The sequence below is a fragment of the Candidatus Hodgkinia cicadicola genome, assembly GCF_002774925.1.
On sequence record NZ_NXGO01000143.1, the window covers coordinates 1 to 52,870 of the forward strand.

Here is a 52,870-nt window from a genome sequence, read left to right on the forward strand (position 1 = left end):
ACCCAATAGATAAACATTCTCCTCTTCAAAAAACCTAAACACCTAACAACCTGACGTAACATCTCCAATCCTACATGACAATTCACTATTTTATCAACTATAAATCCTATTATCTAACATCCAAAATATTACAACGTTTATCCAAACATTACTACATGCATTTGTCCAATGACGATCCTCCACACCTTACCAATTGACCTCTATACATCCTCACAACTCAACAACCCAACATCACCAATCAAAATCATCAAACTGTCCAACCTAAATCACCATTCTCTCCTACTAAAATCAAGTCCATAATATTGATACCCTCTATGTCAACCTCCCTTCTATCTCTAATCCCCTTCTATCTCCCTTACCTCTTAATAAGATTAATCAAAATCTCAAACATCCGACCAACACAACAAAACATTAATCCCTCCCCGTTCTCCCAATTCCTATTTCTATCTTTCTAACACCCTTCAGTCCTATAACCTCTAATCTCCCTATTCTCATCCTTTCAACCCAAACACATACTGCTCCAATGCAATTCCAATTCACCAAACATCAACCATCCTCTTTTCTTCTTACTTATCACATTTAACCTCTATTTAAACTGACATCATAACAACCCCATAATCCAACAGCGAATCTATTAAACAAAACAACATTCCAATTAATCAAACAAAACATTTATGAACCGAATCTTATATAACTAGGATAAAGATCTTAATTCCCTAAATATCACAAAACAACTTCATTCTCCATCCCCAAGATGTAATACCTCCAGCAATCCGTTATCACCTCTATTTCCAATTATTGATCCCAAATTCTTACAACATCTACCACTTTTATTATTTCATCCTATAAATCTATCTACAACCCCGAATCAACATAAACAGAACTGAATTCTCATCCCAATCGAATCTTATTCTTTATCTAGATCCCATTATTCTACATTTATTAACATGTTCTAAACTAAACTCAAAACCTATATCTACCCCATTCCTCCATACTCCTTTCTTCCAATCATCCCACCATAGTTACCATTTCACCACATCTGTTCACAAACAACTTCAACATCAATTTACTAACATATTTCTAATAATTAAAACATCATAATTTTAACTACAATATTTAAACCCAACAAAATTATCACTATACCCAAGAAAATCATCCCAAACGTCCAAACAACTAAACCTACACCTATCAAATCTCAAAACTCATTACTCTTAAAACAAATCCCAACCAACATCATAATATTATCAATCCTATAACTTCTAGAACTTCATAACCTTTCCAACAACCATACAAGTCTCTAATCCTTTTCAAAACATATTTCAAACTACCAACAATTCAGAATAATACACACACTTTAGACAAACAAAACAACTAAACCTACCAAAAACATAACAACCTATTACTACTACTCAAAATAAGATCTACTTCCTGAACTTTAAACGAATTGTTTCCTAAAATCAACTTAAAACTAAACACATATAACTTGTTAATTTCCACTAAAGATCTCAATCAAATAAAACAAATAAACAATAGAATAACTCATACTACCTTTCAAACCCAATAATCTTTTACATAAAACAACATCATATTTCTAAATTTCTACACAAACAATATTAATAACTAAACAACAAAATCCACCCCAAAACATGATTAAAATACTATTCTAATCCCTAAGAATATTAACAACCATAATAAATATTGATTTTACCTCAAATTTATAAGAATTACTAACACAAACTAATAGAAACCAATTAATCTAATCTGATTAATAAACTACACATTTATTTCCAATTCTAAACCCAATAACGCATTCTACCAAACACCTCATTGTTCCAAAACATTAATCTAAAAATCTTAAACATATTTAACACCAACCTCCATTCCAACAAAACAAATATTAACCAACGTATATCCTACCCAAAAAACCAACCCCTAACTACACATTATTATTCCGCAAACAAAATGTTGTTATTAAACTACTCTCAATAAAAACCCAAAATCATAAATTATAAATTAAACATCCACATTTTAACTTCTATGTAATTTAACCCCATTCCTTCCCAATAAGTTAACCTACCTCATCAATGAGACCAATTATTGACATAGATAACCAAATTTAAACCCTTTATCAATCAAATATAAATCCTATAACCCCATATTTATCCAATCAACAATTACATTTACTAATCCCCAACACAAACACACCAATATCCTATTCACTTCCTTGTTCCATATCATTTCATGTTTATACAACTACTAATTCAATATGGTTTTTCCTTAATTTAATCTCTTTATTTACCAACACATTTACCGCTTCATCCTCAACATTTCTCCATGTAATCCATGATTGAACCTAAAACCAAAACCTAACATATTTGATCCATCTAACCCTTTCAACACAATATTTATACCAATCTACTTCTTATTACTAATAATCTCATCGAAATATTTACAAATTATATACAAAACCTTATCACATTATCTAATTACTAATACAACAATTTCGATACCCAAGTTTATACATAACAAATCAATTTCAACAAACAGATACAACATTCACACCAATAACCATTCACCTGTTCTACTATTTCACCTTAAAGATGAATTAAAACAACAAAAACATCCAAACCAATAACCACATTAAATCCATATCTAAATCCACATTCTCACAACTACTAACACCCAAACGTTATAACATCCTATCAACAATTCCCGTCTATTAACAACACATTACAATTTTGTTTTCTTAACATCTATTTATTAACCTCAAGTTAAAACATCGACCATACGCATTTAACAACCTTTATAAACCGAAAACTTTAAACCTACCCTATCAATATACCAAAACTTATGTATGTTATTAATCCCGTTCAAAACAACCAATTAACATCTTTGATTGAAAACACAAATATAAGCATAAACCTATCTAAATTAACATGATAAATGACTGGTCAACAGTTAACAAAAATTTCATCATAAAACTGAACTTATTGTTGTTATATTATTATAAACTTAAACCCATCCAAACAAACACCATTTATTCTTGGTTTCAATATCACAAATTTAAAACACTACTTCATCCCATCATAATTTCATAGCCATGATAATACAATTACAACTACCCAATTTATAATTTCAACTACTTCTTTCTAATCACCAATATGTCATTTAATTCTAAACATTATATTCCTATCCGACCAACACAAATCTTCTTAAACTATTTACATATAAATAACTTATATAAACAAACTAACAACACATATAACGGTTAACATGCTTATTATATTACCTCTTTTAATCCTGATAATAATTATATAATGATCTACATCTTTATGTCCGATATTTATCCAACCAAATCAATCCTCCATTAACAAAAAACACTTTAAATCACCAAAACATACTCCAATTCTAAATTACAACAAAATTTTAACCTTAATCTACATTGACATAAATTACATAAAACATAATTCAATTAAAACAAGATATCACTACAACCTAATTCATCTTAATCAAATCAATAATAATTAGAATTAATATCTATTTAAACCCAACACAACGCCCATGCACCCTTATAAACCTATCATTATAGATATTCTCTTAAGATTGTTTATTCAAACAGGTATATATATGTTGTTTTAGAACCTAAGTTAACTACATGTAATTCAAAGAGAACCATAATTTATATCTAATTTATAATAAACCCAATGGTAAAGTTTATCCCCTGTATATTGATAGATCTCAGTAAACCTTCTAAATTTTATGCTTACCGATTGTTGTTATAATTCAGAATATGAAGTATTGTACATGTAATTAATTCTATACAAAAAGTAGAAGTTTTAATCATTCAATACAAACATAAATCATAACTTAAACTAAACCAAAAACCCAATCTATCAATTCTTCTCATCAATATGTTGTCTCAAAAAACTCTGAAAGAAATCAACGTAACAGTCTTACTATTTATACCATGTCATTTTCTCTTAAAAGTTAAATCAATTAACCAAAATCAACATCGTATTAGCTCTTACAACTAACAACCGTTTATTAATCGATATTATAAGCTATAAGTTTAACCATTCTAATAAATTTGAATTAAATTAAAGAAATCTAAACACATTTAAATCATAAACTTACAACAAACCAACAGGTATTACAAGATAACTTATTCAACAGACTTTCTACACATCTACAAACAAGATGTCATTAACATACCAACAGATTAAAGCTATTCGTAAGATGTTAACAAATCCTTTCTATAATCAATCCAAATTAATATAACATTAATAAAACGACCTGATACAATTTATCAACAAATATTCAAAACAAATCAATATTATCTAAAATTTATATACATTAACAAATACAGCCAATTTATTAAAACAAATCAGTTAAATTTGACAACATGTTCCAACCACATCAATTGACTTACAAACGAACGACCTTATTCCCAACCAGTATGTATTAATCCAGAATTATTTATCCAAACCAATTACAAAGTTGAAATAAATAAACACGTTTAGAGATTAAAAACCAACCATGTTTTATCTAACAGGATTATCAAATCCCAATGCATACAAATCATGTGTTCATAAGTTATATTTTACTACAAAAACAATCAATCTATGAATAATTTATACATACAATTACAGCTTAGCAAAAACATTGATAAACTTATTAAATAACAACAAAATTGAAATTCTAATACCCTCTTGTTTTGATTGAAAAGAAGTAATTGAAAATTGAAAAATATGTATCTGTTATTTACTAAATCTTGGACATAATATTAATTTCATTAGTATCGGAGATTCACGATTGTTTTGTAGTTCAACACAGTTATTTCAAGATTTGATGTGTTATTACCCTTTTACAACCTCATTGTCAGCAACTTCAACCAGCATTATAACCACCAATCATGGTGTTTGTTTAACTTCATCGAATATTCAACAACTGAATTCAGACTTGTTACTTGGATTTCTAATCGATCCAATCTTAGTTTTCCTTAAACTTAATGTTAAATTCTTATCATTAATAGAAATTGCACTAACAAAAGCTTGAAAATCACATTTTACAATTCAATTTATAGATACACATTTAGAACAAGTATCAAATTTAAAAAGATTTAACAGTTACTTTTCCATGCTAGTAATTATAAAACATTAAACTACCAGATTTAAACTCTAAACAATTCCTCATTATCTCTATCACACACCCCATAACAACCAAACGCCGTTGTTAACCTCTTATATTCACAACATTTAATATCTCTAATTCTTATCTCACCATCTAATAACTCCATAAATTACTTATCATACTTTCATTAAATTAAAAACCTACTAAATACCACCTTAATCACCAACAGATTCATCAAAATATTATAACAATTATATACAAATTTCATTCAAACAATCAGACACATCTAATAAACTAACATATAATTTCATTTAAAACAAACAAAACCAACATTCCGATTATATATTCAAACTTAACAAATCAAACCTAAGATTAATCGATATATAAACCTAAAACTAACTAATTAACTACCCTTGATTTAAACTATACTTGTTAGCTAATCAACCTAATAACTCGATGTCTATATTGGCATCTAATTAAACAACAAGATAGTACACCTTATTCACATCCAATATTAACATATTACATCAAATCACTTGAACCATAACAACGACATGACATTTATCCATGTTGACAACAAATTAAATTCACAATATCAAAGTCTTTACAACAACCCAAAATAAAGATATGAATCAAACTCTTATTTCTATAATTGTAAACATAATCCTCATTGATCCTTTTAAAACCTAATAAACTAACAACAAAACTACCAACATCCCATACGTTATTAATGACCTTTTATTAATAATATCTAAAATAACTAACATGTAATAAGTTAAAACCTGATGTAAATCAACTACAACGTTGTTAAATTCGTTACCAAAAACACCAACAGATGATGTGAATGTAGTCAAAAATAACATAGACTACACCATTTATCAACCATTTGCCCAGATTATCACTCAAACACCCATCCCAATAGCTTAAACAACACCACTATAAGCCATTGTTATGTATATTTGTTGTTATAAAATATCTAATAAATCTAATATTAACCACCAAATTGTATGTATATTAATTCAAGATCTAAACCTATTCCAAAGACTTAAAACTAAACTAAATAACAGTTTAATCCTACAATAAACACTGATAGACAGTAATAATTAACATATGAGTATCTAATTTCAATCATTTTAATCTTTAATCCTTAAGAATAACATCGATACATCTATAACTAAGAGTAAAACTAAAGTTAAACCTTATATATAAATCTTCAAACAACATAACCACATCTTATATTTACAAATAAATTAACTAAAGATTTAAACTTTACACTATCAAAATCTATTTACAATAATTCAATAAACAATTTAATCCTGTAACTGTTTATAAACTACGACCAACAGCTTATATCCTAAAGCTATTAGGTTTCATAATTGTAAACTTATTGTAATTACATCCGATCATTAAATGGCTTAACAACCACCAATCTATTACTCATTGTTATACTGATATAAAACAACATCCAAACACAACAATCTGATGTCTAAAATAATAACAACGAACAATCACTGTTAATTAACTCAACTAAACACATTGTATTTGTTATTTTCTTCGAACTATTAATAAATATACTGACGGTTCAATTTATCCCAAACAAAATCACTCCTATACATCCAAACAGCTTCTATTCACCTCTATTAACAAGTATTGACATACGTCTATAACAAAACTCAAAGCAAGATATTAAATATAAATATTTCACAACAACCGATATTTTAACTCAAAATTATCAAACGTTCGATAGAAATATCATGGTAAGTTTTATATATTTAAGTGGAACATACTTATGGAAATATACAACCCATTTTCTATAAAACTAATCAAACAAAACAGTTATCCCATATTTTGATCACATAAAATTGGTAAGAAAACAACTTGTCTAATTAAGAGATTAATCGTTAATATCGATGATCATAACAACCACATATTAATACCTTTCGAAAACCTTTTATATAAATGTAATTAATATCTGATCTAAGCCTAAGTAATTAAATAAAGATCTGAGTTTATTGATGAATAAAAACTTACACAAAAACCAACAAACTTCATAGCAATTCTATATAATTTGGTAAGAAATTAACTTATTAATAACAACACCAAACGTTAATGAAATACCATAACATACGATCAGGTTATTAAAACATGAATTTTATATGTGAATAATTTAATAAAAGATTTGAAGCATGATTGGTAAATGATTTAGGTTGTTTAATATAAATAAACAAATTAACGGTTGAAACAACTTTGTGAGTATATAGACTTCTTTATGAATTAATTGAATAACGATCCATTTAAATGTTAGAAACCAGTATAGACTCAATTGTTAAACCAACAACAACCTTAACCCTACAACATACATGATTCTGGAATCAAAATTACATCTAATATAATTAGAACTACTTGTTTAAATTAATTATATCAAACCGAACAACATAGTTACATGTTTAATTTAATTAGATTTAGATCATTACAAACAACCCTTACCAACGTTGTAACCCATTAAACCTCTTCATTCTGAAATATATTTAGACAAAACAAAGATATAATTTATAACAATATCGATATATTTAAAATGAATGACATATTTATAGTAATTAACAGCCTCTTAAAGAGTGATATAAATCCTATTAACTTTGAATAGGTTCGTTGTTAACTTTTAAGATCTTACAATGTTGATTTAAGATTGTATTTCATGATAGTTAATACATTTCATGTTAATTTCAACACAATCTGTCGATAACATCTCGGAGATTACCAAATATAAGTTCGGTTGTAATAGCTACAACTAAATACTCACAATATAACAGATATTTATGATGGTTATTAAATCCGATAATTATCAAGAATTTATTATAAATATATATATAAAAACAACACAATAAGTAACCATCTCGACACATTAAACAACTATAATAATTGAGATTTTTAGACACAACAACACGGCAACTATATTAACTTGAATGTTGGTTAATAAATTAATTGATGAACTTGTATTAATTGTTTGTTCTAATATTCATGTAATTTATAGTTTATATTAAGTATACAATTAACATAAATCTGATATAAAAACGTATCAAATCTATTGATATCTACAACCTTTTAAATACAATAACCCATTTTAATTCTAAACAATTAGTACATTATAAATTAAACGATACAATTCGTTGTAACAGATGTATTATCCTTATATAAATATTGACAAATTATTTCGGTTTAATATGTCTTCGAACACAACGACATAACGAACAAAATTTGATAAGATAAATTCATTATATTTAACTAGTAGGATATTATTTATCAATCATTGATAACACAAAACATAGAATTCAATTGATTTCTATCTGTTTTGTTTCAAATTTCTAAATAAAATGATAACTCAACCTAAATATTATTTACGTTAGAATCAACATGTCATTTAGTTGTTAACTTCATTCCATAAAAACAACCCGTTTATACAACAATTTATTACAAGATTTATTCTATAATTAGATCAAATATTTAATGATCATATTACATCAAACAACATCAATCTGATATGATGGAAACATATTTTATCTGCCAAACGTTTATGTTGAAATCAAACTTGTTTAATCAAAGTTAAAGGATAATAACCAATTGAAATGTCATATAATAGTTAATATAATCTGTATCACGCATTAGTAAGATGAGTTATTCGATGATGATGTTAACACATGTAGTTCAAACGAAATTTACATTATCCAAGATCTGATAAAATTAGGATTAAAACAACGTAGTACTTAATTATGTTCTGTTCTGAAAATTTTATATATAATTGCAGTAAAATCAAATCAGAATTAAACGATACTATGACTACATGGAGGTTGTTCTTCTTAAACTGTTTAGTTTATCAATCAGTTGTAGATTAAATTACTGTTTGTTTTCCCAATTATTTAACAATCAAAAACATATCAAAACATTGATGATTTATTCAGATCAAAGATGTTATTTTAAATTACAATTATAAATATTATACTAAATGAAACAACAAAAAAACGGTTGATCTTGGTTTTAATTACTATAATGGATAAAGTTATGAAATTTCTATCTTAGGTAACATTTAATCCTTACGATATATTATCAAGTGAGTCAATTAATTTAATATGTTTATTCAATTTCAATTACCAATAATTTTATAACATTTTGTTGTATAATCAAATATTTTCTGGAAATATTAAATATATCAACCAAAACATTGCCAATATTATTATCAAAAAATAGTAATCTCCTTCATAATAATCCTACTACCAATCTTCGGTTGTAAAATCGACAGATATATTCACAGGAATTAATTCAGACAATGGATTCTGATATTATTTCAGTTATTCCACATCTTCTAAACCTTCGTTCTACTGATTTCGATGGAAACTTCAACCTTGGTGAGTAATTAATAGTTTTAATACTGTTTATAAACATGTTGAAGTTATTAAAATTAGCCAACCAAATCAACAAACTAACTTTTCTAGTTAGAGATATCACAACCAATCTGCTCACAACGCAATCCTTTAATCCAAACTCTATAAACTGTTTATTCCAAGGTTCTGATTTTGTTGTACAAGCAATTACCAACACCCATGAGTATTAAACTTCAACCAAATATTTAACCTAAATACTATAGATTCAATAACTTCATCCATATCAGTAATATTTCAATCCAAATGATAAGTTTAACAATTCAATCAGTAAATAAACTACAAAGTCCATGGTTCCATCTAATTAATCTTACAAAATTATAACATAAACCATATTGGAGTTAACAATTTCATCCAACCTTGTGTTTATCTATTGGTGTATTTATTAATTTAATCATCTTATGTTAAAGATTAATGGAATCTTTTAATTAGTTGGTATTTTCAACATAAAAACTCTACAACATTCACTTCTTGTTCGGAAATATAAGATTTATTCATCTAAAACCTGATATATTCGGTGTTGTTATCAAGGTTCTAAGAATATTTAATTCGAAATCATAAACCAAGTTCCCAATCCTCAAAATATAAGTTATATACACATGATTTTAACATCGGTAATATTTATTATTAAAAGATAAAAACACCCAAGCACCCAACAAACGTTTATTACCAAGAACTGCCTATCGATTAAACCATCCAAGCTAAACCAAAACAGATTTCTTTAGACAATACATAAATACACTTTAAACTGATGATATTTACATCAAATGATTACCCAAAATTGCTAATATCGGTCTTATATTATAATACATTGTTATTTATACATTGAATTAAAATACTAACATTCAACACAAAAACCATATGATAAGTATTAAATTATAACCCACATTTAAATTATTCGATTCGATAAATTGTTGTAACTGTTTCATGACTTAATTACGTTATTATAAAAAGGAACGTTCCAACACATCTTTGGTATTGTTAATCGTGATAGATTCATAATTATGACTTGGTTTAATCATTATTTTATTAAACAACCACAGCAAACGAAATAATAATAAAGAATAAGTTCTAAACGATCCGAATCCTTAACGTTAAACCACTAGTCTAATTAAAACACAAATGTTACAAAATATTGAAGAAAACCAACAATTGAGATTGAAATTTAAGCTTCAATTAGAATGATTCTGGTTCAAGAACTATTAATCTCAGGATTGTTGTGTTTAACACCGAAATATTTTAAGATACATTTCGTTTCAGCATTACTATTACCTCTTTAATAAGATAATTAAATAATAATCAACATGTGGTTTTAAGAAATCTCTTTATCAATGTTAATTTAAACTGTTTAATCTTAATAACAAAACAATATGGATAATTGGAAGTCTAGAATACACATCAGTTTATACATTATGCAATATGGTTCTAAACAACATTAAGATTAGAAAAGAAGTGAGAGTTTATATAAATTCGGTCGGTGGGTGTTTGTTTAATGGACTAACAATTTATGATATGATTCAAGTTTCAAAAATTGATGTTAAAACCATATGTTTGAAGTATGCATCATCTGTTTCATCATTATTAATAATATCAGGAACTATTGGAAAACGTTTGTGTTTAGATCGGTCAAATTTATATCTACATCTACCAAACATTACTATTACTGGTAATTTAACCACATTGACCAAAAGTTTAAAGAATATAAACTGAATTGATGATGGTATAACCAAAATCTATATGAAACATTGTGGTAAGATTTATTCTAATGTTATCAAAGTTATGACCGAATCAATTTGAATACCTTCCGATTTGGCCATTAGTTGAACAGTGATAGATAATGTGATTTAATAATTCAAAGTAAGATATGATATTATCTGATATTTTAATACCACAAATTAATTAAACACATATAACATTCCTTGAACCGTTCACATTTTGTATCCATATTAAAGTACTTAATAGGTTCGAATCTAAAACGTTTTGTTTATAACGAAAACAATTACCCAATTGTTGAATGTTATGCCATTGTTGGACAATGAATTATAAGAACAGAAACACCACAAGGAGGTCATCCACATGCAGAGATTTTATGTCTTTCGACTATACATAGAGAAAAACCAAGTGAAATAATATTAAGCTTACCTCCGTGTCTTGAATTTGATGAAACACCTCCCTGTTGTTACAGTTTATTAAGTGTTTGTTCCGATTTACTTATATTAGAATTAGATAAAAATCATGTAGAAACCATAAGATTTATGAGATGTTTCGTTAACATTGGTTGAATGCAATCCAAGTCATTGTTACTGATTACTTCCTTCGGATCTAAAATTATAAGCGATATTGAATTACGAATTGCTAACCTCAACCGAAGATTATCGGTTTGTAACATCTATCCGACTTTAATAAGACAACACACGTCATGCATAACAACAAGCAAAAGCATAATATCTGTTGATAAATGTAAATTAAATAATAGAACTGAGTATTTTGGGAACACAACCGTTCGGCAAGTAATATCTCAAGAGAATTCCATGTCATGTAATCTAATTTTAAACACCAATTATTACCAAGTTTGAATTAATAACATTTTCCGAAATAACATACTTTCTAAAACAGTAACTCCTTCACTGAATTCTAATTTCAATTATCCGAAAGTAACAAGACGATTAATAAGATTAACATGTAATTCTTACCAACAAAATGATGAGCTATTCCCAAGTTCGATGGTAATGGAAGTTGGATCTTTGTTTTCAAGGATTAATTCAACATGACCCTGTTTAAGAGGAATAAAAGCTGGTATTGTTATTAGTTATGATATTTATAACGATATATTTAGTAAACATTTACCTTATGCTAATCGATGCTGATATTCAAAAAACAGAATAACATATTGTTAATGATTCGGATTAAAATTCTACTACATGAAGTTGAAATGTAACTAGTTTTGATTTATTAATTATTCAATATTACTTAAAATTTAAACATTCCGTCAACGATTTATCCATCAAATTAATTAGTAATTCTCAACCTCTCTATCTTCACAAATCTCAATACCCACACAAATGATAACTTATATTGTGTTTTAGTTCGATTCCAAGATTAACAACATCCTCAGGATTTTATCAACGAACGATGATCTAATAAATCCTATCGAGAGATCTTAATTAATCCTACTGATATAAACAAAGTAATATTCAACAAAATGGAGATTAACCACCCATCCTTCTTTCTTAACTAATTTAATTAAAACAGATTAATAGTCTTAAATTAATGAACCTACCAATGGTACTTATTCATGTTTATTGTATTTCAGTTACATTATTTTGGAATTAGTATTACCACATGTTAAATAGGTTAGACATAGGTATTATATTTGATTGATTTGATCAACATATATTGGTAATTCATCGTATTAATGTTAAAGATGTTTATTAAATATAAATTCGGATCGTATATGTTAAAAGATAAAACAACTCGAATAAATTAATATTAATCATAATCAAAGTATCATTAAAACACCAACATCCATATGTTCTTATTTATACCCAATTTAATCCCAATTTGTTGATCAATTTAAGTTTGATGTTATGGTTATAGCTTAAACGAATGAGCTATTAGTATAATTTTATTAACTTAATTACCAATCGATAGTTGATAAAACCTGAAAAACCAACAAGATGTTTCGAGATTATTACTTATCGTTGATCTTAAATATCTTAATTAATACACCTATGACATAAATTTTATAAGTTATATTATCGTTAATTTTCATAATTTATCCTAATCTTATTAATAAATTGTATCAAACAACCAACGTTTCCAAGCTTTATAATTATCCGATTTAATTCTATCGAACATGTATTTAAAGTTTATTATAAACATTTCGTTACAAAATTCAGTAAACCTAATTAAACACTTACTGAACAACATCAAGTTATTGATTTAAATTCGATTTTGTTGTAATATTATACACCAATCTTATACTTCAATAACCTAAGCACATAGATTTCCTAACATTTATTGAAATTATAATACTATTAAGAACCGATTAAATATAAGTGTTAACGTAATTGAAACGTTGTTTCCTCTAAATTAATAACTTATATAAACTGCTTAGACATTTTATGATAGGTATTCATTTCCTTTGGTTTTATATTTGTTATCATTGGTGGATTTCTTCATTAATAGCTATAAGGTTAAAACCATGTTGTTGAATTATTTAAATACTAACATACCAAGATTTACTCCTTACAACTTATAGAATTAAAGCCAATTACACATCTTATTGAATCAACATAAACGGTACTGATGAATTTTCAATGAACATATGACAATTACAATTTATATCTTTCGGTTATTCGTTTAATCTGACCAGTTCAACGTGTGGTATCTTTTCTGGTTTAAAATTGAATTATATTACTTCTATCGATCCAACATTTTGGACATTGATTAATCTAACAAACATCATAAACATCAACATTGGGTTGTTTATCAGTTGTAATTATAAACTAAAACATGGATAGATTTAATTCATAAAAACAATTTATTACCTTAATTTAATCCGCAACATACACACAATATATTGTCAATTAATTGTGTATTTAATCTTACATTATACCACGAAATAATTTTAATTATAATAAATATGAACTATTTGCTTTCGAATTGAAACGAATAATTGGAAAACATATCAAAAGTAATAGATGTTTGGTTTAAATTTATTCATTAACAAGTCACAATTTCGTATTAACAATAAGATATAGAAACATGTTTAATGAATTATATAGAAATTGTTCAACAATATTCATTGGATTTTTGGTAACTGATCTGTAATTATTGAACCTATGTATTAAACATTAAATAATAGAACACGTTCAGTTTTGTTGTTATAACGTTGTTTAAATAGACTCATAGATATTAAAAATTTGTAGATTAGATTAAGATATATAATTGCGGCTATTGTAAGAAGACAGATAGAAAACACTGAATTTTGGTCTTAAACGTTGATAAATGTGTTAATACTTATTAAAATAATTGAGATAATATTATAACTCTTGATGGTTCGAAACAAGACTGAAACGATGAAAGGTTATATTATGAGTTAAATGTTGGTTAATTGATTTAAGATATTCGACAACAGAGATGTCCAAATCGGATGTTGTTGTATGTTCATTGATAAATGAAACAATTGGTGGAATTGGTTTTACTCAAATGCAACAAATAGATAACGAGATGTGAGAATTGGGAACTGATAAATGAATATACGGGAGAATTTTATGAAGATAACTGTTAGATATAAAGAGGATTATGGAAAACAAGTAGAAGAAAACGGTCTTTGATCGGAACATTTTGTTGAACAGATAACATTTTAATTAATATTAATAACATCCAAGGTTATTTCGTTGTAGAGTGATGGTTTAATTGATTAGTATTTCAAATTTAATAAGTAATAACCGAGTATAAGTTCTGTATTATTTCAAATAATCGATAGTAATTTGTGGCATTTGTTTCAGACGAGGATTTTAATATTTAAATTAACATCATCCAATCCCTTGTTTTGATAATTTCCATTGAATATAGTTTTAACATTATTTTGAGTAAATAATTAACTTATAAATTCAAGTACCATGGATTATAGTATATACTGTATTTGTTAAGTTCGGAATAATTGTAACAACATTCATAACAATCATCTGATTATTTAAAATTTGATAAGACCTCTACTGTTTTGGTTTGATGTTTAGAGATGAATTTTAACAGCTTTCATACAAAAAGGTAGTAACTAAACCATCTGGGTCGTTATATAATATGGACGTTGTTTGTTATAGGTTTTAATGATATTTCTGATTGATTTATTCCGAAGGTTTTAGTATCAATTAATTTCAAATATTCTAGGTAATTATTGATGTTGTTATTAAAGTTTACCGTTCAATTCAAAAGAGTTATTAAAGTCTAACAGATATGGTTTTTAATATCTTATTATTGTTCGTATTGATCAAGGAAATATTGATTAGTGGTAATATCAAAGATTTAAAACTATAACAAAAATGTGGAGATAACTTGTTTAGAATTCATTAGTAACTTCTATTCTAACTATTAAATATATTTAAATTTATTAAAGATAACAAAATCCAGGACCTTGAATCGTTACAATTAATGGTTTTAATGTATATTTTGGTTATTGTTGGGAAAAACTTAACATCATCCATGTAGTGTTAAAGTTTTAGATAAGTTAAGTTCTTTTGTTGGGTTTTTGTTATACTTCTTTCAAATCTAATAATCAGGTTGTTATTCAGATATTACTACGAAGTCAAAATTATAAGTCATTTATTATATCCTTTGTATTTATTACAACGTTGGATAGTTATTTGTATAGATAGATAATTTTATCTGTTAGATCGAATATTTATCGTGATAATTGGCCAGAATGTTTAATTTAAATGATCAGCAGAAGTAATTAAACGTTGAGATTGGTTCGAGAATCATTGGAAAGACCGAATCCGTATTGTTACAACGTCTGAACGTTGTTCGAACGTAGTTGTTTTAATATTAGTAAGTTAATAAATTCGTTGGAATTTTAGTATGGTCTATTTGTTGGTAATTCTTGTGGGTTAATATATTCTCTAATCAAAACAAACCATCATAAGACTTTGATTCATTTGTTGATGTTTATATCATTCGTTTTAGACAAAATACTAAACTAAAAACCATATGACTTGTTATAAACCAACAACATTATATGCCATCAATAAGTTCGATTGGAATTAGTGTTTAGAATATTAATAATTGGTTAACAATACATAAATATTTTATAAGAAACAGGAAAATAAGAACAACGTTGGTTTACGATACTTGAAGCTTAATCCTGATCAATTAATTAAACACATAGATGTCTGTTTGTTGGTGTATTTCTTGAATAGTATTGTGTTTATGAAACAAGTGATATTCATTGGTAATATTATAGTATTTAATAACATATAAATGGGTTAATAGTACGAGCTTTTATATGGTATTTGGTTAATGTTTATAAAAAACGATTTAATAGTGCTTACTATGAGATCAGATATTTTAAATGTTATAAATTAGTTAAATTTAGGGTTGAATATATTCACGAGCTGTTGTTGGAGGTTTGGTTTTGTAGTTCGTGCTAACGAAAATGGGTAGAATTTCTATCTCGGTTTCTGTATTGAATATCAAGGATTATGTTAATAGAAAAATAATTGAAGTTTTGTAATAATTGTTAAGTATAAACAGACTTTTGGATATTGAAAGATTAGAACCATGAACAATGGTTATGTACAATTACATCTTAGTTTTTAAAGGTAAGTTTAATTGAATATAGTAGTATTAGATTGTATTAATTGAGATTTAATTACTAACATAGTTTAGGATTAATTGTATGGCTGAAATAGAGACTTTTTAATAAGTATTTAACTTGGGAAGTTCATGATGTTTTTGTTGAGATATTTTAGATGACTTTGTTGTATTTATTAGTAATTGATAACAAAATTGAAACATATTAAAACAACACTTGTTGGTTCTATAACATTGGTAACCATTCAATAATTGGTCGTTGCTAATAAGTTGTTTATGATAGGTTTATTACACAATTTATTGATCTTAGTATTGGCCGTAATGTAAGATTTAATAAGAAACATTAACTTCAGTTTTCGTTAGGTTAATAAACCGATATATGTTATGACATTGTTGTTTATATTATTAATAAGCTTAATATGGAAAACGATTCAAAATATGGAAACGTTGTTTAATATCATCTGTTTTGTAAGTATTTAAATAACATCTATGTTCCAGATTAAATAACATTAAATTGGTTAAGATCTATCAATTTTATATAGTATTAGATCAGAGAATTTTAACTATCGGATAACAGGGTATGAATAACAACATGTTAATGTTGAAGTTTTTGATTGAGTACAACAACATGGTAATTACACATGTTTGTGTTGTTGAGATTTGTATGTTATTATCAGCAATACATAGTTTATATTCATATAGATCAAGATCAGCATCAATAAAGTCAATCCAAGGTATTAGCTGTAGGTAAAATGTAGTTCTTTATATTAATAGTTGTATAATCTGAGCTGATGTTTAACCGATAATAATTATGATAAAAAACAAGTATGAGGACAACATCTAAATATCATCAAATAATAACAAGTTGCTAACAAAATTGTAATTCTCCGTTGATATTTTGTTTGATTAATTTGTTTTAATTATTAGATAATGGTTTAAATATTCGTTCTGTTTGAATGTTAAGTAGTCCGAGATTCATGCCAATAAATAACTTAATTTAAGGAGAATGGTTTTGATGAGTAGTATCGACACTAACTTGAATTCGTGGTTTTATATGGTATAAATTCGTTGATAATATAAACTTCGATTAGACCGGACCAATGTTTCCCCGATTTAAAGGTTTGATTTAAACGTGTTATTGAATTTCGATGACATCTCGGATTTTGTTACTAAAGACAATTGTTAAGTTTATCCAATTGATGTTAAGGATTAGTATTAACAAAACTGTTTAATCTAATAATTCATCGGATGTTTAAAAACAGAAACAACGAAATGTTGGTTAGTTCTTAACCTTTGTTTGGTGCTGTTGATTGATTAAAATGTTGTTCGTTTTGACGGTTTCTTTTAAAGGATTTAATTTATAAACATTATAGTAATTAATTGAATTTAAATTACTTAGTTGTTACCTAACATCAACGTTTGTTTGATTTCATGCATGGCAGATCAATTGGTTTGATTTTCAGTTCTTCATCGATGTTAATAGAATTCATTTCAATAAATTTAGTATCTGCACTTATTAATAGCTGTCTAACACGTTCCCTTGATAATCCAAGATTCAATCCTATATAACTAAGCGATGGTTTATCATAACTAATCTTTTTCATTCTTACTGATCTTTCTTCAAACGGAGACATCAAAACAAGTTTAGCGGTTGTATTGGGATCATAGACATTAGTTATTGTTGTTGTTTCATTTGGTTCTTCTTCATCATCGTCATCCTTTCCATCATCTTCATCAATGTCAACATCATCATCGGCAATGATCTCATGGAGGTTGAAATCATCCAAGTAATAGTCCAAAGATAATTTCTTAAGCTTAATCGTTTTATTATCTAATTTATTACTCTTTCTAATAGATTCTAAACCTCCACTTTGATTAATTATTACTTGAATAATCTTCTGTTTTACCCATCATTTAGCATATGTTGAGAAACAGTGATTACCTAGAAAATTAAATCTATTAATTGCTATCGTCAGCCCTTTCATCCCTACCGAAATCAATTCAGATCTTCGAATACCATAATTACAATATGCTGTAGAAATATTGGTTGGAATCCATACACATGTTTTAACCATTTGTCGTTTTGTTCTTCTCAGATTACTATCTATTTTAAGTATCGAAATAAGATGTTTTAATATCTTCTTTTGGTTCAAACATATAAATCCTATTGTGTTTAAATTATGTTTGAGAAATAATATCAAAATCCATGATAACTGTATCATTTTGACATCAAATTCAAGTTTTATTAAAATATTAGCAATACATCAATGACTTCCTGATGTTCTTTTCGACATAACAACCCTGTATAGTAACTTCAATAACACACAAGTTTCACACTTACACGATTTGAATCAAGAATTGTTACCCATTTTATCTCCTTTAACATATTTGATGTAACTGTTTTCTAATGAATAGTTATTAATTTGAGAAACATAGTGATTATGCCACTTTGAGTGATTGTAATTCGGGTTAATGTTTAATAATTCATTGATGTCTAAAGATGAAGAATATAACCTTTCTAAGATTAGGAACAAAAGTTTGGTTATTATCGGTGATTTAAAAATATTAATATATAAGATAAACTGTAACTTACGAGTCACATTAAAAAGTTCGTTTTCTACATTCTTTGAATAGTTTATTTCCGAATCGCTTAACATCTGTTTACTTTAAGATTTGTTATTCAATGATATCTTATGGCATAGTTTATCTATCAAATTAAAGTTCATATTACTAACAATGAAGTTTAGATGAACACACGAATTATCAAAATAACCTCCAAACTATATTCCAATTAATGTTAAATTACTCGTATTAACATAACCAGGTTGATAGAAACAGATTATTGATTTATGACTTAAATGTATAGCTTATTCGTTGATAGAACTTAAACATTAAAACCTTAAAATTAACCACCACATTGATCAATCCCACATTAATTCCAATTGAATATTTAACTACTATACCAAATCAATTACCCTCTTATAAACTTTTACAATAACTATCAGTCAATTAAAACCACTACCAATCTTGTTGTCAAATCCTAAGTTCATTGATCCTATACATTGGTTGTTACATTGGATTTATAATATTCCTATTTCATATTTCATAATATCAACATTTTGTTGTGACATTTTTAAGTAACAAATATCAAAAATGATTAACAGGATGAAATTAAATCACCTTCCAGATATTAAAATCTCGGTTGCAAACGTGTTTAACATAAATCTAAACGCTTACGTACCAGCATTCTCGAAACCAAATGAACTTGTTCCACAAACTCGATTAGGATTTCAATTCGATCGACGAACAACATTGTGTATCTTGGCAGGTTTGGTTTATAACAAACGAGTGTTAATAGTGGGAAAACACGGTACAGGAAAATCTACCCACATTGAACAAGTTTGTAATCGATTGAATTGAGGTTGTATCCGAATAAACATGGATAGTTATCTAACTAGATCACAGCTTATAGGTAAAGAATCACTTACATTCCAACACAGAGGTCCAGTTGTAAAATTTGAGTATGGGTTGTTGCCATGAGCTTTACGAAGACCAATAGTATTGGTGTTAGACGATTATGACGTTTGTAAACCTGAGATTAAGTCTATATTTAATAAGTTATTAGAAACAAACGGAGAAATTAATATCCCAGAAAATGGTAGAGTGATAAAACCCAACGCAAGTTTCAGAATTTTAGCAACAAGTACCACCCTTTATGGTAGTCAGATTGGTACTTTTAGAGAGAATTCAGCCCATCTCGACAGATGAAACATGGTAATAAATGCACCAAAGTTAAGTTCTAACCAAAAATTGAAATTAGTTAAACAGATTATTGGTAAAACAACATGTGAAAACATCTCTGAGAAAATTGTTAAACTGGCGAGAATATTACAACGTTTACAAGATAAGGGTAAGCTCAGTCTTTCGCTTTCTGTTAGAAGTTTGTTGTCATGAGCTGAATTAACCATAATATTAAACAGTATTGGTGAAGCATTTAAATATGCATATCTGAACAAATGTAAGAAATCTGATAAATTATTAATCCATGAAAAGTACACCGAAGTATTTGGTTCACCATGTTGAATAAGATGTAGTTAATATTAGATAATACAAACACTACACCGTTACCAACGTTGTAAGTACAAATTATATCTTAAATTCGGAAAGTTAAACGTATAATCAGATTAAAATTTATTAACTACCATTATTAACATATTTCTTTAATTAATATGTGTTTCATCCTATCTGTTATCAGATTTATAATCCTTATTTAAGGTTAACATATTACAACCTATATTAAAAGCATATATTGAATAAAATCTTTACATTTTAAACGATCATCGGCTTCAATTCTTGGAACAATCCTTCAGAAGTTATTAATTTAATCAAACACCCATGAGATTTATAACTGAACACGACAACGGTATGTCGTAGGATGAATCATTTTATTAAAGGATAATCTGAATAATTTTACTTTGGAATTAAATCGTTTAACATGTTTTAATGAATTATTTGATCGGTAATATTATTTCATTGATAACAGTTTTTGAATGATATAATGTTGGAAAACATATTTGACAAGTAATTAACAACCCGATTACACGATTATCTCAAATTATTTCCTGATTACTTAAAACAAGATCAATGGCAACAAAATGATGTGGTAAACCAGTTTCGTTAATGATGTGTGTTATTGGATGATATCTTGGCGTTTGTCTTCATAATTGATTTAAATGTACACGTTTTGGTTGGATATTAGAATTAATTATAGCATCGATGTTATTGGCTTACAAGAATATGTTTACTCATGTAACTAATATCTTAGATCAACTATATAGTACTGATTTAGAATTATGTAGATATAAACTATCTTCGGTTGTTAGTAAAACGGTCAGAGATCTTGATGAGTATGGTATATGTAATTCCTTGTTGTTGTCATTAACAGAAAACTTTAGTGATGGCATTTTGTTACCTGTATTCTATTATTTAATTGCAGGTCTTCCCGGGTTATTATTGTATAAAACATCGGATTTAGTTGATTCAATGTTTGGTAATTTTAAAACATCTAACAACACCTTATCTTTAAATATATGCAGAATGGACAGTATTATGGTGGCATTTCCATGTTTTGTGTTAATCTTTATATCAAATTTAATCAAATTAGCTAAGAATAATAATATCAACATGTTTGATCTATTAAATCCACAAAAATGAAGTATACATTGCTTGGTTCTTAAAATTATGTCATGGTTAGATGTTAAGCTCAAAACTGGTGGTAACTATGGTAAATTTTATGTGATTGGTAAACAATTCAATAGTAATGGTCATTTGCCGAATGTCATTGACATTATTAGATTAAAAACAATACTCTGTGTGTTTGTAATGGTGTTAATGGTAACTACGATGATAATAAAACAGACATGTTTTGAGTGTTCAAATCAAGTATTAATATAAAATTTAATTAAATCACAACAAAGTTATAACAAACGTTAATGTTATAGAAATCAACAGATTACACCGATATCATTTACTAATTTACGTTGTTATAAAGGTATTAACTTTAAATTGTACTAGAATCATCTTCTCCGAACGATCAATAAGTATATTATGTAAATCGTGTTATGTTTGACATTAAACTTTCAAAATCTAAGACACAAACCAAATCTATCATGGTTAATCTATTTCAACTATATAGATCTGCATCATCGTTTGGTTTTTATACTATAGATAAACTGATTAATCATAATTACAACATTTGGTTGACAACTTGTCCAATTGTTTCAAACGAATAACTACTAAACGATAACATATGTTTAATCAAGTTTTTGGTAATACCTTGAAGATTTAAGTTAATTAAATAACAACCGATATCATAACTTTATTAAAATTATTATAAACGTTATACCAATGATTTACTTAGATATTATTCATTAGCCAACATTGAGATTTGTCATATCATTAATACATCAAATATATTCATATGACATTGATGAATTTAATATATCTTATATGAATAAAATGAATCTATCAAGAACCATATCGTTAACACAATGATCTAATTACAATAAATCCATTTATATCTGAATCAAACATTTGTTAACGGACCAAAATCCACCAATGTTGTAAACTTGTTACAAAAACAACACCCATTTTGTTCAACATATTTATTGAGATTATTAAACAAACATCCAAGGATATTAATACTTACAACGTTTGAAGCGATGTGGGACCAAACACAGATTAATCAATCATATCAACCATATTTTGATCAAACGTTTAATACATATTTCTTAGTAAAATATATAACACAGATATGACATAAAGACTTCTTCACTCTTAGTGGTAGTTTACCATATTATTATAATAAGTGATGATTAAATAATCGGACTTAACAAATTCAACGAAAAAACATACTTACTAATCAACTAACAAATTATTAAGTAATATAAATCTCTAATTATACGTTAAACAATTAAGACTAATAATAGTTCAATCTGAATAGTAAGGGTCTTATTAATTTCCAATAATATTTAGTAAATAATACTATAAATCTAAACAAGCTGATATAATTACTTGAATTAAATATTGGTAACAATCTGTTCAATCAAATCAACGAACTTCTTAATTATTAACTTAATTTCTAAGCTTTTCAAAACAAAGATGTACATTAATTTAACCGCTACTAGTTTAATATCTTTTATTTAAAATGTAATAGTAAACAATTAAAACGTTGGTTTAGATGAACCAAACAGTACCTAAGTTATGACTTCATCGGTTGTCTTTGTTGCCATTAATATTAATACTTTAATCACAAAAAACATCATTAATTACGTTGTTTAGTATACCTTTTTTCATAACAACACACCAATGATAGTATTCCAACTCAGCAACATTTATCATTATTCAAATTCCCAATTAATTTAACCAATTATTGTTAAATCGTTTGTCATTTAAAGTTATACCCATTTGATAATAAGATTTGGTTAATCGATTAGTAGAGGAAATAATCGATTTAGTTCAAATCCAAACATTTGTAATTACTATTCGTTCGATGTTTAGATTCAATAATAATAAACTTACATCTATCGTTAACAAGCCGTTATTTGATTATCATACTTCCATGAACAATTCAAGCATATTATTAATACAAAGTCAACATTATGATGGTATAAAACCATTGATTGTAAACGAGTTGTCTAAATAACTAATTTTAATTAATATAAACAACGAAATTAATATTATCTAAGGTTGTGTTGTGTTTATGTGAGTATATAAGATAATATTATAATTAATAATCCGTTTAATATCTTAGATCATACAATGTTAACAAAATTCTAACAAACGATGTCTAAAATAGGGTGTTATAGCAATAGATTTAGAATCAAAATTGTTAACACGGTTGTTTTAGTTAATTAATAAACTGTGTACTTTATAAACCAACGGTTAACATCCAGATTAAGTATAAACTCAAATATATTACTTCAATATTATTCGGTTACATTTACTACATCTTATTCAATGCCAGCTACTACATTAATAGAAGTTTTATATACAATCTACAGATAATAGATTTTAGTTCTGATTTATGATTAAAGTTCATGGATTATTAAGGATTGAAACACCTTACCAGTCCAATAAACACATCGTAATGAACATCTTTGTTTAATATTTAGGATTATAAGCGATCAAAGCCAAGATAAGATGGACATAAAACTTAGAGTTTAGATATTAATAAGATTAAACTTAGTAGGAATCTGTTTAAGATATAGATTAAACACCATAATGTTTAGCAATTTCCATAACAATTATAAAGTAAAATTATATATAAATGTTAAACCTATTAGTTATCATCAATGAATAAATCTGGTTATTAAATCAAACGGTTCTCATTCTGTCGGATGTTTGATCCTTCGTTTTTATGACCAACGCCAACATATAAAAATCATTTATAACTACCAATACTCGTTGTGTTTAAAAATCCATATAAATAATGGTTATAACAATTTGTTTATTTCAAGGAATTAAGGTGAATCGGATCAATGAATTTAATTAATATTATATCGGATATTTAAATAAACAGATCTAATAAAGGTTTAAACATATTTCATGATAACGATTATGAAGATTTTAAAAGAATATTTACTTAAGTTAACAAAATCCAGGTAAATTTCTGACCTGATTAATTAAAGATATAAATTTATTGAGATGTTGATATTAATAGCATAATTCTATTGAAAAATTTGAACAACGTTGTGACTTCTTGTTATTGTTAGTAATAATCGTTTTGTTATTAAATTTTGTGTTGTATTCACTTCTCAAGAAGAACTGTTTATCATTAATTGAACACCACATAGATATCAAATTTCCACATCGTTTGATCCTGTTATTAAAGCATTAACCACATATCTGTTTCATCATCAGATAAATACCATTCAACTATTTCATGTGTATTAACCTGTTAGCAGTTGTTTGATTTATACCCAACATGTTGTTCTAACATATATCAGGTGTTTGGTAACAATTCGATTATGTTTATAAACGAGCCAACCACCAACATAACGTTTGCCTAAAACAAGTTGAAGATGATAAAACTGTATGAAATTAGGTTAACAATCCAGTTTATAGACATATTGCATATGCAACATTGACCAAATGTTGTTTGTTTTGATTAATTTAGAATAATATGTTATCGAATAGTGATAATGTAATGTTTTAAAGTTAAATATTTATAATAAAGTTCTGATGTAGTTCTGTGTTAGTTCGGCTTGTTATAACATTTGTGAATAATATTTAGGTCTATTTGTTTGAGATCATAAAACCGATAGATGTGTTTAATTATGTAATTACAAGTAATATTTATCAAAGATATCAGATAGGATTAAGACAAGGATGGAGAGAAATTTATTCAATGGTAACAACAGAGATATTGGATAGCAACGAGTATGCGTTTGGTAGTAGTTTTGTTGTTATTGAAACTGACAGATGTTTTTGTATTGAAGAAATTAATTAATACTTATTCATAGGTTTGAATTTTAATGATTGAAGGTTTATGTATTGAAATGTTAAAAAAGATGATAAATGGTACTTCGAAGTATGACCGACATTAGACAATCGGATTAAAGATTTGATTAAACATTAGTATTTATAAGTGTTATATAATCTCATCAAGTATTAGTATAATTATTGGAATTTTATTCTACGAAATGTAATATTTACCGATAACTTCATGGACGTTGTTAATAATTCGATGATTATTTGATGTGGTATATTAAGTATATTTTAATAAAATCCTGAAGATTGAAAGGTGTTTATTGATCAAAGTTGACGGTATAACCCATTTCGTGGTTTGTTATGGTAATTAAAATATATTATAAATTTAATGAAGAATTACATCGACAACTACCTTTAAATATTTTGAAAGACTTTAAATTTGTTATCAATATACATGAACTTGTTGTTTAGTCGTTAATCTTAGATCAGATTAGTAAAACATGTATAAATTGATATGAACCAACATCCGAGGTCTGGAAATGTGTTAGATTAATCGTAATTTGATATTCTGATAGTTGATTTAAAACAAGTGTTCTTTAATAAAGGAACGGGGTCTTATGACATATTATTTGAATTAAAACCACATCTAAAATTTCTAGTATGTTAAAAGAATACGTATACAAAATCCGTAAGAAATAGAACCGTACTAAGTTTTGTAATCGAAAACATCTTTATAAACTAAAACTTATTTTAATGAGTAAATTTTAAATGAGAATGGATTGTTGTTGGTCGTTGTTTGATAACGTGTTGGCTGTTTTAATATTTAATGTTAAATCTTTAATAAATTCATAATTGAATAAAACAATACTGATTTAAACGGTTTAATCCTCAAGAAATTTGATTTTAGAATATAATTTAATTCGTATAACATATACTTTCGATTTAAAACAACAATTAGTATAATAAAACCTTCAACTTCTATTTGTAAAGTTCCATCATCATAATAATACTTGATTGTATTGAATGAACATTTGGAAGAGATTAAAATGTGATCTGTTTATGTTAATAATATAGAAATTAATATGTGATTTAATAAGATTCGATATTTATGTTTGTTCAACCGTATAAATCGCGGTTATTCCATGGACGTTGTTACAACAAAGTAGGGAGTTTAGTTATAATTGTTTAGTATTTAAAATAATATATTATCAAACACTGGTTATGTAGGTTAACGAATATGGATTTTAATTAATCTTATTTGGTAATAATAGTTTGATTAGGTATATGCTTAACGATTAATGTGTTGAATTTAAGATTTTGTTGGTAGTTATTAGAATGTTGATGATGTTTATTAATTTAACATGAAGAGATTCAGTTCTGATTTGATTGAATAATTATATCATTGATTGGTTATAACTATATCTTAGAATTCTATAACGAAGACATAAGTACATTACGGAACCAATAAAGCTACATGTTATTATCGGTTGTTGTAAATAATTCTGATTCAATCGAACAAACATATGTATAAATTGTGTTTAATTGCGGTTATGTATAGACATGAAGTCATCAGCAGAATTTATTTCAATTTAATAAGTAGTTGTTGTTTCGTTTAAAAAATGTAGGACATAACTGATACTTTGTTGATATTTTAAGTTATTTATTATATAAATTATAGAGAAATATTATAGAGTTTATTGATGTTGTCTTGAACCCGAATTAACAACTCATTAGTATAGTAAGAAACTGATTAGAGAGTTATGACTTAATTATATGTGTTCTAATAATAATTGTGGTTAACCGTTGTTTTTAAGCTAACGTTTTATTCGATTACCTAAGTTGGTTTAATTTAAATCTATTAGTTCAGATAACAATAAAAGATCGATTGTAAGTGTTGTTATTGTTCGTATATAGTTTTACTAACAAAATATCACTAGAAATAATACGTTAAATGAAAGGATGAAGTTTATGTTAATCAGATTATGTTCAATTTTGTTAACAATATAATGTTAATACTATCCAAGTTGGATGTTGTTTTTTCGAATAGTACTTGAGTCATTTGGATTTTTGTAAATCTATAGATCATTTACCCATGTTTATTCAACATCTTTGTTGTATATATATATATTACTTCGATCAGAGGTTTTTGATTATGTTAGATACACTTTAAACAAAGATTGGAGCCGTTCAATATTATTATGTTGAAGATAAAAATCTATGTTTACATAGAACACAATTGTTGAGATTATAATCGTTGAATAAATTCCTAATTCTTTTAAAGAATATTAACACTGATTGAACATGGCTGAAAATATAACCAGTTATTATACAGGATTTAAAGTTCTTATTCAATTTGTTGTATAAATCCCCACTGAATAATAATAACGGAATTACAACAACATTTGAAGGTGTTTTAGTTGTTTGAAGGTATTTTAATAAAGGAAACGTTATACCAATGAAACCAACTTCACATCAGCCGAATCCCATCCCTTCTCATAGTATTCTATTTATTAAATAAACCTGTGAATTTGAATGAACATCGCTACTACCTCTACTCGCTAGAACAAGAATGTTTGAACTTGATCCAAAATTTCTATTGATTATACAACGGTTAAAAAACTTACAAATCAGTTTAACGTTTAGTAAATCCGAACAAGGGTTTGTGATTAATATAACGAGCTTCGTTTTTAACTTAGATTGAAGAAAATTACATATTAAACAGACATCATATTTTACATGTTTTGAATTAAATAACATCATTGGAACTATTATGTTTATATCAAATCTAAAATCAAATCTATCTGTTAACTGAACCTTTCCAAACTCTAATAACCAAAATCCAGTTCCAATAAAAGGATGTAACGTTTTAAACAAGTCAACTATATACATAAATTCTGCCGTTGTTCCTATTTTATAACTTCCATGACCTAAGAAAAACAAGTATGTTTTATCCCTTTGACCGTTGGTGTTATTTATCAAAACGTTTAAATCCTGTATGTTTTGTTTTGATTTGTTCAATCCTTCAATTTGTTGTTAGTGGTAATAACTGTGTTTAGTATACTAATTGATCTATTTAAAAGTCGGTGTTATATAACTGGATGGTTATAAGTTTAATTCTTAATATTATTATAAACATATTACCCGTTGGTATATACGTTTTAACTCCTAAACAATTACATTCAGAAATTTCATTCACTATGGGTTTACTACAATTACTTTAACATCGGTGGTATTCATTGAACCAATTACATATTTGTATTTGTTTTTAATAAACTATATGATATTATTATTCTTATTCTACCATCTGTGTTGTGGTTTATTGTTTTATTCATAAGTTTTAACAACCGGATTAGTGTTTATAATCGTGAATGGTTTCCTGAATGGTTTAATTGTTATACATGTTTGGAATCTGATCGGAACGTTATGCTGACTGTAATCGAATAGCTATTAATAGACATTGAAGTTGGAGTTTTATATTACTAACGATTATTAAGTTTTCTCTATCTGTTGTTGTTTACTTAAATTAACAGGTATTATGTTTATAAATTAAACATCGTATGATGTTGTAACCGAATACTTGTTTAACTAACTACTGAATTAATAAAATTTGATTAATGTCATTTGGTTCCATTTGTTTTAATAGCTCAGTGTTGCAACAGGATTAACAATAATAGCTTGAATTATGTTATGTCTAAGGTATAAATCAAAATTCTGGTATCTTATTTCTATGGTTTTTGATAACAAGAGACTACTAATCTCTTAAATTGAAATACCTTGAAATTATGTTCAATTGATATAAAAAGGATTAAAAGAAGTGGTTATAGATTTTTTTAGATACTTGTTTCGTTTAATAGTTTACATCCAAACGTTTGGTTGATGTTTTTATCTGATCTTTTTAAATACATCCGATCTTTTGGTTCGTTGTTATTTTGTTAGTTAAATTACATGTTTAAAATTTGTTCCATGATTCATAATAAATGTTCATATTAAATACATTACTCATTTATTAGTTTAGATAACATCGGGTTGTTGTTATTCGTATGTTTTCAATGAGTGTTGTTCTTAGATAATGATGTTATGGATAAATTCAGTTAAAATATTTGTTGGTTTTATAGTGTAAATAGATCTTGAATAGTTATAACTTAAATATTAACAACATTAATGCTTAAATTAAGATAAATCTAATTAGGTGGCTATATCTTCTTTTAAAAAGACCCAAACGTTTCATAAGATTCTTATTACTATTCAGCTTGATATTAGGTTTATAAACGTTTGTCGAACTTGTTATAATCGGTAATGTTTTGATTTATATTAATGTTTAAATAATATTTAATTTTGATATAACTAATATATATAATTAACAGAGCCAAATATGGACAACGTAGTTAACTATGGAAGTTGTGTTGGTTTCATGGATGAAGGTTGTGGCATTAACTGATTTAATCAGATGTTTAATATAATTTATAATTCCCATTATTTTACCATGATGTTAATAAATATGTATTAAAACGTATTATTTACTTCAATTAATTTATAAAGTTTCTATAAAAAGATGTACTAATTATAAGATTTGTTTAAAATTATCCATGATTGGTCATGAACAAAAAGCTGTTTTAAGATCATTACATAGTTGATAAAGATCTGTTAATAAGTGAACTTCCCGATGTCAACTCGGTTTGGAACAACACAGGTCATCGAATGATGAGTTTTATAAGATTCGATATAAAGTTATTAAAAACATGTTGAATTAACTCCGAGATTGGATAAGTGTGTTGTTATCGGAATTCAATTTCGTTGCAGTTCTTGTACTAATAAGTTAGTTATTGATAATAAGGATTTCTTAGTTATTATAATAATTTGTTTATAATTACAAAAACCTAAGATTAACAACAACATGTCAATATAGATGTTCAAAAGTTTCAACATTCGGAAGTATTTTTAAATTGAATCCAATGTGTATTTAGATTAAATGTAATTTCATTTATCCCACTATGTTCGATCACGTTTCCAGAATGAAGTTTTACTATGGTTGGTTTTAAAACATAATACAAATAAGTGATACATTTGATTCGATATTTAATAACATTTTAAATCTAAAATTAGTTCCATCATGATGGTTTAATAACCTCTGTTAATCGTTGAGCTTGAATATTTATAAAGTTTACAACGTTTTTGATCAACGTTGGTAGTTTATTGTTAACAAAATCCAGACCCCCAAGATGGCTAATCCAATGAACCATAACATTCTTGTTGCATTTTATCCTTATCCCATTGATATTAGTTATTATCATGGTTAAATTAATACCAACATCTTGTTGTTAGAATTTCTATTAATAGATGTTTAGAATAATATTTACAACACAATTATCATGATTTGTAGATAATAGAATATACATTTAATAATATTGTTATGATGGTTGTAATTACCTCGATTGTTCGCATAACACGATTAAATTCAAGCAATTCGTATACTTGTTTTCGGTATAAACAAACGAGATTACAAAACTTGGTACATGGATCTTGTAAATGTATTAATATTACTCAGAATTAGACATTATAAATGATGTATTTGAAACTAAATTCATAATTGCTGTTAATCATAAAGTATTTTTGATAAGTATTAATTGATTTGTTTTGATAGATTTATTTCCATCATCCATTTTAACTAACTTCTATAAAGATCGGTAATATTCAATCACATGGTCTGTCCGATATAATCGCTACAATGTTGTCCCGTTTTATTTAGTACTTTTTGTTGTTTAAATATCCCCGATCTTGAATTGGGATGTTGTACTTCTATAATTAGGATCGGCTTGTTAATAATCTCTGAAATCAATACTTTTATTAATCCATATTATGGTAACAACGATTGGTGTCCGATCTCCTTTTTATAAATTGAATCACTATGTCTTAATATTGTTAAAATGTTGTTATTTATTAAAATGGTAATCCATAAACGGTGATCTTATAATAATATGTGGAATAATCGGTGTGGATAATGATAACCAAAATGTTATAATATTTGGTATGCTAATTTATCATTCAATTTAATATCTTTTTTCTCATGAATAACAAATCCAAATAGTTGATTGACTTCACTAAAAAGTTTAACTGTTGAACAAAACCGTTTTAATGTTTTAATTCGAATCGTAAATAGCAGTTGTTCTTGACGAATAATTACAAGCCGTTGATCAACAAAAACCTCACCATAAACCAACTTAGCACCATAAATTGTATCTCATTTTGATTGAAATATCTTTTCAACTTGAGCAACTGTCTGTACCATCTGCCGTCTTGTTATTAAATCTCTTAACCATTCTACAAGTTCATATATTAATTCCGAGCTCAATATAATAACATTTGATTGTTTGGCAATACGTTTGACATTAGTTATTACTTTAACATTAAATGCTATTAAAACTGACTTTGTTGCTAACGCAAGAGAAACGTTTGCTAGACTGATATGACCGATACCTGTTCAAATAGGTGTTAATTTCAATTCATTAGTCAAATGTATAATTCCGTTAAGACTAGAAAACGAATCAGCTTTAATTATTACATTGGTCTTTTTAATTAAACAACCATTTTGTTGGGAAAAAGCAACGTTTGACCGTTTAATCTTCATTAAACCATATTGATTACTATTAATATATTGACCTGGTTGAATATTAATCGGTAACCCAATTAGTTCGGTTGTACAAACTGCTGTAACAAATTGGATATCACGTTCGAAATAAATACTAAAAGCATTGGTTCCAAACGTTACAACTTGTCCACATTTTAATATTCCCTGAGAAACTAATACATTAACAATTGGTCTTAATCCTTTAGTTAACTTGACATCTATAACTATACCAATAGACGATGAACTTATGTTACTTTTTAATCTAAGTTTATCTATCATTGAACATAATACATCCAACAATTGCTTGATGTTTTCATTTGATTTGGCTGAAACTTGAACTTCAATAGCATTACCACCAGTTATTTCAGGAACTATTCCAACTTTGGTTAATTCAAGTCTTGTTTTTATAGTATTCTCTTCTGTTTTCGATGGTTTACAATCAAGTTTATTATATACTATTAAAACGGGTAAACCAAGTTGATTAATTTGTTTTGCACTTTCAATTGTTTGGGTTCTTGGTCCTTCCTGAAGTGATACAACCAGCATCGATATATTAGAAACATGTAAACAATTCAAACGTACTTCACTAAACAGGGAATGTCCGGGTGTATCTATAAATGTCAATCTCGTTCCTTTATGTTTGAATGTACTTACTCTAATTCGTTGGGTAATAAAACCTGATTCATAAGATGTCATTTTCTTATAAGTTATACTATCTATCAAACTAGTTTTACCATGATCAATATGACCCAAAACACATATAATTGCTGAACTCGGAACAAAATCATAACCACATTCTTCCTCAAACGTTGTTACCAACCTCACATGTTGTTTAATAACAAGATGATCAATCCAATTAATCCCATACATCACCTTGTCAAGATGTTGTCTTATTTACAGTAAATCAACTCAACATTTTGTTAGTGCTGTTAACATCTTACTTTCTATCCTTTGAATTATTTCCACTATCAGATTAATAATTATTTCACTCATACTAATGTCAATCATTCCAGTAAAGAATTACTTACATCGTACAGATGATAAACCGGTTGTATCCATATTAGTAGGTTAAGATATAAACGTTTTGTTTGAATTAATACGTATTCAAATTACATAATATTATTAAATGTTTAATTGAATTATTCTAAAGTAATTAAGGGAAACGTATCAACCATTGTTGAATCTTTTATATCTGTTGTTTCTTGGTTCTTGATCTTAGATAATAACGTTGGTTATGGCTTTTGTTAATTCTTGATTAGTCATTGTTGGCAACTATGAGAACTTGTTGTTTGTGTATGCAACCTTGGTACAATCAATTATCTGTTCGATGATGACTAGTGTTCGGCTTGTTTGAACGTTTGAATGGAACATGTTTATATCGTTGATAGTTTGTTATTAGAATATTTAGTGAAGTTAAAACAGTTGATATTTTACAACATTTACGGTCAAAACCCACATAAACTTTAACATAACCTTTGTGTAGGTTTTATAATTCAGGTTTAATTTATACTGTTTATAAAGCTGTTGAATACTTTCAATAAATGTTTAACGAGAATACCAAAATCCATGATTGATAACATAAAAATCTGTAAAGATCTATACCTTAAGGGTAATAGTATTTTCATAGTATTAACATGTTTGTTAAATTCTTATATTAAATATTTTTCGTATAAGTGATATACTATCGGGATGTTAGTCTTTAATTTAATTATATGGAAATACAACGTTCTGATAATCTTCTTTGATAAACCAAGAATATGGGGTATTAATAACAACACCAAAATCTAGTCATAATTACTAAACAAATTTTGTAATTTATATAAGTGCTATTGTCAGTTTAAATTATACCTGTAATTATTTGTATGTTTTAATGTGATACGACCAAATACAACGTTGTTATTTAAAACAATTTGTTATCCCTTTTTTAAGTAAATATACTAGATTTATATTATTATTTTAGAGTAAATGTTGGTATAAATTTTGTTGTTTGTCATGTTTAATTAGGAATTATTGTTAAATATTAAGACTTGATAGAAATGAATACCATGTTGTATTTGGAATTAGTTATTAATAAACCGATATAACGTTAACATCGGGATCTCTAAATAATACTTAATTCTGTGGCTATGGTAATTATAATAGGTATTACTTTTGTTGTTAAATTTCTTGGTAATTATCTACATTTCAACAAAGTAACAATTAGTTTAAGCCATTTTCTTAGTTAGATATTATTTCGATAGTGTTTACGGTTTATGTGTTTGTTTGTTAGCAACCGAATCGATGTTCATTTAAAGGTATTAAATTGTCATGGTACTTTGGTAAGTAAATTTATTTATTGGATAGATTTTAATAATGTTCATGGTCGTTGTTTATAATCGATATGAAGACTCAAACAGGATTAAGTTAAACAAAATGTTAACAACATGTTGGCCTATTTATAATGAGTTAGAGATTCGTTGCTTGTGTTAAATTCGACAACTCGATGTTGACATGTTTATATCACCGACAATGTTAATGGAGGTTGGTTTTAATCACCAGTATTGATTAACTATTTTTTAAAATGAATTTATATGTTTATAACTGATCATCAATAGAGATTTCGATTAAATAATCAAACAATTTTTAACATTCAATGGTAATAATATTAATTAAATCTATGATAAAAAAGCCAACATACCAAACGTTCGATGTTGTTAGTACTGGATGTTTTTAATGTTTTATAATTAAGATATTTATGTATTCTTTAAGATATTAAGCATAATCGGTATGTAGGTTGATGTTGGTTTTGGTTTTATTAGTTGTTGTGTGTTTGGTTAAAGTATAAATACAATTGATGAAGTTTATGTTCTATCGTAAATGTATTAAATTAATCGCAACAAAATGACCATATTGACAACATTTGTGTTATTCACTTGAATTTTGGATATAAATTTATAGTTTATATTTACAGCTTTAATAAAGTTTTAATAGCATTAATATCGGAGGTTGTTATAAATATCTAGAATAGGAATTCATTTAACAGGAAATGTATTGTAATATCAGTTTTCCGATGATATGAGACGGATTGTTGGTTGGCAACCACATACATTTATCTTGAGTTATATTTGGTGTTTTTAATGTTAATATAAATTGATTTAAGAATAATCTGAGATAAAAATCTGATGAATATTGGTTTAAGAGGATGTTGAGTTTTGTTATAAAATATGTAATTAAGTCACATCGTGGTTATTATTTAGGAGTTATTATAGATAAGTTGAAATAATAAATCAATTGGAATTCACTTCAAATCTTTCATGGACTTAATATAATTGTTATCGTTAACCACATTGAATTAATATTTAACTTTGATTAATTTAATTAATTCTATTATATTAACGGATAATAAGTAATAAACGTTGATTCTAAGTTAATAACACTTGCTATTGAGTAATATACTACAATTTTGTTTAATAATCCTGAATATTTAAAATAAGTTTAATCTGTTTTATACTAAATTCTATGAAATTATCCTGCCATGTTGTTAGGAATTAGCTGGTTTAAAATTAACAGGAAATGATAAACATGTTGATGTTGGTTTGAATAAACAGTTTAAATTATAAATGTTTGGATGTTTAATATCTGATTATCCAATGTTTAACAGATTATTTTCTAATGAATAATTAAACATTAACTGTTGATTATTAATATATAATTAGAAAAAACGAATATGATGTTGGTACAGTACAAATATATCTTAATAAATAATAAGAAAACAAATGATTAAATGTTTTGGGGGTTAGAAGATAATATTTACTGTGGATTGAGCAATAACTGTTACCGAACTCTAACAATGTTGATTTTATATTGATTTGTGAGTATATTTTATCCATTTATTATATTAAAGAAGAAACAATAACGGTTTTATCACTTGTTTGTTTGTTTTACGTATCTGATTATCATGGATAACTATCAATGGTCTGTTTAATTCGTTTGATTGTTTTATCGATGAATATTGATTTTAATTGGTTGTCTTAATTCTAATTTAAACTCATTTCTTCGAGTAAAAAGTAACATAACAGATCTATTAATAAATCAATTTTCTGTTGTATGTTTAATAACGTTAACATTTATAATTAATTGAACAATTTAATTGGGATAAGTTTATATAAATTTTTGAAAGTATTAATAGTAGTTAAAATTAGTGTACAAATATCTGCAGTTAATTGAACAACAAAGTTAATTGAAAATATATAAATTTTAGGTAAATTGATAGGTAAATAATTATATGTTGTATTAATTAGGATATGTGTTGGTATTCTATGTTGGTAGTGTTTAGATTTAATGGTGTCTTGGCAACATGGATTTAGGTGGAATATGGGTGTTGGACATAGAACAATTGGATAGAGTGGTTTAATAGATTAAATTTGTATTTAATGGATAGAATGATTGATTTTGTTGTTAGAATGTATTAAATATGATAGGAGTTTATGTTTAGTTCTTATGGGAATAGGGTTATAATAATATGCTGTTAATTTGGTAGTTAAATTAAGAGATGTGTTTAATAGAAAGTAGAATTATTACTCTATTAGGTAAAGATTAGTATAGAAACAAAACAGGTATGGATGTATTGGAGGTAATGGTTATTATAGGGAGGGGTCTTTGATTACAAAGGGTAGGAGATGGTTGATTATAACTTAATATGGAGAATAAAACATGGATGAATGAACATGAAATAATTAGATAACCATAGAGCATTATTGACTTGAACTAAGTTGTAGCTTAGACTTATTTTAAAAAGGGAACAAAGAATACATCGGTTAAGATGTTGTTGGGTGTTGTTTAACTAATGGATGTTGTGTTTATAGTTAAAATCAAGGAAAACCAATGATGAAATAGTATATAAGTTTTAGTAAGTTAATTCAATTTGTTGTCAAGGAGATAAGTTTATAATTTAGTTGTTACTTTGTTTGAAGTGGTGTTTGGTATGTGATAAGCGAGTGATTGGATTAGGAATTCATGAGTGTGTTAATTGTTTTGGATAATATGGGATATGTAGTGGGTATTATGTTGGTTTGTTGTTAATTGAGATGTAGATTTAGAATTCTTTGTTTGAAGTTACTTGGTTTATATTGATTAATATTTAGGATACAATGGTTATATTTGAACTGAATTAATTCTTTACCTATCAACACAATGTTGGAGATATTAGATTCGTATTATGATTAATTTATGAGAATAACAATTAATATGTCGTGATGTAATACAAATTACGTTGGATCCATCTATAGTTTATAATGTTATCTGTGATCGAAGATGTGGATGTGTTATTAGCAATTAGTAATGGGAGTATATGTTGGGAGGTTGGTCGTTTGGCCTATGTGTTTTAGAGATAACCAGACATGGTAATAATGTTAATAGTGTGTTTAATTTGTTAATCTCATGTACGATTGATAGAGGTTATAAATCAAGGAACAACAGGTATACTCATTGTTATTAGATATTTGTAGGTATGTTGGTTGTGTTTTGTAATAGATGGATTAGATAGGGATTTGAGTTAATTTACATGTATAGATCTTGGTTTTATGAAATATATAGTTAGTTAGTAGCTAAAGGGAATAAATGGAAATAATGTGGATGATTGGACATAAATCTTAAGTTTGGACAGGTTATGGGTTGTTTTGGACGATTTAACACATTGTAGATTTTATTAACAAATATCATTTATTATCGTTGAGGTATTTAGTTGTTTCGGTTAAAGATGTGTTAATATATAGATAATAGAACAACGTTGTCCGTTTTAATAGAACATAATAGGAGAAATGTGTTATTTTGTTGTTGTTATTTTAATAAAAGTGTTTATTATTATTATAAGATTTGGGATTTATTAGAAGATGTTTATTGTTTGGTGGAAAATGTTTAGAATTAACTAAAACGTGATAGTTTTGTTTTCATGTTATATTTATAATTTTATAGAATTATACGAGAGATATTTGTCGTATGTTTGAATCCATATATCTGGTATGGAATAAATTGAATTAAACGATGGAAGTTGGTGTTTGAAATGTTGTATCGAATGTTTAATTTGTTGGATAAAAGTATTCATGGGATTTATATCTAACGGCTAATGTTAATGATTTCAGAAGATTTAAGGTTAACTTGTTTGCTTAAGAACATTAACAACTGGCTTGTTATGGATTAAATAAAGTTTTAATGAGAATTATGGAACAGATTGTTGGAACGGGGTAGGATGTTAAATACCAAAACATGAATGTCATTTGGTAGGGTTAATTTAATTGTTATTAAAGGTAGTTATTTATGATGAAGTGGTGATTTATTTGTAAAATCTTTAAATAATTACATTATTTCGTTGGGATTAATATCGAAGTTTGTTATGGACGGGTTTTTGTAATCTTTTATTAATATGTGTTAATTTTAATTCGTTATTTATGTTTTTATTCTATGACAGGTTATGTTTTCGGATAAACTTTGGTCATGTATCACGTTTGCTTTATTAATTCCATTGACTACTCAAGGAGATAAATATGAACAGATGATTTAGTTTTCTTATAAATAGATGTATATAAAATCTTTTGGTTTGATAAATGGGTTAAACATGTGTTTGATATAAGATTTATAATTTCTAACACTAATGGTCATTAACTATGTGGTATATGTTTAAAACCTTGTATACTATTGAAAATCACATACAAAACTGCTAATAATGACATCAGAAATTTGATTTATCGTTGACATTTACGTAATAAGATGTATGGTTGATACTATTATTGCAATTTATTGAGTTCTTATAAACTCGATATCATCTGGATTGGTGAGATGTTAAATATCCTCAGTTTAATAATTACTACAGATAAAGTTATATGTCATTAAATACTATGCTATTACATTTTAATTAACGTTGGAAATAACATGAAAGTAGGGTTTACAACAAACAACAACTCATATGTTTTCCAAATGTTACATTTAACAACGAAATCATTAGTAATCGTTAATTCATCATGAATGTTGTGGTTTTTATGTCTGTGTTGTTAGTCCGTTTGAACGTTGGAGAAATATATATAATTCTATTTAACATTTAGACAAAATGTGAGTGGGGTTTAATTTCAATTCTGTTATTTATGAGAATTGGTCCTTGGATAGGGAAACGAAGTGATAACTTATAATATTTATTCATCTTTGGATTAAAAACTTGTTTACATTGAGAACAAAGTTATTAAATAATTCGTTTACTTAGAGATTATTTCGATAGAATATATATATAGAGATCGGTACACATCATAGAGTTTTGAATTAAGTATCATGTCATTCAAGGTAATAATCTTATTAATGTGTTTATCAATTGTTTTAAGATTCTTATAATGTTTAAGTTCTAGATTCAAATTTGTTAGCTTGTTGTTAGTGTGGTCGTTTGTGTTTGGTATGGTAATATTTGGTTAATTGTTAATAAGTTGTGAATTAAACAAGAATTGGGATTCATTAGAAATTTATTATTCTGTATAACACTACTAATTTTCTTGAAAGTATATATGTTAGGACCATTAAATTCGTGTAATTGTATGCCATTACTTCTTCAAACACCTATATGTTTGATGTTAATAATATAAATCTAATAAAATTTTGTGATTATAACATCTGTTTAATGAAGAACAACGACCAAGATTAAATAGAAATTAAAGGTTTATTAATCTCGTATGACAATACACATTTTCGTTTGTTTACTAATTTTGGTTTGTTTAATTACTAAATCAAATACTTATTATTAGAAGAATGGTTTAATCTTGGATAGTTTGTTTTATGTTTTAAGGTTTATTTGTTGTTTTATTCAAGGGTTGTTATATTGGTTTGTTTCATTAGGAGAATTAAGACAGGTTTCGATGTTTTATTTAGATATTGTTATTGATGTGATTTAATAGATGGATGATTTGTTTGATATGCATGTTTGAATACTAATAGTAATAATAATTGATTTAAATCATTTACGGAGAGTTGGATCAACGGAATTTAACACTGATCGGAAAACTGTAACACTTTTATTATAACAACGAAAACAACGTCCATGGTCTATTGGTTTGAATTTTATGTTTGAAGTGAAAATAAATGTATATTCTTGTTGCTACAACGATAATATCTAAGTTTTAAGTGTATACAACCTGATAAGTATTAAACATAATGGGAATGTTTGAAATATAGGTTAAAACCACTAGGTGATACAACATAGAGTTGAATTTGGTAGATGTTTATCTTAAGTGTTTTGGATAAATCATGGTTAGAATTAATTACATTTAAGAACTAAGAGGTGTTGGATTATTTACAAATTAGTGTAATTGTTAGTGATTTATATCGATTAAAATCTTGGATTTTGTTGTTAAATATATTAGTATAAATTTTGTTGTTGTTTATCATGAATAGATCTGTAGATTTTATAATACAATTATATCTATAGAATTGATTGATTTATTATGTTCATATGAGTAGTGAGAAATAGTTGTTTGAAGGGATTTAAGTTAATACCGTTTAATTTTAAGAGGATGATATAAGTGTTTGTAATTAGATAATTTTGATATCGAAAGGGGAATAGATCTATGGTGGATGTTGTAGTGTTGTTAGAATCGGTTAATAATTCATTAAATAGTTCAGGGATTTAAAATTACTTCAGACCTTAAACGTGATGTACTATTCTGTCATGTATGGGTTTATCGTGGATTTGTTATAATATCTTACTATTATTTTAAGTGATATTGTGATTGATAATCGTTTGAAGGTTTACTTGATGTTTATTTAATTCCGTTTGTTAAGAAAAAGGTACTAAACGTTGAACTAGTTAAAACAGAAACAAAATGTAGAGGTATATATCGGTTATTATGTGGTGGAAATATTATTCAGATGGGATGTTTGGTTTAGAAACAAAAGTGTTGAAGCAGATAGGTGTTGGTTATTTGTGTGAATTTTGATGTATGTGGGTTGGATATTTAGTATGTTGTTGTTGTTTCTTTTATATGTCTATATGTTGTAAATAATATATTTGGGTTATTATTGAATATAAATTCCATCAAAAGGTAGTATCAGGTTGTTAGTTGTTGGTGATTTATTCGTTGTGTTGGGTTTAAATGGATCAAACATGTATTGTTTGTAAATATTAATTAGGTTGATAGTTAAGAATATGGTTGTCTACGATAACTTGAAGATTAGGTTGAATATTTAGGATCTATAAATACTTGATTAAAAGGGGTTGAATAATGGTATGTTGATGGGTGTGGTAATCAGATGATAGGAATAGGAATGTGTGAATGGGATGTAAGATGATGTGTTATTGAGGTGGTAGTGGTAATCAATAGGTTGTTAGGATGATTGAAGTGTGATTTTGTTGGTATTTTTGAGATATAATTTGAATTAAATTTTGATGTAATATTCAATTACTTCGTTGGTTTGATCTTTAGGTTATTTAATAGATGATAGGTTTGATTTGGGAAGATTGGTTATATGTAATTATTAATATTCTAATCCTGGTTGGGCATAGATGCCAAGATCGATGTGGTGTTTTTTACATATGGTGTTTATCGTACTAATGGAGGCGATTTGTTTTCGACTTGTGCTGATAACATTTTGATTTGGTGGTCTTAGTCGGTAAATAATTTTTAGTAATGTTGGTGAGCTTAACAGAATGGCAAGTTCGTCGAAGAATACTCATGAGCAAACCGGATTGCCAATTGTTCGGTTAATTAAACACCAACTTTTATTAATCGGTCAGATGTTTAGTTTTAATAGACCATTGTTTGTTGGCATGATTCCAAGTTTTCTTTCATTTGAATATCATTTGAATTTAGCTCATCAGATAATTGCTAATGCTAAACCATAAGATTGGATTCGAGTTATAATTCCGATGCATGTACTTGTTTTTGCTTTACCACCACCACAGACACATAAGGATATTCCTCTTTTGATATAATTATGATTTTTTAGTTCCTTTAACAAAATGTTGGAGTTATTACTTGTTATTTAAGACAACCGTATTGTATGATTTGGTTTAATAAAGTTTAGTTATGTTTGGATTAACACAAGTTTATTTGTATTAGAAGATATAATAAGATTTATGAATTATAAACATTGATAAATGTTGTAGTGGAATTTTGGTCTAAATGGGTTAGTTAATTTATTAGTTATTTCGATGTTATAGGGAGGATTTAATTTTAAGAATTATTATTAGTAATTACCTATTTTATATCTGATTTTTTGTTGTAATACTTTATAATGGTTATTAATTAGATCTTATGATGGTTGGATTAGATAAATATCTTATTATTGATTTGGTTAGCAATAACATAGAGTAGTTAAACAATATACTTTGAGAAACTGGTAACTTATTTATCATGATTAGATTATTCTGGGTTGGTAATGGCTTTGGTTTTAAATATATATCATTGATCTGGAATTATTTCTTGGTATGATGTTTATTTAATTGTATAAATGCTGATTTTAGTTAACAACGATGTTGTTGGTTTTTCTAAAATTAATAGGTATTCGATTGTTGTAAGTTTTAATCAATTGAGAGAAGTAGTATTCGGTAGTCAATGTTGTTTGATTAAATGGTTTGGAGGTTGGAATTGTTTAGAGATTGGGATTATTACCATTAAGGTAGATGGTTTGGATGTTTTTGTTTCAGATGGGTGTTTGTAAGAGAAAAATGTACTTGAAGTAATAGGTTTATATATAATTTGGAATAAGATGTAACAACATTCTGATCCGATGAGGTTGTGTTAATAAACGGTTCACATGGTCAATGTGTTGTTGTGGTTGGTTTTATGGTGGGTTGTAAACGTTGTTAGTTATAGATTTATTATGTTTGTCATTCAGTTTAATGGGGATTTGGTATTAATCTAATCGTTGGTAGTAGTTATAATGATATTTGATTAGATGTAGATGTGTTGATGATAAGTGGTGATGGGTTTGGGTTAATATTGTTTTGATTTTGTATAGGAACCATTATTTGTTTGGTGGTTGGTGTTAAAATATTTTTAAATGGATGGAATACATTAGTAATGAAGTTAGATGAACAGAATGGAGATGTATAGATCGGATTGTTGGAGTTAATTTGTTGCTATTGGTAAGAGATGTTATTGTTAATAATAGTTGGTTGGATACTAAGTAATCGGAAAACTTTGTTGTGAGTTAAACGTGATTACTCGTTTGATTATTACTTTCATCGTTGATTGATGGTTAGGTTTAAGTTTTAATTCTGTTAATATTTGGTGTTTATTTGAACTAATGTGGATGGGAAATATAACATTGGTAAATGTAGCTGTGTTCTTGGTAAATGAAGTTTGGTTTTGGTTTAGTAATCTGTCAGAGGTATAAATATTGTCTAATATTTTGTTGTAAAATATGTTGATTCGTGTTGGTTTTAGTGTTTAATAGTTAGGGATAAACATAAACTTTAGACTGGAACAATCCTGTGATTTTTAATTAATATAAGGTTGGATGTTTGAAATTTTGTTTGGATTTGGGTTAAACGATGTTGTAGAAATATTTAATAATGATGGTTATGATTTTGGTCGTTATTTTGTTGCTAGTATGTAAATTATTGTTTAGTATAGGTTCATAGTTGTTTGATGAAATGATTGGCTATGGTTAATAAATTGAGTTGGTATTTTGAAACAGATTATTCGTTGTTATTAGTTTAGATTGGGAAAGATTATGTTGGTTTGTTGTAATTAATAGATTGGAGATAGGTTTAGGATGATATGATGATGGAGTAAAAGATTTTGATATTGAGATTACAGATTAAACTTTAAACAGATGAGTAATGTGGTCCGATGTTAGCTGTTTTACCTAGTAATATACAATCGCTTATACTTGATATTGGTTTGGTTATGTTTTGGATAGCGGCTAGTGCTATCTTTTTAGCTGATCCTTGAAAGGCTATAGATGATAGTAATGGGAGTCTGTTTTCACAAAGTTTTGTTGTTCCTGTAATACATCGTTCGTATGTTGTTTGTTCTTTTGTAGTATTTCCATTTATGTGGTTCGATAGTTCCAATTTTTTTCATAACACTTTGTTGTTCTCATCTGGTGTTAGACCGGTCTTGATAACCACTGCTGTTTCGGTCATTTTTGCTAGTACAACCTCTATGTGTTTGTTGTTAATATTAATACCTTGGGTGGTATATATGGTTTGAATTTTGTTGATAAAATATTCTATTAATCGATCAAATCCGAAGTTAATAATGAATTGGTTAAGATCGATTTCACCGGATATGAGTATCTGTCCACGATATATATTTCTACCAGTTCTATTGGCAAATGTTGGTAATCCTTGATAATTAATAACTTCATATATTTGTGGGTGGTTACAACAGTCGTTAGGTTCTAATATATATGTTATAGTATTGTTGGTTTTATGTCCGAGTTTTAAAATACCTGTTGTTGGTATTATCAATGAAGTATCAGAACTGAGATTACTATCAAATAGTTTGTTCAGTTTATCTAATTTTTCTTCATTGTCATAAGGTATGCTTATTTCGTTGTGGACGTTGGATTTGGTTATAATGTCAAATATGTTTATAGTTTGACCTGTTTTTAATGCTAATTCAATGTTGGTTTTACAGGTTCATTTAAGCTTAATATTTTTAACTACTAAACATATTATTGGTTGAATTTTTGAAGTGTTGAAATGGAGATTATCGGTTGGGGTGTTAGTAATAATATCAATTGGTTTTTTGGTGTTAATATAATAAATGGCATCTTTAACTGTTAATAAACCAACGGCCAATGATAAATAGGATACCGGATATGGATGTTTTAAATATATTAGTTTATCTTTATCAATATGTTCACCATTTCGGATCAAGATGATGTAACCTCTTGGTATTTTTGTTGATCATACTTTCCTTGTGTTTTGATAAATAGCTATTGAACAGTTGTGGGTAGTTGAAATTACGTCACCGAATGAAGTATAAACACATGCTAAGTTAGATATGTTAACTTGACCAGAGCAGGGAGCTATTCCTGGTATTTCGTTTGTTGAGGTTGTTTCATTTCGATCTGTTAGGGTGTTTTGTCCGTGAAATGTTCTTAATGTTAATTGGGTTCCGGGTTCACTAATTGATTGAGCTGCTAAAATACCAACGGTGGTTCCGATATTGGAGATTTTTTTATAATTTAGATCAAGACCGTAACACAATACACATATTCCTGTTTTTGATGTACATGTTATTGGTGATCTAATATAAATTCCATTATTACAAGCAAACAGTATGTGTTGTATATTGTTATCTGTAATTAATTCATTCTTTTCGATTATAGTTTTGTTTCCTATTTTAATAGTATTTAACGATGTTCGGCCTATCAAACTTTGTTTAATTATGTTATGATCCAATTGGGAGTTAACTAATATACCTTTGTTTGTTTTACAGTCATATGTGTTAATAATATAATCTCTAGTTGATTCAACTAGTTTTCTAGTTAGATAACCTGAACTTGATGTGTTTAATACTGTATCAACTAATCCTTTTCTGGCTTCAAATGTTAGTGATAAGAAATCGTTTAGGGATAAACCATCATTATAGGATGATAATATTGGGATCTTGGATTGATTTCCATCAGGATCTGTTGTATAACCTCTTGCTCCCATTAATTGTTTTGTCTGTGATAGGGTTCCACGAGCTCCGGAATTAACCATTATTTGCATGGGATTAAAGCGGTTGTTAATATCGTTTAAGTATGTTTCAACGTTGGAGCTCAACGTGGTAAGGATGTTGTTCGATATTTTATAGACTTTTGATTTGTATTCGGAAGTAGATGTTTTAGAGGTATTAGTAATAACAAGATTGGGATGTTTTTTATATTTCTTAATTATTTCAGATTTGGATTTTAGTGTTAGGTCATGACTTGATAATGAAATACCTGATAAACTGGAATATTTGAATCCCATCTTCATCAAAGTTTCACATAATTTAAGTGCATCATGTTTGTTACATGTTTTAAATGCAGCTTCGATTAAGTCACTTATTTTGGTCTTAGTTAGTTCTGGCATACCAGTAGTGTATATAAAATCTAGTTCTTTTGGTATTATTTCAGTTATTAGAAGTCTACCCATGGTCGTTGTTATGTGTTTGATTTTGTTGTTAATGTTAACGGTAAACTTTATTTTATCATGTAAACTTGTATTCCTTGATAATAGAACTTTATGTACTTCGGAATATGATGTTAATACTAATGGTGTACTTTTGTTGGATACTAAGGACATGTAGTACAATCCCATTACAATTTCTTGGGTTGGGATCAATGTTGCTTCACCGTTTGATGGATGGAATATGTTTTGGGTTGAAATCATCAGAGCTGTTGCTTCTGTTATTGCTGAAATGGTTAAAGGAACATGGATTGCCATTTGATCACCATCGAAGTCAGCGTTGAAACCAGAACATACCAATGGATGAATTCTAATGGCTTTTATATTCGTTAGTTTTGCATAGAATGCTTGGATGCTGAGTTTATGCAACGTTGGTGCTCGGTTTAATATCATTGGATAGAAATTTATAACTTCATGTAATAGATTTGTTGTCACTTTATCTTCTTTTATCATAGATTCCGCTTCTCTTATTGATTTTAACTTGAAATTTAACATTAACTTTGAACAAATGAACGGTTTGAATAATTCGAGTGCAATGGCTATTGGTAATCCGAATTCATTGATCTTTAGTTCGGGACCTGGTACTATTACACTTCTACCTGAATAATCTACCCTTTTACCTAGGATGGTCTTTCTGAATCTACCAGTCTTACCTTTAAGGATATCGGTGAAAGACTTCAACGCTGTGTTGTTATAGTTGTGTTTACTTCATTGTTGGCCTGATCCATCTATTAATGCATCTACTGTTGTTTGGAGATGTTTAACTTCATCTAGATAACTTAGATGGTTGGTTTTTATACCTAATTTGGTGTTATTAATAAGATGTTCCATTGAATTATTAGCTATCAGAACTTGTTTATAAAGGTCATTTAGGTCGGAACTTGCAACCGTGTTATCGTCGATGGTAATAATTGGTCTTAAGCTTAATGGTAGAACGGGTAAAATGTCGAGTATAATTCATTTTGGGTTAATTCTATTGGTGTTTAGTCAGTTTATAATCTTGAGGTTATCATTGGCCTGTTTTGAATTGAGGTTTGGATTTTTAATAGCTTTAGTGTATTTATCTCTTAGTTGGTTTAGGTTTGATTTTGATATCAGATAACGGATAGCATTACCGCCTAGACAAATTTCACTTCAGTTTATTCTGTTTCAGATTTCTTCTAATTGTTTGGTGTTTATAATTTGACCTTTGGTAATACCTTCGATTTTATTTGTGTTTACAATATGCAGTTCACAGTTAATTATTCCTTTGATAACGGAGGTTGGGAGTTCGGTCAATGATTTTATTAATAGAGTGGTTGTTTTGTGATATCAAGTATGAACTACTGGATGGAATAAAGAGATATGACCAAATCTGGATCGTGATAGATGTTTATTTGGATCAAATTGGTTGTTACAAACCTTGTGTTCCTTATTAGTATCTAAAAAGGAGGTCGAACGTTGGTGGTTTTCTTTTTCATTAGAACCGAATATTTTTGGACATAATAATCCATCAATCAATGGTTTATTCGTTTTTATATCGAAAAGATTTGGTTTTGAAACTTCACCATAAGATCATGATAGTATTGTTTCTGGTGATATTAAGCTGATTTTAAAACTGTTTACTTGTTCACTGCTTGATAAGGGACTAACAAAACCATCTATCATGTTATGTTTAATTAGGAGTTAAATTCAAGTTTAATACAAATCGAAAACAGTTCTTTTATTAGAACTAATAAGCTTTCGGGTCATGTTGTTTTTAACTTTAAGTTACCAGCTTTATTACTTAGAATTTTGTGATGTAGTGATTTTCTTGCTTTTATGTCGTCACTTTTAATAGTAAATGCTTCTTTTATTATATTAGCAACACCATAGCTTTGTAGTGCTCATACTTCCATCTCACCCAGCCTTTGTCCACCTTTGTTGGCTTTTCCCTTTAGTGGTTGTTGAGTAACAATTGTGTAAGGACCTGTTGATCTGGCATGGATTTTGTCATCTATCATGTGATCCAATTTTAGGATATAGATAATTCCGACTAGAGTCTTTTGATCGAACGGCAATCCTGTTAACCCGTTGTATAATTGAAGCTTCGGAGATGGGTTGTTAATGTTTGCACGTTTGTATAGTTCGTTTATTTGATCATTATTTGTGTTTGAGAAGGACGGACAAGTAAATCTTATACCATCTGACATTTCGTTTGCCAAACGTAGTATTGTACTGTGGTCGTTGGAGTTAATGTTTGTGTACGGATACATTTCAATGAGATTTTGATGGATTAAGTTGATAATTTCAGTCTTATTTACATCAAGGTTGTATAAGTTTGTTAGGTTTTTAAATTCAGTTCCGAGTTTAAAGCTTATCAGACCTAGTTCGGTTTCTAATATTTGACCTAAGTTCATTCTAGATGGCATGCTTAATGGGTTAATTATTATGTCAATCGGTGTTCCATCAGCCATGTATGGCATATCTTGTTTTTGAACTATTCTCGATATCACACCTTTGTTGCCATGTCGTCCACATACCTTATCACCTACTTGAATTTGTCTTCGGATTAATAATTTTATCTTAATATGACGTATGACTGAAGATTCTGATCTTGTTGAACATGTTATGCAACGGTTGGTGTCATTTATGTGTTTTTTAAGTAGTCTGTTAAATGCAACGTTGTAAGCCTTGGTTATTGTGTTTAAATTGTTTTTGATGTTTATATCGGAAGTGATGGGTTTGTTGTCAGAGTTCAAAGCATTTATTGTTGTGTTTAGGTTAGGACTTATAGCCAGAAGTCTTCGGATGTAAGTTTTTTGTATTAATCTAATCTCTTCGATGTATTTGTTGATTGGTGGTTTAATATCAAATGAATCAATTACGTCTATAACACATGCGGAATCTGGTATTTCAGTAACTTTAAGAGATGTATCAATATATTTAAGTTTATTTGTTTTCGGTGAGGTTGGGGTGGGATTATCTGATGTTGTGTTATCCGATGGTGTTAATTTACCAACAAGAACATCGTTTGGGAATACAATACTTCCTTTGTTAATAATGCCGTTATGTGATAAATTTAATAGATGTTTTTGTGGTCGTTTTAATTTATTGGTTAAGATTTCTTTTCCATTTGGGGTTTCATGAACGTTTGTTTCGAGTTCGATAATATGTATAGAGTTGAAGATATTTCTTGATACAACATGTTCTGAAAGTAGGATTGAATCCTCGTAGTTAAATCCGTTCCAACATGCAAATGCAACGAGGAGATTTGTTCCTAAACTGAGTTCACCATGAGAACTTGATTGACATTCTGCTAAACAGGTTCCAGATTTAACGTGTTGCAACGGTGTGACAACACAACGGTGTCTGAAACAAGATCCTTGGTTGGTTTGTTTAGAAGGGGTTAATGGGTAGGTAATATATGTTTTTTTATTAAAGTCATAGACTATAACTCTTATTGAATCAGCACTAACCACAACACAATCGGATTTTGCTACTATGTTGTGATTTGAACATCGGATAATATTTTCTTCTTCACCAGTACCAATCAATGGAGGTTTGGGAAACGGTAATGGGACCGCTTGTTTTAACATGTTTGCTGCCATTAATGCTCTTGTTGGGTCGTTGTGGTTTAAAAAGGGTATTAAGTTGACTGCTTGTGAAAAGAACTGATTGTTTGATATTGGTTTGAGACGGATGTTTGTTGATTTATAAGGATTTAAATTATTTAGTAATCATGATGGTTTGTTGTTTAGTATTTGTTTGTTGGTAGATATATTATGTGTTATTTTTTCATAGTGGTTAAGATAGATTACTTTATTCGATATTAGGTTGTTTTTTGTTACATAGTAGGGAGTAATAATAAGTCCATTAATATCAACACTTGAATTTGTAGCTAAAGATAAAGCTAAGCCGATGTTTTCACCTTCAGGTGAATCAATTGGACAAATTTTATCAATATGTCATCGATGAACATCTCTTGTGGATCTTTCAATGGCAGTTTTGTTATCTATAACATTATGGTTTAATCGGTACTTTTGTGATAGAGTTGCTAAACTATTGGTTTGATCAACAGGTTGACAAAATTCTGATGATGTAAATAATCTTTCTATGGTTGTTCTTAGAATAGATGATCTTGGTAATTCATTAGATGTTAATAGATTTTTCAATATGTCAATGATTGGTATGGGGTTCAATGAATTAATTAATGATGATGTTATGGTTTCAATTATTTTATCTCCTATTCCTTTAACTAAATATTGGAGGTTTGTATCTGAGTAGTGGTTTCACTTTGGATTTAAGATATTATTTCAGATGATTATCATGTCTTGTTTTGTTAGTTTGTCGTAATTAGATGTTATATTAGTAATACTGTCTATTATTGTTCTTCCGATGAAATCTAGGTCTATGTTGTTTATTAATTTCGGAGTTATTTCGGAATAATCTTTAATATCGGAATTGGATAAAGACATGGTTCATGACAACAAGCTGTGAGAGGATAGAACGATGGGGTGAGTGGGGGTTTGTTTTTCAAAGGTGGTAGAGAATGGGTATTGTTTGATTTTTGATACATTGTTGTTGTGGTTTTCAGGTATATAATAGTTATTGATGCCATTGTTTAAGTTTAGGACTTGGAATTGCTTGGTTGTTCTTAATTTTCTTCGTTTCGAATGTTTAAAGAGTTGTTGGTTTTTGTTGTTGTAAGTTAATTTACATCATTTTCGTTTAAAGATTGAGATTAAATTGAATTTTGATAACGATTTGTATAGGTGAATAGGTTTTAACCCTAAGTGTATTAATTTTGATAAATAATCTACTGTGTTATCGTTATGGTGGAAGTTACAGTTTAACTCAGTAAAGTTAATTTCAAGTGGTAATTCGTTTTCAACATTCAGTTCTAGCTTGGTTGTTTTATTGGTATTTTGTATTTTAACTTTTGTTTGTTTTATTAATTGTGATGTTATAACTCTTTCGATTCCGTTTAGAATTATGGTTCCAGACTTCGATAGTTTTGGTGTTTTTACTATGAATGATTGGAATTTATAGTATTGGTTTATGAAGTAGAAATCTTTGAATTCCGAGTATGTTTTATATACAATATTGGCATTTATTCTATAATAACTTGATTCTATATCGACATATATATCTTGGAGATCTATACTTTCTTGGTTTTTGATGATTGGAAATAAGTTAAGAACGATTAATTTTAATTTAGATATCAGGATGTTGTTGTTTCAGAAGCCAACGATTGGATCGAAGTAGATTCCTTTGTAGATGTTGGATAGTTCTTTAGTTGTGTTGTTATAATTTCCGTCGATTTGGAAGCGAAACATGTGTGTAGAAGTCGATGAAATGTTTAGGTATTTTGGATGTTGCGGTTTGAATTATCTAAACATAGTAATGATGGGTAGATTGAGATTTTCTTTTGAATTTGTCGTCAATTTGGCTTAGCATATCAGGTATTTCTGTTCGTTAGATCGTTGTGGCATATATAACATCTGTGTTCTAAATTTATTCATGTAATTATGTTGGTTTTAATTAGTTTGAACAATGAAAATCTTCTGTTATTTGAAATAGCCATTGTATAACTCACTAAATTTTGTTGTAATCTTTCTCCGGTTAAATCAATATTATCACAACAGGTATGAGCACTTTTTGTTGTTAAGGAACCTAGTTTTTTGATTGTTCAGATTAGTAATAACCGTCTCTGGTTGCTGAGTTTTGATTGGGAATTGGACTTAGTAATGTTGGCTAATATGGTTTTGAGTCATTTATGTTTTAGAGTTAGGTGGTGTTCTGAGTTAATTTCATATCTAGTATTATGGTTGATTTTGATGTTAAATCCGGATTGTCATTTTGATCTTGATTTTAATAGTTCAGTTGATGAATCTTTGCCACCTGAAAGTGTTAGTGTTTTTGTTGTTTTATTCCTATCTTTTGTTGGTAGTTCACTGACATGGATTGATTTCAATAATTTAAGATTTATAGTTGTTGGTATAGTTGTTGTTGGATTTAAGTAGGTTGATTTTGTTGATGATTTTATTGATGATTTGGTTTGTTTGGATTGTAGAAACAATTAGATGTTATTGGTGTTGGTGGTGTTAGAGATTAGTATAAGTCTTTATATTTATGTTGACGGTCGATATATAGGATTTAAGGTTTTAGTATGTGTTTTAGTGTTTTAAATTGTATAGATGTTGGTTGTTGTGTTTAGATAGGGATTGAGAATATTAATTGGGAATAGAAACCGATATAATAATTTGGATGTTAAATAATGAGTATTAATTTTGA

General features: G+C 27.5%; 18 protein-coding genes and 1 pseudogene. 6 read left to right on the top strand and 13 right to left on the bottom strand.

The annotated features are described in order from the left end of the window. Positions 1-151: 151 nt before the first annotated feature. The 5 genes from MAGTDC_RS05080 to MAGTDC_RS05770 form a co-directional block, all read right to left on the bottom strand. Positions 152-298, bottom strand: a complete 147-nt coding sequence (locus MAGTDC_RS05080; RefSeq protein WP_192573226.1) for a hypothetical protein — start codon at positions 296-298, stop codon at positions 152-154. Between the two features lie 113 nt (positions 299-411). Continuing rightward, positions 412-540 carry a hypothetical protein gene (locus MAGTDC_RS05765; protein ID WP_278046994.1) on the bottom strand — a complete coding sequence of 43 codons (129 nt, stop codon included), beginning with the start codon at positions 538-540 and terminating at the stop codon, positions 412-414. Between the two features lie 154 nt (positions 541-694). Then, on the bottom strand, positions 695-895 hold the full coding sequence (locus MAGTDC_RS03755) for a hypothetical protein (RefSeq protein ID WP_146657104.1): 201 nt from the start codon (positions 893-895) through the stop codon (positions 695-697). Between the two features lie 192 nt (positions 896-1,087). Beyond that, positions 1,088-1,285 carry a hypothetical protein gene (locus MAGTDC_RS03760; RefSeq protein WP_146657105.1) on the bottom strand — a complete coding sequence of 66 codons (198 nt, stop codon included), beginning with the start codon at positions 1,283-1,285 and terminating at the stop codon, positions 1,088-1,090. Positions 1,286-5,170: 3,885 nt separating this feature from the next. Continuing rightward, complete coding sequence (locus MAGTDC_RS05770; protein ID WP_278046995.1) at positions 5,171-5,296, bottom strand: hypothetical protein; 126 nt, start codon at positions 5,294-5,296, stop codon at positions 5,171-5,173. Between the two features lie 5,686 nt (positions 5,297-10,982). On the opposite strand from MAGTDC_RS05770, the gene MAGTDC_RS03770 reads away from it, so the two are divergent. Then, the gene (locus tag MAGTDC_RS03770) at positions 10,983-11,411 is read left to right on the top strand and encodes an ATP-dependent Clp protease proteolytic subunit (RefSeq protein ID WP_146657107.1); all 429 of its coding nucleotides are present in this window, start codon (positions 10,983-10,985) and stop codon (positions 11,409-11,411) included. A gap of 6,067 nt (positions 11,412-17,478) precedes the next feature. Further along, the gene (locus MAGTDC_RS05775) at positions 17,479-17,628 is read left to right on the top strand and encodes a hypothetical protein (RefSeq protein WP_278046996.1); all 150 of its coding nucleotides are present in this window, start codon (positions 17,479-17,481) and stop codon (positions 17,626-17,628) included. A 655-nt stretch (positions 17,629-18,283) separates the two neighbouring features. On the opposite strand, the gene MAGTDC_RS03775 is transcribed toward MAGTDC_RS05775, so the two are convergent. Further along, positions 18,284-19,195 (bottom strand): hypothetical protein, encoded by a 912-nt coding sequence (locus MAGTDC_RS03775; RefSeq protein WP_278046997.1) that lies wholly within the window; start codon positions 19,193-19,195, stop codon positions 18,284-18,286. A gap of 847 nt (positions 19,196-20,042) precedes the next feature. Between MAGTDC_RS03775 and MAGTDC_RS03780 the strand changes: the two genes are divergently transcribed. From MAGTDC_RS03780 to MAGTDC_RS03790, 3 genes are all read left to right on the top strand, one after another. Then, complete coding sequence (locus MAGTDC_RS03780; protein ID WP_192573229.1) at positions 20,043-20,975, top strand: AAA family ATPase; 933 nt, start codon at positions 20,043-20,045, stop codon at positions 20,973-20,975. 405 nt (positions 20,976-21,380) lie between these two features. Further along, on the top strand, positions 21,381-22,331 hold the full coding sequence (locus tag MAGTDC_RS03785) for a cobalamin biosynthesis protein (protein WP_146657110.1): 951 nt from the start codon (positions 21,381-21,383) through the stop codon (positions 22,329-22,331). 3,373 nt (positions 22,332-25,704) lie between these two features. After that, positions 25,705-25,887, top strand: a complete 183-nt coding sequence (locus MAGTDC_RS03790; RefSeq protein WP_192573230.1) for a hypothetical protein — start codon at positions 25,705-25,707, stop codon at positions 25,885-25,887. A gap of 2,177 nt (positions 25,888-28,064) precedes the next feature. Here MAGTDC_RS03790 and MAGTDC_RS03795 read toward each other — a convergent pair. The 3 genes from MAGTDC_RS03795 to MAGTDC_RS05085 form a co-directional block, all read right to left on the bottom strand. Continuing rightward, a complete protein-coding gene (locus tag MAGTDC_RS03795) occupies positions 28,065-28,808 on the bottom strand; it encodes a sirohydrochlorin chelatase (RefSeq protein WP_192573231.1) in 744 nt (247 codons plus the stop codon). Positions 28,809-31,881: 3,073 nt separating this feature from the next. Further along, positions 31,882-33,363: a GTP-binding protein gene (locus MAGTDC_RS03800; RefSeq protein ID WP_146657113.1), complete on the bottom strand. Its 1,482-nt coding sequence runs from the start codon at positions 33,361-33,363 to the stop codon at positions 31,882-31,884. Between the two features lie 8,616 nt (positions 33,364-41,979). Next, on the bottom strand, positions 41,980-42,462 hold the full coding sequence (locus MAGTDC_RS05085) for a cob(I)yrinic acid a,c-diamide adenosyltransferase (RefSeq protein ID WP_192573232.1): 483 nt from the start codon (positions 42,460-42,462) through the stop codon (positions 41,980-41,982). 492 nt (positions 42,463-42,954) lie between these two features. Between MAGTDC_RS05085 and MAGTDC_RS03810 the strand changes: the two genes are divergently transcribed. Then, positions 42,955-43,164 (top strand): hypothetical protein, encoded by a 210-nt coding sequence (locus tag MAGTDC_RS03810; RefSeq protein ID WP_146657115.1) that lies wholly within the window; start codon positions 42,955-42,957, stop codon positions 43,162-43,164. Between the two features lie 1,111 nt (positions 43,165-44,275). On the opposite strand, the gene MAGTDC_RS03815 is transcribed toward MAGTDC_RS03810, so the two are convergent. The 4 genes and pseudogenes from MAGTDC_RS03815 to MAGTDC_RS05090 form a co-directional block, all read right to left on the bottom strand. Further along, positions 44,276-48,262, bottom strand: coding sequence for a hypothetical protein (locus tag MAGTDC_RS03815; RefSeq protein WP_146657116.1), 3,987 nt, complete (start codon positions 48,260-48,262; stop codon positions 44,276-44,278). An 11-nt stretch (positions 48,263-48,273) separates the two neighbouring features. Beyond that, positions 48,274-50,184 carry a DNA-directed RNA polymerase subunit beta gene (locus tag MAGTDC_RS06170; protein WP_462138620.1) on the bottom strand — a complete coding sequence of 637 codons (1,911 nt, stop codon included), beginning with the start codon at positions 50,182-50,184 and terminating at the stop codon, positions 48,274-48,276. A gap of 285 nt (positions 50,185-50,469) precedes the next feature. After that, positions 50,470-51,912: pseudogene (locus MAGTDC_RS06175) on the bottom strand (hypothetical protein); the annotation flags it as partial. Between the two features lie 23 nt (positions 51,913-51,935). Beyond that, positions 51,936-52,655: a hypothetical protein gene (locus tag MAGTDC_RS05090; protein WP_192573233.1), complete on the bottom strand. Its 720-nt coding sequence runs from the start codon at positions 52,653-52,655 to the stop codon at positions 51,936-51,938. Positions 52,656-52,870 lie beyond the last annotated feature (215 nt).